At 39.7% G+C, this 57,671-nt stretch carries 55 protein-coding genes and 2 tRNA genes (1 of these 57 running past the window's edge); 29 read left to right on the top strand and 28 right to left on the bottom strand.

What is annotated here, in order from left to right:
- From LS48_RS11550 to LS48_RS11530, 5 genes are all read right to left on the bottom strand, one after another.
- Positions 1–794: the beginning of a SulP family inorganic anion transporter gene (locus LS48_RS11550; protein WP_062622677.1), read on the bottom strand. 826 nt of this gene lie to the left of the window's left edge; 794 of the gene's 1,620 nt are visible here — the first part of the coding sequence; it begins with the start codon at positions 792–794; the stop codon falls past the left edge of the window.
- Between the two features lie 77 nt (positions 795–871).
- Positions 872–2,749, bottom strand: a complete 1,878-nt coding sequence (locus LS48_RS11545; protein ID WP_062622735.1) for a mechanosensitive ion channel family protein — start codon at positions 2,747–2,749, stop codon at positions 872–874.
- 40 nt (positions 2,750–2,789) lie between these two features.
- Complete coding sequence (locus LS48_RS11540; RefSeq protein WP_062622676.1) at positions 2,790–4,385, bottom strand: phytoene desaturase family protein; 1,596 nt, start codon at positions 4,383–4,385, stop codon at positions 2,790–2,792.
- Positions 4,386–4,502: 117 nt separating this feature from the next.
- A complete protein-coding gene (locus LS48_RS11535) occupies positions 4,503–4,898 on the bottom strand; it encodes a PUR family DNA/RNA-binding protein (RefSeq protein WP_062622675.1) in 396 nt (131 codons plus the stop codon).
- Between the two features lie 66 nt (positions 4,899–4,964).
- Positions 4,965–6,722 carry an ABC transporter ATP-binding protein gene (locus LS48_RS11530; protein WP_062622674.1) on the bottom strand — a complete coding sequence of 586 codons (1,758 nt, stop codon included), beginning with the start codon at positions 6,720–6,722 and terminating at the stop codon, positions 4,965–4,967.
- 132 nt (positions 6,723–6,854) lie between these two features.
- Here LS48_RS11530 and LS48_RS11525 point away from each other — a divergent pair, with 132 nt between their 5' ends.
- From LS48_RS11525 to yajC, 4 genes are all read left to right on the top strand, one after another.
- Entirely contained in the window at positions 6,855–7,952 is a 1,098-nt protein-coding gene (locus LS48_RS11525) for a Leu/Phe/Val dehydrogenase (RefSeq protein ID WP_062622734.1), read from the top strand.
- Positions 7,953–8,037: 85 nt separating this feature from the next.
- Entirely contained in the window at positions 8,038–8,982 is a 945-nt protein-coding gene (nusB, locus tag LS48_RS11520) for a transcription antitermination factor NusB (protein WP_062622673.1), read from the top strand.
- 55 nt (positions 8,983–9,037) lie between these two features.
- The gene (locus tag LS48_RS11515) at positions 9,038–9,514 is read left to right on the top strand and encodes a DUF1573 domain-containing protein (RefSeq protein WP_062622672.1); all 477 of its coding nucleotides are present in this window, start codon (positions 9,038–9,040) and stop codon (positions 9,512–9,514) included.
- Between the two features lie 27 nt (positions 9,515–9,541).
- On the top strand, positions 9,542–9,832 hold the full coding sequence (gene yajC, locus LS48_RS11510; RefSeq protein WP_062622671.1) for a preprotein translocase subunit YajC: 291 nt from the start codon (positions 9,542–9,544) through the stop codon (positions 9,830–9,832).
- An 88-nt stretch (positions 9,833–9,920) separates the two neighbouring features.
- On the opposite strand, the gene pepT is transcribed toward yajC, so the two are convergent.
- Positions 9,921–11,183 (bottom strand): peptidase T, encoded by a 1,263-nt coding sequence (gene pepT, locus LS48_RS11505; RefSeq protein ID WP_062622670.1) that lies wholly within the window; start codon positions 11,181–11,183, stop codon positions 9,921–9,923.
- 85 nt (positions 11,184–11,268) lie between these two features.
- Here pepT and LS48_RS11500 point away from each other — a divergent pair, with 85 nt between their 5' ends.
- The 11 genes from LS48_RS11500 to guaB all read left to right on the top strand — a co-directional run bounded on the left by LS48_RS11500 (position 11,269) and on the right by guaB (position 24,284).
- The gene (locus LS48_RS11500) at positions 11,269–12,327 is read left to right on the top strand and encodes a quinone-dependent dihydroorotate dehydrogenase (RefSeq protein WP_062622669.1); all 1,059 of its coding nucleotides are present in this window, start codon (positions 11,269–11,271) and stop codon (positions 12,325–12,327) included.
- Positions 12,324–12,938 (top strand): LysE family translocator, encoded by a 615-nt coding sequence (locus tag LS48_RS11495; protein WP_062622668.1) that lies wholly within the window; start codon positions 12,324–12,326, stop codon positions 12,936–12,938. The genes LS48_RS11500 and LS48_RS11495 overlap by 4 nt, the downstream gene beginning before the upstream one ends.
- Positions 12,939–13,002: 64 nt before the next feature.
- On the top strand, positions 13,003–13,866 hold the full coding sequence (locus LS48_RS11490) for a hydroxymethylglutaryl-CoA lyase (protein WP_062622667.1): 864 nt from the start codon (positions 13,003–13,005) through the stop codon (positions 13,864–13,866).
- Positions 13,867–15,408 (top strand): bifunctional metallophosphatase/5'-nucleotidase, encoded by a 1,542-nt coding sequence (locus LS48_RS11485; protein ID WP_062622666.1) that lies wholly within the window; start codon positions 13,867–13,869, stop codon positions 15,406–15,408.
- Between the two features lie 2 nt (positions 15,409–15,410).
- The gene (locus tag LS48_RS11480) at positions 15,411–15,893 is read left to right on the top strand and encodes a heme-binding domain-containing protein (protein ID WP_062622665.1); all 483 of its coding nucleotides are present in this window, start codon (positions 15,411–15,413) and stop codon (positions 15,891–15,893) included.
- Between the two features lie 119 nt (positions 15,894–16,012).
- Positions 16,013–17,233 (top strand): DUF4856 domain-containing protein, encoded by a 1,221-nt coding sequence (locus tag LS48_RS11475; RefSeq protein ID WP_062622664.1) that lies wholly within the window; start codon positions 16,013–16,015, stop codon positions 17,231–17,233.
- Between the two features lie 71 nt (positions 17,234–17,304).
- Positions 17,305–18,426, top strand: a complete 1,122-nt coding sequence (locus LS48_RS11470; protein WP_062622663.1) for an imelysin family protein — start codon at positions 17,305–17,307, stop codon at positions 18,424–18,426.
- Positions 18,426–19,790, top strand: coding sequence for an HTTM domain-containing protein (locus LS48_RS11465; protein ID WP_062622662.1), 1,365 nt, complete (start codon positions 18,426–18,428; stop codon positions 19,788–19,790). Before LS48_RS11470 ends, LS48_RS11465 begins: the two co-directional genes overlap by 1 nt.
- 9 nt (positions 19,791–19,799) lie before the next feature.
- Entirely contained in the window at positions 19,800–22,232 is a 2,433-nt protein-coding gene (locus tag LS48_RS11460; RefSeq protein WP_062622661.1) for a TonB-dependent receptor, read from the top strand.
- Between the two features lie 59 nt (positions 22,233–22,291).
- On the top strand, positions 22,292–22,735 hold the full coding sequence (locus LS48_RS11455; protein ID WP_062622660.1) for a hypothetical protein: 444 nt from the start codon (positions 22,292–22,294) through the stop codon (positions 22,733–22,735).
- A 76-nt stretch (positions 22,736–22,811) separates the two neighbouring features.
- Complete coding sequence (gene guaB, locus LS48_RS11450) at positions 22,812–24,284, top strand: IMP dehydrogenase (RefSeq protein WP_062622659.1); 1,473 nt, start codon at positions 22,812–22,814, stop codon at positions 24,282–24,284.
- Between the two features lie 55 nt (positions 24,285–24,339).
- On the opposite strand, the gene LS48_RS11445 is transcribed toward guaB, so the two are convergent.
- The 5 genes from LS48_RS11445 to LS48_RS11425 all read right to left on the bottom strand — a co-directional run bounded on the left by LS48_RS11445 (position 24,340) and on the right by LS48_RS11425 (position 26,653).
- Positions 24,340–24,759 carry a hypothetical protein gene (locus LS48_RS11445; RefSeq protein ID WP_062622658.1) on the bottom strand — a complete coding sequence of 140 codons (420 nt, stop codon included), beginning with the start codon at positions 24,757–24,759 and terminating at the stop codon, positions 24,340–24,342.
- Positions 24,737–25,279 (bottom strand): hypothetical protein, encoded by a 543-nt coding sequence (locus LS48_RS11440; protein WP_062622657.1) that lies wholly within the window; start codon positions 25,277–25,279, stop codon positions 24,737–24,739. The genes LS48_RS11445 and LS48_RS11440 overlap by 23 nt, the downstream gene beginning before the upstream one ends.
- 107 nt (positions 25,280–25,386) lie before the next feature.
- Positions 25,387–25,905: an OmpH/Skp family outer membrane protein gene (locus tag LS48_RS11435; RefSeq protein ID WP_062622656.1), complete on the bottom strand. Its 519-nt coding sequence runs from the start codon at positions 25,903–25,905 to the stop codon at positions 25,387–25,389.
- Between the two features lie 68 nt (positions 25,906–25,973).
- Positions 25,974–26,417, bottom strand: coding sequence for a DinB family protein (locus LS48_RS11430; protein ID WP_062622655.1), 444 nt, complete (start codon positions 26,415–26,417; stop codon positions 25,974–25,976).
- A complete protein-coding gene (locus LS48_RS11425; RefSeq protein WP_062622654.1) occupies positions 26,414–26,653 on the bottom strand; it encodes a hypothetical protein in 240 nt (79 codons plus the stop codon). Before LS48_RS11425 ends, LS48_RS11430 begins: the two co-directional genes overlap by 4 nt.
- 208 nt (positions 26,654–26,861) lie before the next feature.
- On the opposite strand from LS48_RS11425, the gene LS48_RS11420 reads away from it, so the two are divergent.
- From LS48_RS11420 to LS48_RS11395, 6 genes are all read left to right on the top strand, one after another.
- Positions 26,862–28,820, top strand: coding sequence for a peptidylprolyl isomerase (locus LS48_RS11420; RefSeq protein WP_076692465.1), 1,959 nt, complete (start codon positions 26,862–26,864; stop codon positions 28,818–28,820).
- A gap of 68 nt (positions 28,821–28,888) precedes the next feature.
- Positions 28,889–29,674, top strand: a complete 786-nt coding sequence (locus tag LS48_RS11415; RefSeq protein WP_235811029.1) for a peptidyl-prolyl cis-trans isomerase — start codon at positions 28,889–28,891, stop codon at positions 29,672–29,674.
- Positions 29,631–31,103 (top strand): peptidylprolyl isomerase, encoded by a 1,473-nt coding sequence (locus tag LS48_RS11410; RefSeq protein WP_062622651.1) that lies wholly within the window; start codon positions 29,631–29,633, stop codon positions 31,101–31,103. Before LS48_RS11415 ends, LS48_RS11410 begins: the two co-directional genes overlap by 44 nt.
- A 13-nt stretch (positions 31,104–31,116) precedes the next feature.
- Complete coding sequence (locus tag LS48_RS11405) at positions 31,117–32,070, top strand: AAA family ATPase (protein ID WP_045081446.1); 954 nt, start codon at positions 31,117–31,119, stop codon at positions 32,068–32,070.
- Between the two features lie 210 nt (positions 32,071–32,280).
- Positions 32,281–34,545 (top strand): aconitate hydratase, encoded by a 2,265-nt coding sequence (locus LS48_RS11400; protein WP_062622650.1) that lies wholly within the window; start codon positions 32,281–32,283, stop codon positions 34,543–34,545.
- Between the two features lie 71 nt (positions 34,546–34,616).
- The gene (locus tag LS48_RS11395; protein ID WP_062622733.1) at positions 34,617–35,177 is read left to right on the top strand and encodes a TlpA family protein disulfide reductase; all 561 of its coding nucleotides are present in this window, start codon (positions 34,617–34,619) and stop codon (positions 35,175–35,177) included.
- Positions 35,178–35,187: 10 nt separating this feature from the next.
- Here the strand turns inward: LS48_RS11395 and LS48_RS11390 are convergent, their stop codons facing one another.
- The 8 genes from LS48_RS11390 to LS48_RS11355 all read right to left on the bottom strand — a co-directional run bounded on the left by LS48_RS11390 (position 35,188) and on the right by LS48_RS11355 (position 40,799).
- Positions 35,188–35,772 carry an SET domain-containing protein gene (locus tag LS48_RS11390; protein WP_062622649.1) on the bottom strand — a complete coding sequence of 195 codons (585 nt, stop codon included), beginning with the start codon at positions 35,770–35,772 and terminating at the stop codon, positions 35,188–35,190.
- Positions 35,773–35,892: 120 nt separating this feature from the next.
- Positions 35,893–36,597: a lycopene cyclase domain-containing protein gene (locus LS48_RS11385; protein WP_062622648.1), complete on the bottom strand. Its 705-nt coding sequence runs from the start codon at positions 36,595–36,597 to the stop codon at positions 35,893–35,895.
- Positions 36,598–36,600: 3 nt separating this feature from the next.
- Positions 36,601–37,050 carry a sterol desaturase family protein gene (locus LS48_RS11380; RefSeq protein ID WP_045081442.1) on the bottom strand — a complete coding sequence of 150 codons (450 nt, stop codon included), beginning with the start codon at positions 37,048–37,050 and terminating at the stop codon, positions 36,601–36,603.
- A 71-nt stretch (positions 37,051–37,121) separates the two neighbouring features.
- Positions 37,122–37,964 carry a phytoene/squalene synthase family protein gene (locus LS48_RS11375; protein WP_062622647.1) on the bottom strand — a complete coding sequence of 281 codons (843 nt, stop codon included), beginning with the start codon at positions 37,962–37,964 and terminating at the stop codon, positions 37,122–37,124.
- Positions 37,961–39,424 carry a bifunctional phytoene desaturase/3,4-desaturase gene (crtID, locus tag LS48_RS11370; protein WP_062622646.1) on the bottom strand — a complete coding sequence of 488 codons (1,464 nt, stop codon included), beginning with the start codon at positions 39,422–39,424 and terminating at the stop codon, positions 37,961–37,963. The genes LS48_RS11375 and crtID overlap by 4 nt, the downstream gene beginning before the upstream one ends.
- Positions 39,425–39,564: 140 nt before the next feature.
- A complete protein-coding gene (locus LS48_RS11365; protein WP_062622645.1) occupies positions 39,565–40,464 on the bottom strand; it encodes a MerR family transcriptional regulator in 900 nt (299 codons plus the stop codon).
- Positions 40,465–40,559: 95 nt separating this feature from the next.
- Positions 40,560–40,642, bottom strand: a tRNA-Leu gene (locus LS48_RS11360).
- 84 nt (positions 40,643–40,726) lie between these two features.
- A tRNA-Lys gene (locus LS48_RS11355) sits at positions 40,727–40,799 on the bottom strand.
- Positions 40,800–41,003: 204 nt separating this feature from the next.
- On the opposite strand from LS48_RS11355, the gene LS48_RS11350 reads away from it, so the two are divergent.
- Positions 41,004–41,525: a shikimate kinase gene (locus tag LS48_RS11350; protein ID WP_062622644.1), complete on the top strand. Its 522-nt coding sequence runs from the start codon at positions 41,004–41,006 to the stop codon at positions 41,523–41,525.
- Here the strand turns inward: LS48_RS11350 and LS48_RS11345 are convergent.
- Entirely contained in the window at positions 41,517–42,020 is a 504-nt protein-coding gene (locus LS48_RS11345; RefSeq protein ID WP_062622643.1) for a phosphoribosyltransferase family protein, read from the bottom strand. The genes LS48_RS11350 and LS48_RS11345 overlap by 9 nt on opposite strands.
- Before the next feature lie 22 nt (positions 42,021–42,042).
- Positions 42,043–42,432, bottom strand: coding sequence for an RNA-binding S4 domain-containing protein (locus LS48_RS11340; RefSeq protein WP_062622642.1), 390 nt, complete (start codon positions 42,430–42,432; stop codon positions 42,043–42,045).
- A gap of 77 nt (positions 42,433–42,509) precedes the next feature.
- On the opposite strand from LS48_RS11340, the gene LS48_RS11335 reads away from it, so the two are divergent.
- Positions 42,510–43,430 carry an FKBP-type peptidyl-prolyl cis-trans isomerase gene (locus LS48_RS11335; protein WP_076692463.1) on the top strand — a complete coding sequence of 307 codons (921 nt, stop codon included), beginning with the start codon at positions 42,510–42,512 and terminating at the stop codon, positions 43,428–43,430.
- 72 nt (positions 43,431–43,502) lie between these two features.
- Here the strand turns inward: LS48_RS11335 and LS48_RS11330 are convergent, their stop codons facing one another.
- Both LS48_RS11330 and LS48_RS11325 read right to left on the bottom strand, forming a co-directional pair.
- Positions 43,503–44,456: a transketolase family protein gene (locus LS48_RS11330; RefSeq protein WP_062622640.1), complete on the bottom strand. Its 954-nt coding sequence runs from the start codon at positions 44,454–44,456 to the stop codon at positions 43,503–43,505.
- 17 nt (positions 44,457–44,473) lie between these two features.
- Positions 44,474–45,319 carry a transketolase gene (locus LS48_RS11325; protein WP_062622639.1) on the bottom strand — a complete coding sequence of 282 codons (846 nt, stop codon included), beginning with the start codon at positions 45,317–45,319 and terminating at the stop codon, positions 44,474–44,476.
- A gap of 175 nt (positions 45,320–45,494) precedes the next feature.
- Here LS48_RS11325 and tgt point away from each other — a divergent pair, with 175 nt between their 5' ends.
- The 6 genes from tgt (at position 45,495) to LS48_RS11295 (ending at position 52,680) form a co-directional block, all read left to right on the top strand.
- Complete coding sequence (gene tgt, locus LS48_RS11320; protein WP_062622638.1) at positions 45,495–46,625, top strand: tRNA guanosine(34) transglycosylase Tgt; 1,131 nt, start codon at positions 45,495–45,497, stop codon at positions 46,623–46,625.
- A gap of 1 nt (position 46,626) precedes the next feature.
- A complete protein-coding gene (locus LS48_RS11315) occupies positions 46,627–47,706 on the top strand; it encodes an LptF/LptG family permease (protein ID WP_045081431.1) in 1,080 nt (359 codons plus the stop codon).
- Positions 47,693–48,595 (top strand): DMT family transporter, encoded by a 903-nt coding sequence (locus tag LS48_RS11310; RefSeq protein ID WP_062622637.1) that lies wholly within the window; start codon positions 47,693–47,695, stop codon positions 48,593–48,595. The genes LS48_RS11315 and LS48_RS11310 overlap by 14 nt, the downstream gene beginning before the upstream one ends.
- Positions 48,596–48,646: 51 nt before the next feature.
- The gene (locus LS48_RS11305) at positions 48,647–49,600 is read left to right on the top strand and encodes an acetyl-CoA carboxylase carboxyltransferase subunit alpha (protein ID WP_062622636.1); all 954 of its coding nucleotides are present in this window, start codon (positions 48,647–48,649) and stop codon (positions 49,598–49,600) included.
- Between the two features lie 168 nt (positions 49,601–49,768).
- On the top strand, positions 49,769–51,322 hold the full coding sequence (dnaB, locus tag LS48_RS11300) for a replicative DNA helicase (protein ID WP_062622635.1): 1,554 nt from the start codon (positions 49,769–49,771) through the stop codon (positions 51,320–51,322).
- A gap of 98 nt (positions 51,323–51,420) precedes the next feature.
- Positions 51,421–52,680, top strand: coding sequence for an asparagine synthetase B (locus tag LS48_RS11295; protein ID WP_193392797.1), 1,260 nt, complete (start codon positions 51,421–51,423; stop codon positions 52,678–52,680).
- Here the strand turns inward: LS48_RS11295 and LS48_RS11290 are convergent.
- From LS48_RS11290 to thrS, 5 genes are all read right to left on the bottom strand, one after another.
- Positions 52,677–53,624 (bottom strand): OmpA family protein, encoded by a 948-nt coding sequence (locus LS48_RS11290; RefSeq protein ID WP_078056426.1) that lies wholly within the window; start codon positions 53,622–53,624, stop codon positions 52,677–52,679. The genes LS48_RS11295 and LS48_RS11290 overlap by 4 nt on opposite strands.
- A 108-nt stretch (positions 53,625–53,732) precedes the next feature.
- Complete coding sequence (rplT, locus tag LS48_RS11285; protein WP_045081426.1) at positions 53,733–54,077, bottom strand: 50S ribosomal protein L20; 345 nt, start codon at positions 54,075–54,077, stop codon at positions 53,733–53,735.
- A 96-nt stretch (positions 54,078–54,173) separates the two neighbouring features.
- A complete protein-coding gene (rpmI, locus tag LS48_RS11280; protein WP_045081425.1) occupies positions 54,174–54,371 on the bottom strand; it encodes a 50S ribosomal protein L35 in 198 nt (65 codons plus the stop codon).
- Positions 54,372–54,437: 66 nt separating this feature from the next.
- Entirely contained in the window at positions 54,438–54,950 is a 513-nt protein-coding gene (gene infC / locus LS48_RS11275; protein WP_076692462.1) for a translation initiation factor IF-3, read from the bottom strand.
- Between the two features lie 58 nt (positions 54,951–55,008).
- The gene (gene thrS / locus LS48_RS11270) at positions 55,009–56,955 is read right to left on the bottom strand and encodes a threonine--tRNA ligase (RefSeq protein ID WP_062622633.1); all 1,947 of its coding nucleotides are present in this window, start codon (positions 56,953–56,955) and stop codon (positions 55,009–55,011) included.
- Positions 56,956–57,671 lie beyond the last annotated feature (716 nt).

Genomic DNA, 57,671 nt, shown 5'->3' with positions numbered 1-57,671 from the left:
CCAACAGCTGCCAATAAAAATGCGGTTGAAAGTATTAAATCCCAATGCCCATTTATGGTTTCTATAAAACTAAAAATTTGGGTTTGAAAAACAGGGAGAGAGCCTTTTAGTCCACTTCCACCGCCATCTCGGATGAAAGACCCCACAGTACTTACGTCAAGATTTCCGAAGATGGTTATACACGCCACGACAATAATGGCGATTAAGGCGGCCGGAAGTTTTTTGGTAAGTTTCGGCAAGCCGAACATAATGCCCATCGTTAGCCCAACCAATGCCAGCATCACCCACAAATCCGGTCCTGTAAGCCATTGTGGCACGGTGCCACGGCTTTCCTTAAATAGCCCTAATTGCGAAAGAAAAATTACAATTGCCAATCCGTTTACAAACCCCATCATTACAGGATGTGGAATGAGCCGAACAAATTTTCCCAATCTAAAAACCCCGGCCATAATTTGAATGGCGCCCACAAAAAGAAGCGTGATAAAAAGCCACTGCAAGCCTAGGTATTCCACGGGTTCAGCCAAGGTTAGGCCTACTTCGTTTCCTTTTTGGATTAAATGGACCATCACTACCGCCATTGCGCCCGTTGCTCCGGAAATCATTCCCGGACGACCCCCGAAGAGGGCGGTTACTATTCCCATAATAAAGGCGCCGTAAAGCCCTACTAAGGGGTCAATGCCCGCAACAAAGGCAAAGGCAACAGCCTCGGGCACCAAAGCCAAGGCTACGGTAAGGCCGGAAAGGATATCGTTTTTTGGGTTTTGTGTGAAGGATAAAAGGTATTTTGCAAGCATTTGGTTTTTTTTAAAGGCGGCAAATATACGGTTTTCAAAATAGACAGACCCTTCTATTGTTCAGTGGAAGAAAGTAGTTACGCTCTGTCTGTTTTTTTTGTCTTCACATTAAAACTGGGCGCTTTATAATCCTTCGGTCTATAGCTTGAGGGAATGGTGGTCTCATTGCCATCGCGTGCGGCACGATAATGCGGAGACATAATCTCAATACCACGCTCGTTAAAAACGTCCTGAATATTTTGATGGAGTACCGAATAAATAAGGCCCTGCCTATTCGCTTCGCGTACGTGGGCGTGAATTTCATAGGCTACATAAAAATCATCCAGACTGGTCTGAAAAACAAAAGGGGAGGGTTCCTTTAAAACAAGCTCGGTCCGTAGGGCAGCATCTATTAAAGCGGTATGTACATCCTGCCACGGAACGTCGTATCCTATGGTAACCGTGCTATGTATTATAAGCCCTTTTTCCTGTGCGTCACTGCTGTAGTTTATGGTATGGCTGTTCATAACAGTGGAATTTGGAATGGAGATAATTTCGTTGAAAGGAGTTCTAATACGAGTTACCAGGACTGATTTCTCAATCACGTCGCCCGATACATCGCCAATTTTCACCCTGTCGCCAATTGTAAAAAGACGCATATAGGTCAAAATCAAGCCAGCGATAATGTTTGACAATGAACCTGCCGAGCCGAAGGTAAACAGAAAACCCAAAAACACGGAAACCCCTTGAAATACGGGAGAATCACTTCCCGGTAAATAGGGGAATAAAACAACGAACATAAAGGCAATCAGCAGAATGCGTACTATTTGATAGGTAGGTTCCGCCCAATCGGGATAAAAACCGTTGATTTGAAGATTGCCGCGGGCTATTTCGTCCTTTAAGAAACGTATTCCCCGTTGAATATATCTGAAAACCAAGACAATTACGATTATCGTAATAAGGTTGGGCAGGTAATTCCAAAACGATGTCAATATGCCTTTTACCGGATTGAGAATGTAACCGATAAGGGTGCCGGCAAAATGTTCGGTCCAGGGAAATATGCCAAATAGAATGGGAAGCGCAATGTATATAGCCGTAATTATGACAATCCATTTCAGAATTCGGTTCAGTATTAAGAGAGCGTTTATCTGTCTTTTGGCATCAAACAGGGTGTAATTTTTTATTTGCACTCCTTTGATTCTTTTGTCTTCCTGCAGTTCAATTTTTATGGCCGTCCAAGCAAAGAACTTTGAAATATACTTGACCAGAGCGGCAATAATCAACAAAACCAAAATTGCCAGCCCTATTTTTTTAGCAAGGTTGAATAAGTTGGTTTCATCCTTATACTTTAAAACGGCCGCACTTATTTTATCCTTGTATTCTTTGGCCAGGGCCTCTTTTGTGGTGTCGTTCCACAGGGCATCGTTCTCAATAACGGTCATTATGGTTTGGTCGCCAAAAACGATATCCACCTCGTTTTCAGACTTTTGGATTTCAAGGGACGTTTCATCAAAATTGAAATTATCGGTAAGCTTGTCTATACGCCTGTTTATAGCTTCTGCCCGGTCTTTGGGTGAAAAACTGCCCAATTTTGAGTAGAGCACGAAAAGAGTATCGTTAAAAAAGCCAAAAACCGGAAAGCCTTTGGTAACCTTTTTTAAAGAGTCAATTTTTATCTTTTTGTCTTCAAGCCGTCTTATTTCCTTTTCATTCAGGGCAATAAGCTGTGCCTGCAACTCTTCTTTTTTAAGGTTGTCCGTGGTTTTTAGGGCGCTCAGTTCGGCCTCAAGTTCACTTTTTTTGATGGAATCGGCTACTCGCTGGCGTTCTATCTCAGCCAAGCGTTTGTTATAGTTTTCCAATAGCACGATATTCAGGGAATCCGCTTTTACCGAGGTAGAGTCTTCTTGGGAAAAACCAAAAGATGCGGAGAAAGCAATTGCCAGAATTGCCAAACCAATTTTTAAGCGTTCCATAGGCTGAAATTTTGGGCTAAAGTAATTAAAAACTAATTGATTATTGCCTGCTTTTAATTTCCCGAAAAATTTTCCACGAACCAAACTTTAAAATGGCGGTTGCGCACAACAAACCCGAAAGCATCGCGCCCGCCACACCAACTAAGGTGATATCCTGGCCTGCTAAGAAAAGACCTTTTATTTTAGTTTTCGGTCTTAAAAATGGAAGCGCAAATCGTTCTGGCGAATGTGCCAAACCGTAAATTTCGCCACTTTTATAATTGGTGAAATTTTCTGTGGAAAGCGGGGTTGAAACTTCGGAAGCCACAATGGTTCCTTCAATCTGGGGAAAAATCTTGTAGAGCACCTTTAGCATTTCGGTTTCAAAATTCTTTTTTAGTTGAAGGTATTCCTCCCCGCGTTTCATCCAGTTTGAATCTTTATAGGCTTCAAACCAATCCATATTACCCACGGAAATTGCTTGGATTGTCGCCGTCCCCGGATTTTGGGTTTCCCAATTGGGGTCTTTTGCGGAAGGGAAGGAGATGTATGCAAAATTTTCCGGCGCATTTTCCAAAGTAGCTTTGTCAAAAATTGCGTCAATGCCGTCGTGTTTGTAATACCAAAGATTGTGTTTCGGAAGGTTGAGGGCCTCGCTTGATTTGTTCAGCCCAAGATATAAACAGATGTGTGCGCTGGCAGGTTGCACATTTTTTAGATTGAAATTGCAAACCTTTCTATCAGTTTCAGAAAGCAAATAATTGAAGGTGTTGTTTACGCCCACATTGCTTATCACGCTTTGGCAGGCAATGAATTTTTCGCCAAGCTCAATTCCTTTCACCTTATGATTTTCGGTAACGATTTTGGTGACGTCGGCGTTTATAAAAATCTTGCCGCCGTGCGCTGTAAAGACTTCCAAAGTTTTTTCACAAATATGGTCGGCGCCGCCGATAGGGTAGTAGCCGCCTTCCAAAAAATGGCCAATCACCATCGCATGCGCCGCAAAACTGCTATTTTTTGGCGACAGGCCGTAATTGCCACATTGGGCGCAGAGTACGGCAATCAACCGCTCGTTTTTGGTGAGTTCATTTAAAACCTCCCAAGTGGTTTTTTGGGAAAATTTGGAATATCTTTTTCTGAAAATCCAACCGACCGATTTACTGAACCACGGCTCAAAAATTTTTTCGAAGAAGAAGGCACCGCCGCGCTTGTTTGTTTTTTCAATCAGGGAAAGATAGCTGTCAATTGCCATTTCCTCTTTGGGAAAATAGGCGAGAAATTGTTTTCTGAAATTTTCCTTTCCGGCTTTAAAAAGATATTCCGTGCCATCAATATTTGCCACATCGTACACTTCGCCCATCGTTTCCCACTGCAAATTTCCATCCGTCAAAAAGTCGAAAAAACCGCGTAATGAAGACCCTTCTGCCATATTGCCCACGTAATGCACGCCAACATCCCACTGAAAGCCATCCTTGCGTTTAAAGCTGTGTGTGAAACCGCCGGGGACGTAGTGGCGTTCAAAAATTGCCACTTTTTTTCCGGCCTTTGCAAGCCAGGTTGCAACGGTGAGCCCGCCCATTCCGCTTCCAATCACAATATGGTCCAGCCCCGAAAAATCCAGATTTGGTTTGTAGGGTTGGTACAGTTTGTTTACCATAAAAGTAGCTGGGAAAAAGTTTTATTCCTGAAAAATAAGCAAAGTATTTGAGCTTCTGAAATAAAAAACCGGCAGCGGTTTTTGACCGTGCCGGTTCTATTTTTAAAAGTTTGAAACTTATATATCGTCAAATTCAATATCGGTAAAGTTGCTGGTGTCCGGTTGCCCGTTTTCTGAAGCCTTTTCAGCAGTGGCCGCAACGTCATCGGTTTCTTTTTTATAATCTTTTTGGTGGCGCTCGCTTATAACCTCTTCACCTTTTTCGTCGATTACGTAATTTATCATTTCCTCAAGGTTGTCCTTAAACTCGCTGAAATCCTCTTTGTAAAGATAAATTTTGTGCTTTTTGTAATGGTAGGAACCATCATCATTTGTAAATTTTTTGCTTTCGGTAATGGTAAGGTAGAAATCGCCTGCCTTTGTGGACCTTACGTCAAAAAAATAGGTGCGTCTTCCCGCGCGCATTACTTTTGAAAAAATCTCTTCTTGCTCCATCGTATAGTGGTCACTCATAATTTCTGTTTTTTGCTAACGTTTTGCCAAAAATCCAAAAAAAATCCAAACCAGCCAAAGTAAAATTTACATTTCTTTTTCCAAAAGTTGTTTCGCGTAAAGTTCCTTGTAGTAGCCTTCGCTGTTCACCAATTTATTGTGCGTGCCCTGCTGTATGATTTTTCCGTCTTCCAGCACAATTATTTTATCGGCATTTTTTACCGAAGATATACGGTGGCTCACGATAATCGTGGTTTTGTTTTCTGAAATTTTATGGAGGTTTTGGAGTATTTCTTCTTCAGTTTCTGTATCAACCGCTGAAAGACAATCGTCAAAAAGAAGTATCTGTGGGTTTTTAATAATGGCGCGGGCAATGGAAACGCGTTGTTTTTGGCCTCCGCTCAAGGTAATGCCGCGCTCGCCCAACACGGTGTCGTACCCTTTGGCAAAGCCGATGATATTTTTATGCACGGCGGCGTTTTTCGCAGCTTCAATCACCTCTTCTTCCGAAGCGTCCTCTTTCCCAAAGCGAATGTTGTTGCGAAGCGTATCACTGAAAAGAAAAGCATCTTGGGGCACGTAGCCAATGCTATTGCGCAAATCATCCAAATTTAACTGACGGATGGGCGTATTGTCTATTTTCAGCATCCCTTCCTCTACATCGTAAAGTCTTCCTATCAATTCCAAAATCGTCGATTTTCCCGAACCTGTGTTTCCAACAATCGCCAAAGTTTCACCGGGTTTTACTGTAAAGGAGACATCCTTTAGCGCCGTAATCCCTGTGTCTGGGTAGGTAAATGATAAATGGTCGAATTCAATATTTCCCCCAATCGGAGTATTTTCTGCCACTAAATTCTCGATGGAAGGTTCAGTCTCCAAAAATTCGTTGATTCGTTTTTGTGAAGCCTCTGCCTGTTGCACCATGGAGGTAACCCAGCCAACTACGGCAACGGGCCAAGTAAGCATATTCACATAAATCAAAAATTCAACAATGGTTCCAAATTCGGCAATCTGGCCGTTTATGTAGCGTGTTCCGCCTATATAAATTACGAGTATATTGCTAATGCCGATGAGTAAAATCATCAAAGGAAAAAACAGGGCCTGCACCTTTGCGAGATCTATGTTCTTCACTTTGCTACCCTCGGCGAGTTCTTCAAAATTGGCGTTGGTACGTGGCTCTATTCCGTAGGCCTTTATTACCGCAATCCCGCTAAAACTTTCCTGTGTGAAGGTGGTGAGTTTTGAAAGATACTGCTGTACAATGGTTGTGCGTTGATTGATAAGCACACTCAACCTATAAATTGCAAGTGAAAGAATAGGCAATGGCGCTATTGCATATAAAGTTAAGATGGGAGCCTTGTAAAACATATAGCTGATTACAACCACGAAAAGCGTTAAGGTAGTAATGCTATACATTAGCGCTGGGCCCACGTACATGCGTACTTTGGAAACATCCTCGCTGATGCGGTTCATCAAATCGCCCGTGCGGTTCTGTTTGTAAAAGCCTAAAGAGAGTTTTTCGTAATGTTGAAAAATTTCGTTTTTGAGGTCGTATTCCACATATCGGGATACCACAATAAAGGTCTGCCGCATCATAAAAGTGAATAGCGCAGATAGCAGCGCAGCGCCTAAAAGCAATAAAATGTTAATAAGCAACTCGTGTTCTACAATACCGATATCCGCAATTTCACCATTCATATATTGTTTGACCGAAGTCAATGAATCGCCCACTTTCATAGGAACAACGAGCTTAAAAACGGTTGCAATAATAGTGATGAACACACCTAATAGCAGCCGCCCTTTATATTTTAGAAAATATTTGTTGAGATACTTTAATTCTTTCATTTATGCTTCAGTTAGCTGCACGCTAACTTTTTTAAAATTCTTAAATTAACAACCATTGCTTTGTGGAATTGACAACAATAAGCTACTTTTGCACCGCCTTTTTAAAGGATGAATAAAATAATTAAAAAAGCTATGGTAACTGAAGTAATTAAAACAAACGAACTTCATAAAATAGACCCGGTTTTCGGGCAAATGTCTTTTGACAATCACGAGCAAATCGTTTTTTGCAACGACAAAGATACTGGATTAAAAGCAATAATTGGTATCCACAATACGGTTTTGGGACCTGCTTTGGGCGGCACCAGAATGTGGAATTATACCAGCGAGTGGGAAGCCTTGAACGACGTATTGCGTCTTTCACGCGGGATGACCTACAAAAGTGCAATCACGGGCTTAAACCTTGGCGGCGGAAAAGCGGTTTTGATAGGTGATGCAAAAACCCAAAAAACTCCAGAATTAATGCTGAAGTTTGGTGAGTTTGTACATTCTCTTGGCGGAAAATACATTACTGCCGAAGATGTGGGAATGGCAACTTCAGATATGGATTTGGTGCGCACGGTTACCCCTTACGTTACAGGAATTTCTGAATCAAAAGGTGGCGCGGGCAACCCTTCACCGGTTACTGCTTATGGTGTTTTTATGGGAATGAAAGCTGCGGCAAAATATAAATTTGGAAGCGATATACTGGAAGATAAAGTTATTTACGTTCAAGGAATTGGAAACGTAGGTGAAGCTCTAGTTGAAAACTTGAGCAATGAAGGTGCAAAAGTATATATTGCCGATATTAACCAAGATCGTTTGGAAGAAGTTCGCGATAAATACAGCGTGAACATATATGGTGGAGACAACATTTATGCAGAAGAAATGGATATATATGCGCCTTGTGCATTAGGAGCTACTGTTAATGATTTTACCATAAACCAATTAAGCACAAAAATTATTGCAGGTGCTGCAAACAATCAATTGGCTGAAGAGCAAAAGCACGGGAAAATGCTTCGTGAAAGAGGAATAGTTTACGCACCAGATTTCTTGATTAACGCCGGTGGAATTATAAACGTGTATGCAGAACTAGAAAATTATGACCGAAAGGAAATAATGCGCAAGACTGAAAACATTTATAACACTACGCTTGAAATTTTGAAAAAAGCTGATGCAGATAATATTACAACGCATCAAGCAGCCTTCAACGTAGCCCAAGCTAGAATTGATGCAAGAAAAAACGAAAAATAGGTTTCGGTTTTTTTAAAACACTATCTTTGCAGCGCACAAGAACATTCTTGTGCGTTGTTTCTTTAAAAACAGTTCTTTCTAAAATATGCTTACAAGAAGACATATACGAGTAAAAGTTTTGCAGTCCGTTTACGCCTTTAACCAACGGGTAAACCCAGATATTGATTCACAGGAAAAATTTCTGTTGCACAGCATAGACCAAATGCAGGATCTTTATTTATTGTTGTTGCAGTTGCTTGTTTCACTTCAGGAGCAAGCAGAAAGCTTCCTTAACCGTTCGCAAAAAAAACACCTTGCTACCACACTTGAAAAGAACCCCAGCCGTACTTTTGTTGACAACAAGCTTTTAAAGGTAATTGCCGAAAACGCAACCTTTTCTAATATTATTGAAAAGAAAAAACTCAATTACTGGAAATTGGACAGCGAGTATGTTTCAATTATTTTTAACGAGCTGCGCCAATTGGAATGGTACGATGATTACCTTTCAAAAAAAGAAACTACTTATAAAGAAGATAGAGATTTCATAATTAAGGTTTTCAAGGAATTAGTGGCGCCAAATGAAAAGCTTTACGATTATTTAGAAGACAAAAGATTGACTTGGGTAGATGATTTTCCCATTGTGAATACGGCCATTGTAAAGATGCTAAATAAACTTTCGGAGAAAAATGCCTCCTCGCTTTTGGTTCCCAACCTCTATAAAAATGAGGAAGACCGAGAGTACGCATTGCAGCTTTTCAGAAAAGTGATTTTGAACGAAGACAAGCTAAATGCACAGATTGAGGGAAAAACACCAAACTGGGACCAAGAACGCATCGCCGATGTAGATTTGATAATTCTGAAAATGGGCATTGCTGAATTTTTATATTTCCCATCAATTCCTGTTCGGGCCACAATCAACGAGTATTTAGAGGTTTCCAAAGAATATTCAACGCCTAAAAGCAGCATTTTTGTCAACGGAATTCTGGATAAAATAGTGAAGGAATTTGAAGAAAATGGCAAACTCAATAAAATTGGACGCGGACTTCAATAAAAGTAAAAAAATCCCTATTTTTGGCGTGCTAAAAACATAAAAAATAACAATTATCATGAAAAAATCAGTATTATTAGTAGCAATACTATCTGTTTTCGCTTTTTCTTCTTGCAAGGATAATGCAGCAGATAAAGTAAACGAAGAAAATGTTGCAACAGCAGAGGCGCGTGATGCAGAATCTGGCAAATTTCCAGTAATCACTTTTGAAGAAAGTCAATTTGATTTTGGTACTATTGACCAAGGGACAAATGTGGAGCACGTTTTTAAATTCAAAAACACTGGTGAGGCCCCTTTATTGATTGTAAATGCAAAAAGTAGCTGTGGTTGTACAGTTCCAGAATATACTAAGGAACCAGTTGCGCCAGGTGACTCAGGTGAGCTTTTGGTAAAATTCAATGGTAGCGGACAAAATCAAGTGAGCAAAACAGTTACACTTACTACAAACACAAAAGCAGGGACAGAAACTTTGACAATCAAAGCTTTTGTAAACCCTAAAGCTGGTGCTGCACCCGTTAAAACCCCAACTTCCTAATACCCATTTTAGGAATAAATAATTGCTATGGAACAAATACAAAGTTTTTTACCAATAATATTATTGTTTTTGGTGATGTACCTTTTTTTGATACGTCCCCAAATGAAAAAAGCCAAACAGGAAAAGCAGTTTGCCGCCCAATTAAAAAAAGGTGACAAAGTGATTACCAATGGCGGAATCCACGGAAGAGTACTAGAACTTAATGATGATGGAACCTGCATAATTGAATGCGGTGCCGGAAAAATAAAGTTTGAAAGAGCTGCCATTTCTATGGAAAGAACAGCAAAACTAAACGCTCCCGTAAAAGAAAAGAAATAGTAAATTGTTCCTTTTTTAAATAAAAACTCCCTTAATCTATTGTTAAATAGTTGAGGGAGTTTCTTTTTTGAATAACTATTTCAAAAAGCTATTCTTCTTCTTTTTTAAACTTTGAGATATCCTCTGCGGTAATTTTTGCAATGTTCACAATTACCTCTACAGCCTTTTGCATGCTTTCCACAGGCACATATTCATACCTGCCGTGAAAATTGTGCCCCCCAGCAAAAATGTTCGGGCACGGCAGCCCCATAAAGCTAAGTTGCGAACCATCGGTGCCACCGCGAATTGGTTTTATTAATGGCTCAATGCCAGCTTGCTCCATGGCTTGTTTTGCAATTTTTACAATGTGCATTACGGGTTCAATCTTTTCGCGCATATTGAAATATTGGTCTTTTATTTCAACAGTTACTACTTCCATTTCGTGCTGCTCGTTCAGGTCGTCAGCAAGTTTTTGCATCATATCTTTTCGGGCCTCAAAATGCTTACGGTCATGGTCGCGGATTATGTATTGAATTTTAGTTTCATCAACCGTTCCTTTAATGCCATGCAGGTGAAAAAAGCCTTCCCGCCCTTCGGTATGCTCAGGGGTTTCCAGCCTTGGGAGCGAATTGATATAGTCCGTAGCGATGTACATACTGTTTATCATTTTTCCCTTGGCATAACCGGGATGCACAATTTTTCCCTTTACGGTAACCGTTGCCCCGGCTGCGTTGAAGTTTTCATATTCCAGTTCGCCCACTTGGCTGCCGTCCATGGTGTAGGCCCAATCTGCGCCGAATTTTTTCACATCAAATTTATGCGCACCACGGCCTATTTCCTCATCGGGCGTGAAGCCTACTCGGATTTTGCCGTGCTTAATCTCGGGATGGTTTATAAGATATTCCATTGCGGAAACTATTTCGGTAATTCCAGCTTTATCGTCAGCGCCCAAAAGCGTAGTGCCATCTGTTGTAATGAGGGTCTGGCCTTTGTAAAGCAATAAATCTTCAAAATAATCTGGAGAAAGAACGATATCCTGTTCTTTGTTCAGCAGAATATCCTTTCCATTGTAGTTTTCAACTATTTGCGGTTTTACATTAGCGCCAGTAAAATCTGGCGAAGTATCAAAGTGTGAAACGAAACCAATAACAGGAACAGGATGTGAAACATTGGCGGGCAAAGTAGCCATTATATAGGCGTTTTCGTCAATGGTTACGTCTTCCATTCCAATCTGCTTGAGTTCTTCGGCAAGTTTATTGGCGAGGTCCCATTGTTTTTTGGTGCTGGGCGTGGTATCGCTGTTTGGATCGCTTTCGGTATCTATGGTTACGTAGCTTTTGAAGCGGTCAATAAGGTGTTGTTTTTCAATCATAGCTTTTCTTTTACAATGCAAAATAAAGCATATTCAAAATAACAAATACATAGATTAGTGTATTTTTGTACCACATTTTTCAACCATGTACAAAACCATCATCCGTCCCATTTTTTTCATCTTTGATCCTGAAAAAATTCACCATTTCACTTTTTCACTGATTCGGTTTTTCCATAAAATTGGCTTCGGAAGTATTTTTAAAAGTATTTATAAAATTGAAGACCCAAAACTGGAGCGCGAACTTTTTGGATTGAAATTTCCAAACCCAGTGGGGCTTGCCGCGGGTTTTGACAAAGATGCGAAGCTTTACAAAGAACTTTCAAATTTCGGTTTCGGTTTTATTGAAATAGGAACCGTCACCCCAAAACCCCAACCGGGCAATGAAAAGCCGCGTTTGTTTCGTTTGAAAGAAGATTCCGCAATTATTAACCGAATGGGTTTTAACAATGGCGGGGTGGAAGAAGCGGTTGAAAGATTGAAGGCAAATTGTCATCCTGAGCCCTTCGACTCCGCTCAGGAAAGGCTGCATCGAAGGGTTTTAATAGGCGGAAATATTGGGAAGAATAAATTTACGCCCAATGAAGAAGCCGTAAACGACTACATTATCTGTTTTGAGGCGCTTTTTGATTATGTGGATTATTTTGTGGTAAACGTAAGTTCACCCAATACGCCAAACCTGCGCGCTTTGCAAGAAAAGAAGCCGTTGACCGATTTGTTGCAAACGCTTCAGGATAGAAATAATTCAAAAGAAAAACGCAAACCAATTCTTTTAAAAATAGCGCCAGATTTGACCGATGAACAGCTTTTGGACATCATTGAAATTGTTGAAACCACGAAAATTGATGGTGTTATTGCAACCAACACCACAATTTCCCGCGAAGGAATTACTTCCGAAAACAAAAAGGAAATGGGCGGTTTAAGCGGAAAGCCTTTAAATAAAAGAGCCACGGAAGTAATCCGTTTTCTATCGGAAAAGAGCAACAAAGCGTTTCCTATCATTGGCGTGGGCGGAATCCATTCTGCAGAAGATGCTTTGGAAAAACTGGATGCGGGCGCAACTTTGGTGCAACTTTACACAGGGTTTATTTACGAAGGTCCGGGGCTGACTAAGCAAATAAACAAAGCGATTTTAAAGCGGAAATGATTGAAACCCTAATTTCTTTTTCAATCGCCACTTTAGCGCTCGCCATCTCACCGGGACCGGACAATATTTATGTGCTTACGCAATCCTTGGCCAACGGCACCAAAAGTGGCATCGCCACAACTGCTGGATTGATAAGTGGTTGCATAGTCCACACTACACTTTTGGCTTTTGGCATTTCTGCAATTATTACTGCTTCGGAAGAACTTTTTTACGCAATAAAGGTTTTTGGAGCTTGTTACTTGCTTTACCTGGCGTACAAAGTCTATAAAAGTGACGAGCATATTTCTTTGGCTGAAAATGCTCCAAAAAAATCATACGCACAACTATTTAAAACTGGCGTTATTATGAATTTGGTAAACCCAAAAGTGATGATTTTCTTTTTGGCGTTTTTCCCTGGTTTTCTTTGGAATGAAAACGGAAACACCGTGCTGCAATTTTACATTTTGGGAATAACTTTTATGATGGTTTCTTTTATAACTTTCAGTAGCATAGCCCTCGCGGCGGGTAAGATTTCATCTTTAATCTCCCAATGGAAAAGTATGGGCATTGTTTTAAAGTGGCTTCAGATAGTTGTTTTTGTGGGCATTGCCATTTTTATCTTGCTGCCCTAATTCCATAATTCTTTTTTAAAATTGAAAGATTCCTGCCTGCGCAGGAATTGCTATCTTTGGGGCAATGCAGCAAGTAAAAATTATAGAATGTCCGCGCGATGCCATGCAAGGCATCAAAGAGTGGATTCCCACCGAGCAAAAAGTGAAATATATCCAATCACTTTTGCGCTGTGGTTTTGACACCATTGATTTTGGGAGTTTCGTCTCGCCAAAGGCAATTCCGCAAATGCGTGACACTGCAGAAGTGCTTTCAAAGCTTGACCTCTCTGCAACCAGAAGTAAATTGCTCGCCATCATCGCTAACCTTCGCGGGGCGGAAGATGCAGTGAAACATCCTGAAATTGATTATTTGGGTTATCCTTTTTCTATTTCTGAAAATTTCCAAATGCGTAACACGCACAAAACAATTAGTGAATCTTTAGTGTTATTGCAAGATATATTAAATATAGCCGAAAAAAATAATAAAAAAGTAGTTGCCTATCTATCCATGGGATTTGGAAATCCTTACGGAGACCCTTGGAATGTTGATATTGTAGGGGAGTGGACGGAGAAGCTTTCAGCTATGGGGGTGAGGATCCTTTCGCTTAGTGATACAGTAGGTTCATCTACACCTGATATTATTTCATATTTATTTACTAACTTAATACCCAAATATCCCCACATAGAATTTGGCGCACATTTGCACACCACACCAAATGCTTGGCATGAAAAAATTGATGCTGCCTATAAAGCTGGCTGCAGAAGATTTGATGGAGCCATTCAAGGTTTTGGTGGTTGCCCAATGGCTAAAGACGATTTGACAGGGAACATGCCTACCGAAAAAATGCTCAGCTATTTTACTGCTGAAAAAGTTTCGAGCAACATTAACCCGATGTCTTTTGAAAGCGCACATAATGAAGCAACTAAAATTTTTACTAAATATCATTAAATGAGAAAACTTTTACTTTTGGCTTTTGTGGGCTGTTCTTTTTCAAGCTGCCAAATTTTTCAACAAGTATATCCCGAGGATCCAATAAAAGGTGCCGGAGTCATTACCCTAAAGCTTATTCAAATTAATGATGTGTATGAAATTGCACCCCTGAATGGAGGAGAGTATGGCGGATTGGCGCGTGTGGCACATATTCGCGATTCAATTAAGGATAGGTTTCCAAATACCTATTTGTTTTTGGCAGGCGATTTTTTAAACCCATCCTTAATAGGTACTTTAAAAGTTGACGGCGAACGAGTAAATGGCGAACAAATGATAGATGTGTTAAATGCTATGGATATCGATCTGGTTACATTCGGCAACCATGAGTTTGACCTTAGTGAAAAGGATTTACAAAAAAGATTGAATGAATCCAATTTTACGTGGACAACGGCAAATGTGAAACACGTTACCGAAAAAGGACTGGTACCCTTTGCCACCAAGTGGGAATACTCTACTGTACCTACATCAGATTTTTCTACCTTCAATGCAATTGATGCTGATGGAAACAAAATGAAATTTGGGGTATTTGGTGTAACCCTACCTTCCAATCCAAAATCATATGTTTCTTATGGCGATATTTATGAAAATGCCGAAAGAGCATATAATCTGGCTATACAAAAAGCTGACTTTGTTGTAGGCCTTACTCATGTTTCGTTAGAAGAAGATATTGAAATAGCACGAAGATTACGATCGTTGCCTTTAATAATGGGAGGCCACGAACACTATAATATGCTTGAGAAAGAAGGCAGAACCATTATTGCTAAAGCAGACGCCAATGCCAAAAGTGTATACGTACACACCCTGATTTATAATCTTCGTACTAAATACCTCCACATTAACTCGGAATTAATGATGGTTACAGATAAAATAGCATCCTCAGCCAAGGTAGAACGTGTAGTAAGCAAATGGACAGATCTTGTAGATGCACAACTTAAAGAGGTGGTAGAAAATCCTGAAGAGGTAATTTATAACGCTTCCTCTCCGTTGGATGGCACAGATAAATCCAATAGAAGCAAGCAAACCAATATAGGTGAATTAATTACACGTTCCATGGCATATGCATATAATAATAATGTTGATGGTGCCCTGGTAAACGGCGGATCGATAAGAATAGATGACAGGTTGGTGGGTGATATAACTAGTATTGATATTTTTAGAGTCCTCCCCTTTGGCGGAAGTGTCTTGAAAGTAGATTTAAAAGGAAGTTTATTGAAAGAGGTTTTGGAATATGGAACCCTGCAAAGCGGTGAAGGAGCTTATCTTCAACGCTACAAATTTTCACAAAACGAAAATGGAGATTGGCAAACTGGAGATAAAACAATTAGCGACAATAAAACATATACAGTTGCTTTCAGCGACTTTTTGCTGAAAGGTTTGGATATACCGTTTTTAACGCCTGATAACAAAGGGATCGTGAAAATTTACACGCCTAATGAAACTGAAACTGCTGCCGATATTCGCAAGGCAATTATTTTTTATTTAAATTCACTAAAAAAATAAATATGCTTAAAAAAGGTATAAAAATCTTTCTTGTTTTGGCGCTTATTGCATTAGTTGCCATCCAATTTATACGTCCAGAAAAGAATAATGATGGATATAAAAGCGTCGCATCTTTTGAATCGGAAACCAAACCTTCTGCAAAAGTAGCTGCCATTTTAAAAGAAAATTGTTACGATTGCCATAGTGACCAAACCCAATATCCATGGTATGCTGAAGTTGCTCCTTTTTCACTTTGGCTTGACGATCATATTGAACACGGAAAAGAGCATTTCAATGTTTCAGCCTGGAAGGATTACTCTATCAAAAAGAAAGAACACAAACTAGAGGAACTTATTGAAATGGTAGAAGATGATGAAATGCCATTAAAATCCTATGCCATCATCCACGGTGATCTTTCAGAAGATGACAAAAAGCTATTACTGCAATGGGCTGGAGTTGCCAGACTTCAATACAAACACCAACTAGAAGTATCTTCAAACAAATAATATTTCAAATTAAATTTTATTTAAATTTATTCTAAATAAACTTGTGAGGTTTATTTTTGACTATTATTTTTGCGGCTGAAAAACCAACCTATTTTAATTCAGTCTAAATAATATTTCAAATGAAAAGCCTAATTTTAACCACATCAATCATTACAGCACTTTTATTCGTCTCGTGTTCTTCCGATGATGATCAGCCTATAGTTCAAAATACTGTTGAAGCCCCGGCAACCTATAAATTTATGCGCGGCAGCGAGTCAACAGTTAGCTTTGATGGACAAACCACAAGAATTTTAATGGCCGGGGAAACCGCAAATGCATTTATGGATTTTGACAATGCTACGGAAGCTTCACTATTGGCAATGTTTAACCATCAAGCGGGAAATATGGATTTTTCTGATGCAGATTTAAATGCTTCCGATAAAAATCTTCGAAGCAAAACTGCAGCTTCCTATGATTATTTTTTTACTAATACTTCTGAGAGCGCCGCAATTAAGGCAACTTTTGAAGATTATATTTCTGCACAAATCAATGAGGTCTTTCCAAATATAATGGTAGTCGCAACTCCTGGAACACCTGGACAGATTGCAGATGGTTCTCGCACAAGATACGTTAACGCTAAAGGTTTAGAGTACAATCAGGCCTTTGCAAAAAGCCTTTTGGGAGCTGTAATGGCAGACCAAATGCTTAACAATTATTTAAGTGCTGCTGTACTTGATGAGGGTAATAATCGTGAAGACAATAATAACGACATTACCGAAGAAAACAAACCTTACACCACTATGGAGCACAAATGGGACGAGGCCTACGGATATTTGTACGGAACGTCGGCAAATCCTGAAAACCCGAATTTAACCATTGGCGAGGACGACAAATTCTTAAATGAATACGTGGGCCGTGTAAATGATGACCCGGATTTTTCCACTATTGCCGCTGAAATATTTGATGCTTTTAAATTGGGCCGCGCCGCAATTGTTGCAAAAAATTATGAAGTTCGAGATGAGCAAGTTGCAATCATCCGCGAAAAGATTTCTGAAGTAATTGCCGTTCGTGGTATTTATTACCTACAGGCCGGTAAAAATAAAATTGTTGACGGCGATCGTCAGGGCGCTTTCCACGCCTTATCGGAAGCTTATGGTTTTGTTTACAGTTTACGTTTTACAAGAATGTCTGATAATAATACACCATTATTTACAAAAACTGAGGTTGATACATTATTGAATATGTTGATGGATTCTTCCGACAATGGATTTTGGGATATTACTCCAGAAACATTAGATGCAGTATCTGAAGCCATGGCAGCCAAGTTTGACTTTACCGTGACTCAAGCAGGAAGTTTATAAATTAGTTGAATTAGTACCCAATCGGTCGGTAACTTTGGCCGATTGGGTTTTTTAATAAAAATCTCTTAAAGATGAAGTTTTTAAAATTTGGAATTTTTTTGGCTCTTGTGGCTGCCAATATTACTGCTTGTTCAAGCGATAGCGATGGCCCGGAAGAAACCGATGATGCTTTTGACCGTGGCGCCATGCTCGCCAATTGGGCCGATAACATCATCGTTCCCGCATATACCAGTTTCAATTCCAAAGTAGTTGAAATGGAAGCCGCAACAAGTTCATTCACCGCAACTCCAACCGTGGAAAACTTGCAAGCGCTGCGTGCTGTTTGGAAAGAAGCTTATGTGTCTTTCCAGAATGTTTCAATGTTTGAAATAGGAAAGGCTGAGGAAGTACGCTTCCGAAATCGCTTGAACGTTTATCCTACAAACGTTTCTCAAATAGAAGACTTCATCGCAACGGGCAATTATGATTTTGCATTGCCTTCCACCATCGATAAACAAGGCTTTCCTGCATTGGATTATATGCTGAATGGCCTTGCTGAAACCGATGCCGAAATAGTGGTTTTTTATACATCAAACCCCAATGCTGAAAGCTATAAAACCTATTTGACCACACTTTCCCAAACTATAAAAGGCTTGAGCAATGAGGTGCTTTCAAGCTGGACGGGCGGTTATCGCGATGCGTTTGTGGCAAACACAAGCTCATCAGCTTCCGGTGCTGTTGATAAACTTACAAATGATTACATTTTCTATTTTGAAAAAGCGCTTCGCGCAGGAAAAGTGGGTATTCCTGCGGGTATTTTTTCAAACGGAACTTTGCCACAAAACGTAGAGGCATTTTATAAAAAGGATATTTCAAAAGAACTTTTATTGGAAGCCATCAATGCCAGTGTAAATTTCTTCAATGGAAAAAATTTCAACGGAAACTCTAACGGAGCAAGCTTCAAAACATATTTGGATTATCTGAACACCATCAAAAACGGTGAAAATCTAAGTGCTTTGATAAACAATCAATTCACGGTCGCAAAAAATAAGGCAAACGAGCTAAATGCAAATTTTGTGGAACAAATAGAAACTGACAATTCAAAAATGCTCGCTACATACGATGAATTGCAGCGCATCGTAGTTTTGTTAAAAGTAGATATGATCCAAGCGCTGGACGTGACCATAGATTACGTAGACGCTGACGGCGACTAATGTTTACAGCAATCCAAAAATATTTTCAAAAGAACACACAGGCCGCGCCACTCGCGGTCTTTCGTGTTCTTTTTGGTTTTATGATGTTTTTGGGAATAGTTCGATTTTGGGCGAATGGATGGATTGAAAAATTATACATACAACCGAAATTTTTCTTTAGCTATTACGGTTTTGAATGGGTAAAACCAATAGGAAATTACACCTATATAATTTTTGCAATTTGTGGAATTGCCGCCCTCTTTGTGGCTTTGGGCTATAAATATCGTGTAGCTATTATCGTCTTCTATTTAAGCTTCACCTATATTGAGTTGATGGATAAAACCACGTATCTCAACCATTATTATTTTATTAGCTGCGTTGCGTTTTTGATGATTTTTCTTCCTGCAAACGTTTATTTTTCAGTAGATGCTTATAAAAACCCGAGGAAGGCTTTTCAAATGGTTCCAAAATGGACTATAGATAGCATCAAACTAATATTGGGCATTGTCTATTTTTATGCAGGTTTGGCAAAACTGAACAGCGATTGGCTCTTTAATGCTATGCCTTTAAAAATTTGGCTTCCCTCAAAATACGATCTTCCTTTTCTGGGAGATTTAATGCAGCAGCCCTGGGTACATTACACTTTCAGTTGGAGTGGCGCCCTGTATGATTTGGCTATTCCTTTTTTATTGCTTTACAGGCGTACGCGTTGGTTTGCTTTTGCCTTAGTCATAATTTTTCACGTAATGACGCGGGTTTTGTTCCCTATTGGGATGTTTCCTTACATAATGATCGTGAGCACGCTTATCTTTTTTGACACGGGCTTTCACAGAAAAGTAATCCGTTTTATTTCAAAATTATTGCGAATTGATTATTCCAAAATGGTCGCTCTTTCACAAACAAAGAAATACCGTTTCAAAAGAAATATTGCCTTGCCGATTCTTGCCGTATTTTTTGTGATTCAGCTATTGTTCCCGTGGCGCTATTTGGCGTACCCCAACGAGCTTTTTTGGACGGAGGAAGGGTATCGTTTTTCGTGGCGTGTTATGTTGATGGAGAAAGCGGGCTATGCGCAATTCAAAATAAAAAATACCGAAACGGGTGAGCAATTTCTAGTGGACAATACAGACTTTTTGACGCCCTTTCAGGAAAAACAAATGAGCACCCAACCCGATTTTATATTGGAATACGCACATTTTTTGGGTGAACATTTTGAGGCGCAAGGCCACGAAAATGTGGCTGTTTACGCTGAAAGCTATGTAGCACTCAACGGAAGATTGAGTCAGCCTTACGTCAACCCAAATGTAGATTTGATGAAACAACGGGAATCCTTCCGAAGAAAGAATTGGATTCTGCCATTTAACGATACCATTAAAGGACTTTAAAATAATACAATGTTGAAAAACGCCCTATTTCTAATCTTTCTTTTTGTGAACCTTTCCGTGTTTGCACAATTTTCCGTTTCGGGAAAAGTGGTTTCAAGTGAAACTAAAACGCCGATAGCTTACGCCGAAGTTTATATTTTGGATCTCGGAAAATCTAAGGTAAGCGACGAAGCGGGAAATTTTGAATTTTCTGATATTCCCGCGGGAACCTATGAATTTGCGGTTTTCAATCTGGAATATGAAGTATTGAAAAAGCAGTTCACTATTTCAGAAAATACAACGATAAACTTCGAATTGGAATTGCTGGGCGAGCAGCTTTCCGAAGTACTGATCACGAAACGTAAAGAGGAAATTTTCGCTTTGCGGAATTTAAAACAGGTGGAAGGCACGGCCATTTACGCCGGAAAAAAAAGCGAAGTGGTAGTGATGGACAACCTGACTACAAATACTGCCACCAACAATGCAAGACAGATTTATGCACAGGTTGTAGGCTTGAATATTTATGAAAACAACGATGGCGGTTTACAGTTGAACATTGGCGGTCGCGGCTTGAACCCAAACAGAACCGCGAACTTTAACACACGGCAAAATGGTTATGATATTTCAGCAGATGTTTTGGGTTATCCCGAAAGTTACTACACCCCGCCCGCCGATGCCATTAGCGAGATTGAAGTGGTTCGTGGCGCGGCTTCGCTTCAGTACGGAACGCAGTTTGGCGGATTGATAAATTTTAAGTTGCACCAACCCAATCCGAAGAAAAAAATAGAATGGATTTCCCGACAATCCTTAGGTTCGTATGAACTTTTCAATAGTTTCAACAGCCTGAGCGGCACCGTGGGGAAGTTTGGCTATTACGCATATTACAACTTTAAAACGGGTGATGATTTCAGGCCAAATTCTGAATTTGATTCGCACAACGCCTACGCCCATTTGGAGTATAATTTTTCAGAAAAAACAACCCTCGCTTTTGAAATGAGCTACTTAAACTATTTGGCGCAACAGCCGGGTGGACTTACCGATAGGCAATTTGAGGAAGACCCCACTTTCAGCAACCGGACGCGAAACTGGTTTAAGGTAGATTGGAAACTCTATTCGCTGCGTTTGGACCACAGTTTTTCTGAAAAGACTGATTTCAGCCTAAACCTTTTTGCTCTCGATGCCTATAGAAAATCTGTTGGTTTCCGTGAAAACAGGGTTTCGCAGCAGGATGATTTGGATGCGCCGCGTGAATTGATTTCAGGAAATTTCAACAATTGGGGCGCGGAAGCTAGACTTTTAACGCACTATAATCTATTTGGAAAAGAGAATGTGGTGCTTTTTGGCGGAAAGTATTACCAATCAAACAATAGCGAACGCCAAGGGCCGGGAACCAACGATAGTGACGCCAATTTTGAATTCGCATCTTCTGAATATCCCAACTACCCGCGCCAAAGTGATTTTGAATTCCCAAACCTGAATTTTGCTGCCTTTGGTGAAAATATTTTCAACATTTCATCCAAGTTTTCGGTTACGCCCGGTTTTCGGTTTGAATATATAAAAACGCAGAGCGAAGGCGAATACAAAAAAATAAATTTTGACATTGCAGGCAATCCTATCTTGAATGAGGACATTGCCGATAACCGCGAATTTGACCGAGCTTTTGTGTTATTGGGAGTAGGGTTGAGTTATAAACCCTTAAAGTCGTTGGAAATTTATGGGAACGTCAGCCAAAACTACCGTTCGGTTACTTTTAATGATATCAGAATTACAAACCCCTCTTTGGTTGTTGATCCAAACATTACTGACGAGCAGGGCTACACTTTTGATTTGGGCGCACGCGGACGGTTTGGTAAATATCTTTCGTATGACATCGGTGGTTTTTTCTTAAGCTATCAGGATAGGTTAGGGGTTATCGTGCGCGAGGTGAGCGATATTCAAGAGGAACGCTTCCGCGGAAATATTGGCGATGCGGTTACTTATGGTTTGGAAAGTTTTGTGGATTGGAACATTATGGAAACTTTTTCGGCGAATAGAAATTTTAAGATGAATTATTTCGTGAACCTTGCAATTACCGATAGCGAATACACTTCTTCCGAAGAAAATAATGTGGAAGGCAAAAAAGTGGAATTTATTCCTGGCATCAACCTAAAAACAGGACTTGGCTTTGGCTATAAAAACTTTTTGGGAAGTCTGCAATACACTTATTTGAGCAAGCAATTTACCGATGCCACCAACAGTGAGCGCGATTTTGAAAGCCAGAGTGGCATCGTGGGCGAAATTCCGGCTTATGATATTTTGGACCTTTCCTTGGCATATACTTTTGGCCGTTTTAAGTTGGAAAGTGGAATCAACAATGTTTTAAACAACAGTTATTTTACGCGCCGCGCTACTGGGTATCCCGGGCCGGGAATTCTTCCCAGCCAGCCGCGTACTTGGTATGCTACGCTGCAGATAAAAATTTAGAAACGAAATATTTATTTTTCTTTTTGGCAAATAATCGTACTTTCGAATAAACCTTTTGAATGAAATATTTCCTATCTACTGTATTTCTCGCCATACTTTTAACATCGTGTGGCGCAAAACAACCAGCCATTTTAAGCTCTTCCACAAATCCTGCTGAAACAGCTACTGCACATGAACCATTTTTGGATATCACTGAAATGGCGCCAAATAAAAAATATGCCCTTACGGGAGAATATCCTGTAATGGTTGGTGAAAAAAGCGTTTCAAACCAACGTAGGTATATTGCATCTTTGGCAGGGCCTAACGGGGAAGAACTTACATTTCACCGTCGCGGAAGTTGCTGTTCGTATGAAAGTGAAAATGGTATGATGGGTAGCGCCCTAGTTGACGTTTATGAAGTTTCATATGAAGGCTTGAAAGAACCCATTTTGTTATATATAAGTTTTTATGATGAAGGCCCGCTATATATTCCACATGGATTTACAAAAAGAAACCTCAATTAATTACTTAATTTAGCGTACATTTGCACGCAATTAATCCATAACCACTTTCGCTCTTTCGAAAGTTAATTTAATTGCAATGACCGCACACGACAACAAAATTCTTGGGGAAGGCCTTACTTACGACGACGTACTTTTAGTGCCTGCCTATTCTGAAATTTTACCCCGCGAAGTTTCCATCGCCACAAAATTTTCACGAAATATTACACTCAATGTACCAATTGTGTCCGCAGCGATGGATACGGTTACCGAAAGCGCCATGGCCATTGCCATTGCCCGCGAAGGCGGTATTGGTGTGCTTCATAAAAACATGACTATTGAAGAACAAGCTGCTGAAGTACGAAAAGTAAAACGTGCCGAAAGCGGAATGATAATAGATCCAGTTACACTGAAAAAAGGAAGCACGGTGGGCGATGCCCAAAAAACAATGCGGGAATACAGTATCGGGGGTATTCCGATTACCGATGATGCGGGGAAACTTATAGGAATTGTCACCAACCGCGACCTCCGTTTTGAAAAAGACCTAAAACGGCCTTTGAGCGAGGTTATGACTTCCGAAAACTTGGTTACCGTGGCGCAGGGCACTTCTTTAAAGGAAGCGGAGATTATTCTTCAACAGAACAAAATTGAAAAACTACCTGTAGTGAGCGATGACGGAAAATTGTTGGGGCTTATTACATTTAGGGATATTACAAAACTTACCCAAAAACCTATTGCCAACAAAGATAAGTATGGGAGACTACGCGTGGCTGCGGCCCTTGGCGTTACTCCCGATGCCGTGCAAAGAGCGGAGGCTTTGGTAAACGCCCAGATTGACGCCGTAATTATCGATACTGCCCACGGACACACCAAGGGCGTGGTTGAGGTTTTGAGACAGGTAAAACAAAAATTTCCAGATTTAGATGTGGTAGTTGGGAACATTGCCACAGCCGATGCTGCTAAATATTTAGTTGATGCTGGTGCCGATGCCGTGAAAGTAGGTATTGGACCGGGTTCAATTTGTACAACCCGTGTGGTTGCTGGAGTAGGGTTTCCACAGTTTTCTGCGGTGCTGGAAGTTGCCGCGGCTATTAAAGGCAGCGGTGTACCAGTAATTGCGGATGGTGGAATTCGTTACACAGGCGATATTCCAAAAGCAATTGCTGCAGGGGCAGATTGTGTAATGCTCGGCTCATTGTTGGCAGGAACAAAAGAATCACCCGGAGAAACCATTATTTACGAAGGCAGAAAATTCAAATCCTACAGAGGAATGGGTTCAGTGGAAGCGATGAAGCAAGGAAGTAAAGACCGCTATTTCCAAGATGTGGAGGACGATATCAAAAAATTGGTTCCCGAGGGTATTGTGGGGCGTGTACCCTACAAAGGTGAATTGGTGGAAAGTATGACGCAATTTATCGGTGGATTAAGAGCTGGTATGGGCTATTGTGGCTCTAAAGATATTGAGACTTTAAAAGAGAATGGCAAGTTTGTAAAAATAACCTTTTCAGGAATTGCGGAAAGTCATCCACACGATGTAACAATTACGAAAGAGGCGCCAAACTATAGCAGATAGTTTTAAAAAATAAAGAATATGTTTGTTTAAAGCACTGGGTTTTTCTGGTGCTTTTTTATTTTAAAGTATTGAGCAACGCTTTAAAATAATTGATTATAGTTTCCAGTTGATGACTGTCCTTTTTTCTCAATGCTGCGCTATATGAAATTTTACTATTTTGACAAATAAGTTTTGAAGCAGGAAAGTAAAGTAGCGCACGGGTATATTGATTTAAGAGTAACTTCTCGGTGAGTTCAGTTTTTTCTCCTCTTAGACCATACTGCGGAGTACGTACAATAATACTAATAAGCGGTAATTTTCTAATCTCCGAAAAATCTGTTTCTGTAATTAATGAATTTTTTGGACCTATTGTTATTCTTACACGGCTGTTCCAATAAAGCTTCAGTTTATAATCCCTATCGTTTATCTTAATGGTTCTTATAATTTCGCCGGAAAGATTATTGTTTATTTGTTCAATAATTTCGCGAGAGTTCATTGGATTTAATTTTTACTTCAATAGATTTCAAAATCTCAATAAAGCTTTTAAGCTGTGCTGCACTTTCAATTCCGTGAGGTGGTGTAAGTATTATTTTTGATGTATTTTTATATGGAATACGAATGTAAAGATTTTGTTTTTGAAGAAGTTTGATTAACAATTCATCATTAACAATTTGTGATATTAGCTTTTCATTTCCTTTAAATATATACTTGGTTTTCAATATTTTATTTTTTGATGGTAACAGCCTTAGAATTAGTTTTTCAAGAAAAGTAATAGGATAAATTTCTAAGCTTTCCCTTATTTTATTATTTAAATGAAGCGTAATCCTATAGGGTTCTGCAGTAGGGATTGCTCCGCCAACTTCATCAAGATTAATGGAAATTCTGGAACCTGCTATTAAGAATTTTGCTGTTTTGGGCTGATAGACCATTCTTCCCAAAAGTGAAAAAATATTTTTAATGTTTTCTTCTTCATAATACCCATTGTGTTTTTCTGCAAAATCTTTAATTAGGTTCATGACTAAGTGAGTTGAGATTCTTCAAATATAGTTTTTTGAAAAATAAAGCATAAAAAAACGTGGACCATAAGAGTTCCACGTTTCTTTTATAAAAATTAAGGAGTCTTTTATTTTCCTTCTTCTTCGTCAGCTGTTATGGGAATTCCCAATTCGGTGAGAATCGGAATGGTTAAGTCATAATTTGGATCTAGATATATCAAGTCTTGATTGGTTTGGGTAACTTGGGTAAACTCTTGTGCTTTGGCTACTTTGTCCAAAGCTTCGCCTATTTTTTTGTAAAGTGGTTGTAGGTATTCCTGTCGCTTTATTTCCATAAGCTTGGCGCCGTTTTGCTGAAATTTTTGAATGTCGGCATCCAATGTTAAAAGTTCGGTCTGTTTTGTCTTTTTTTCTTCGGGAGTCAAGTTAGCCTCGCCTTTTTTATATGCTTCGGCCAATACTTTATATTCGTCTATTTTTTTATTAAGATCAATGTCCAATTGTGATGCGTAGGTTTCCAATTGTGTTCTTACGGTTTCCATTTCTGGCATTTTGGAAAGTATGTAATCTATATCCGCAACGCCCACTTTGCTTTGTGCGAAAGTGGTAAGGCCAATAAAGAATATGACAATTTTTAGAAATTTCATTTTAATATGTTTTAAAAAATTAAGTGCGCAATATTACTATAAATATTGCAAATATACAGGCAGTTGCGCTATCGTTTGTAAAAAATATAGTCTGTAATAAGAGGTGGAAGCCCTTTTTCTTTTAGCAAACTGATAAGCTGGCCACGGTGATAGGTGCTGTGGTTTATTATGTGAAAAAGGATATCGACTACCGAATTTGTATAAGCTTGTCCCTTGCTATTGGTGTAACTTATATTTTCATTTAATTGTATTTGGTGAAGAATATGTATGCTTTTCTCAAAATTTTCGGTGTTGATGGTTTTTAATTGTTTCAGGCCCAATTCTTGCCACACCGAAAAAGTAGGTAAAGCACCCAAAATTCTATGGTTCCAAATGTGGTGGGCATTTAGTGTATGGCTTGTCAAAACGCTTATCTTTCCTTTAAAAAGAACAGGGTGCCCAATCAATGTGTCAATAACTTGCTGATTGCAGTGGTGTGTATACTCAAAACTATTTTGAAAAAAGGACTTCATTCGTCATAAAGCTGCCCTCGGGTGGGCTTTAGGGTTTCCCGTAAACTATCCATCAGATTTTTTTCTACGACCATAAATGCGATGTGGTGCATAGGGCTATGTTCTTCTATTCCGGTAAAGCTGTGCTGTAGCTTTTCCGTTTCGGCAAATTCATTAAGATGCTTTGCGTGGTGTTGGGCAATGTGCTTTGCGTTAGGGCCTCGAAAATCCCATATAAGTTTTATTCTTTCAGTCATTTACAGGGTGTTTTGAAGAAATTGTTTCAGTAAATAAAAGCTAAAGTTTTTTTCTTTTTAAAACCATTGGCAAGGTACGGGTTTTTGGGAATATTTTTAAAACCGAAAAACACTATAATTATATTAAATTCGTTTGCATTTCTGATGTGTGTTACCATAGCTTTTTGTTATTTTTGCCACGCTTCAATAAAAATAAAATATTCAAAAAATGATGAAAAAATTTCTTTCCCTATTCATTTTGGTCTTTTTAAGCGCCACGACCGTTTTTTCGCAAAACAAAAAAGAGGTGTTGATGACCATAAACGGCAAACCTGTTTACACCAATGAATTTAAGCGTGTTTATAAAAAGAACCTGGATCTGGTTCAGGATGAATCCCAGAAAGATATAGATGGTTATTTGGAGCTTTTTATAGATTATAAATTGAAAATTGCAGAAGCCCAAGCTCAAGGTTTGGATCAAGAAAGCGCTTATAAAAGTGAATTTTCAAAATACCGGGACCAACTGTCAAGAAATTATCTCTTTGAAGATAAGGTTACAGAAGAACTTGCCAAGGAAGCATACGAGCGTGGAAAGTTTGATATAGCCGCATCACACATTTTGATTCGTGTAGATTATGAATCGGTTCCGCAGGACACATTGGCTGCTTATAATAAAATAAAGTCAATTAGGGAAAAAGCCCTAAAAGGAGAAGACTTTACAGCGCTTGCAAAAACATATTCCGAAGAACCGGGCGCCAAGGAAAGAGGCGGCGATTTGGGTTATTTTTCTGTGTTCACTATGGTTTATCCTTTTGAAACTGCAGCCTATAACACTCCGGTAGGAGAAATTTCTGAAATTGTTAGAACCAGTTTTGGTTACCACATCATAAAAGTGAAGGACCGAAGAGCAAAATTGCCAAAGATTGGGGTTTCACACATTATGATTTCTGATAAAAAAGGAGCGCGCACTTTTAACCCTGAAGAACGCATCAATGAAATTTACACGATGCTAAAACAGGGCGAATCTTTTGAAAGCTTGGCAAAACAATTTTCTGACGATAAAAACTCTGCAGTAAAGGGAGGGAAACTGAACCCTTTTACAAAAGGTGATCTTCGTGCATCAGAGTTTGAGGATGCTGCCTATGATTTAAAAACGATTGGTGATATCAGTAAGCCTGTAAAAACTGATTTTGGCTGGCATATTATTCGTTTGGATGAAAAACTTCCGATGGAAACTTTTGAAGAGCAAAAACAGATGCTCGAGAAAAAGGTATCTGAAGGCGACCGTTCTAAATTGGTTACCACCGCTACCAACAACAAGATAAAGCAGAAATACGGCTTCAAAAAAGAAGCAAGCTTTTTACCCTATTTTGATACGTATGTAGGTGATGATGTGCTTAAGCGAAAGTGGGTAATGGAACCCATTCCTGCTTCTGAAGAGAAAACGCTTTTCACCATAGGGGACAGAAAGGTAGGGTACACAGATTTTGCCAAATTTATTGAGAATAGACAAAGAACCACAAGGCCGTACAAGCAAAAGGAGGCATTTTTGGTGGAACTTTATAACGAATTTGAAACTGAGCAACTCAAGGATTATTTCAAAGAAAGACTGGAAGTGGACAATGAAGAGTACGCGGCTGTGCTTAATGAATACCGCGACGGACTTTTGATTTTTGATGTGATGAACAAAAACATCTGGCAGAAAGCTAAGAATGATAGTTTGGGCCTTGATGAATATTATAGTAAAACAAAGACAGACTACCAATGGAAACAGCGGGTTGATGCAGATATTTATTCAGCTACTTCAGAAAGCATCGCAAAGCAGATTCAGACTATGTTGGCAGAAGGTAAAACTGCTGAAGAAATAAAAGCATCACTCAATACTGAAGAAAAAGTAAACGTATTGATAACGCCGGGACTTTTTGAAATTGATCAACATGAGCTGCCAAAGAATCTTGCAATTAAACAAGGAGTTTCAAGTATTTATCCTAACAATGATTCGTTTGTAGTAGTAAATATAAAAGAAGTATTGGCGCCCGGCGTTAAGGCTTTAGATGAAGTAAAAGGGAAAGTTTTAAGCAATTATCAAAATGATATTGAGGCTTCATGGATGGAAAGTTTACGAAGTAAATACAAGGTTGACATTAACAATAAAGCTTTAAAACGAATTAAAAGGGACTTGAAGTGATACGTCACATTTTTCATATAATTTTATTTTGCACCCTTTTGGTTTCCTGTGAATACTTTAAGCCAAAGATGGAGGAGAACGTAGTGGCGCGTGTAAATGATAATTTTTTATATGAAAAGGACATCCAGAAATTTATAAGTGAAGATACTACCCCCGAGGATAGCATTCTAATTGTCAACAACTATATAAACCGTTGGGCCACCCAGCAGTTGCTTATAGACCAAGCAAGAATAAATCTGAGTGCAGACCAACTGGAACAGTACGAAAAACTGGTGCAGGAATACCAAAACGATTTATTAACGGAAGCCTATAAAAATGTAATTGTAAGCAAGCAACTGGATAGCACCATTACCGAACAGGAGTACCGCGACTATTACGAGACCAATAAAGAAAACTTTAGGTTAAAAGATTTGCTGGTCAAATTGCGCTACGTGCAGTTGCCGGTCAATTATGAAGGTTTGGCGTCCGTGCGCGAGAAGCTGGGAAGATATAACGAAAAGGATAGAAAATCGCTCAACAGCCAGGACTATCAATTTATTTCCTCAAACTTCAATGATTCGGTTTGGGTGAGAAAAGAAATTTTGCTAAATACCTTGCCCGCAATTAGGGACAACAGTGAGCAAGTGTTAAAAAAATCCAATTTTACACAATTGCAAGATTCATTAGGAGTATATTTGGTGAAAATTGAAGATGTGCTTAATCCCAATGATACCGCGCCCCTTTCCTACGTTAAGCCTACTTTGAAACAAATAATTCTGAATAAGAGAAAGCTGGAGCTCATAAAAAAACTTGAAACAGATATTACAAGAGATGCTATTGAAACAAATAATTTTGAAATCTATAAAAATGAATAAACTTTTATTGGTATTGTTACTTACTTCTGCAATGCTACAAGCACAAACAGTGGTAGAGCCGGACAGTACCGGGGTTGCGAAAGCTAATGATTCCTTGGTGATGCAGCAAGCTGTAAAGCGCGACACTTTAAAACCTTTTAAAAGGTACAAGGCAGAAGGTGTAAGCGCCGTAGTTGGCGAATACGTAATTCTTGATAGCGATATCGATAAGGCCTACGTTGAAATGCAATCGCAGGGCATGTCTATTGAAGACATAACCCGTTGCCAATTAATGGGCAAGTTGATGGAGGATAAACTATACGCGCACCAGGCCCAGCAGGACAGCATTTTAGTTCCCGATGCCGAAATAAACGGAATGATTGATCAGCAATTGCAATATATGATCAGTGAATTGGGCAGTGAGGAAAAAGTTGCGGCATACTACAGAAAAGATAACATTGCCGATCTTAAAAAGGAACTTTTTGAAGCCAACAAGAGCATAAAATTGGCAAGCTTAATGCAGCAAAAAGTAATTGAAAAAGTAGAGGTTACCCCAGAAGAGGTACGTACTTTTTTCTTTTCCATTCCCGAAGAAGAACGCCCCGTTTTTGGAGCGGAGATTGAAATTGCGCAAATTGTTATTGACCCCGAAGTAACCAAACAGGCCATAGACGAGGTCATAGCCAGACTAAACGCAATCCGTGCAGATATTATTGACAACGGCTCCAGTTTTGCAACTAAAGCGGTGCTTTATTCCAAAGATCCGGGTTCTGCTTCAAAAGGAGGCCTTTATCAGGGCGTAAGACGCGATTCGCCTTGGGCAAAGGAATTTAAGGATCAGGCCTTTTCACTTTTGGAAGGCGAGATCAGTGAGCCTTTTGAGACCGAATTTGGCTGGCATATTCTTTATGTTGAAAAGATCCGCGGGCAGGAGGTAGATGTAAGGCACATTCTAATGTTTCCCGAAGTATCACAAAAATCGATTGATGAAGCACAGAAAAAGATAGAGGACATCAAAACCGAAATAGAGAATGGCGAAATTACCTTTGCCGAAGCTGCCAGAAAGTATTCAGACGATAAGGAAACCAGAAATAACGGAGGCCAATTGGTTAACCCCATAACATTTGACACTAAGTTTGATCTCACCAAAATGGATCCTACCCTTAGCGCCCAAGTATATAATCTAAAGGAAGGACAGGTTTCTGAAATTTTCACAGACCGTGACCGTACCGGAAAAAGCAGTTTGAAAATCCTTACCGTTACTAAAAAATACCCCGAGCACAAAGCCAATTATGCCAATGATTATGAGCGCATCAAACAATTGGCCTTACGCGAAAAGCAGATTAAGGTAATCAACAAATGGCAGAACGAGAAAATAAAAGATACGTATATTAGCATCAATCAAGATTACCAGGATTGTGACTTTGCTGGAGATTGGTTAAAAAAATAATATAGAAAACAATATGTCAGACGTAGCAGCGGTATCGCAACTGGTTTCCAAATACAACGCCCTTAAAAAAGAAATAAAAAAAGTAATAGTAGGTCAAGATGAAGTGGTTGAGCAGGTTTTGCTTGCCATCTTTTCCGGTGGGCACGCTTTGCTTATAGGTGTTCCCGGGCTTGCGAAAACCTTGTTGGTAAACACTGTTGCGGAAGCGCTCGGTCTAAAATTCAAAAGAATTCAGTTTACACCAGATTTGATGCCGAGCGATATTTTGGGTTCTGAAATCTTAGATCAAAACCGTGAATTCAAATTCATAAAAGGGCCCATTTTCGCCAACATCATCCTTGCAGACGAGATTAACCGCACGCCTCCCAAAACCCAAGCGGCCCTACTGGAAGCTATGCAGGAGCGTGCTGTAACTGTTGCGGGCCACCATTATAAATTGGATCTTCCCTATTTTGTACTCGCTACTCAAAACCCGATAGAGCAGGAGGGAACCTACCCATTGCCCGAGGCGCAGTTGGATCGGTTTATGTTTGCCATAAATCTGGAATACCCTTCTTTTTCTGAAGAGGTTGAGGTAGTAAAGCAAACCACTGCCGGAGAAATAGAAAAGGTGAATGCCCTTTTCACTGCGCAGGAAATCATAGACTTTCAGCAATTGATCCGAAGAATTCCAGTAGCGGACAATGTTGTGGAATACGCAGTAACGCTCGTTGGAAAAACCCGTCCCAATAGTTCCACCGCGACTGATACCGTAAAAAACTATATTGATTGGGGCGCAGGGCCACGCGCCTCGCAAAACCTCATTTTGGCAGCCAAGACAAATGCAGCCTTGCACGGAAAATTTTCTCCAGATATTGAGGACGTGCAGAAAGCCGCAATCGGAATCCTTCGCCATAGGCTTATAAAAAACTACAAGGCCGAAGCCGAAGGGTTAAGTATTGAGGAAATAATCAAAAGCTTATATTAATTCAATTAATCTTTCCTTTTAAAATTATAAAACATTCTTTTGTAATATTCTGAATTTCTTAATTTATCATAGGTATTTTTATCATATTAGCAATTATGTTCAATAATATTTAGTATTTAATGAATTATGTTCATTAAATAAGCATTTTCATTAAATATTTTTTAAATATTCCATTTTTTTGTATTTTCGCAAACAACTAAAAATACAACTATGGCATTTGATATTGATATGATTAAAAAGGTTTATTCCCAAATGGCCGAACGTGTGGATAAAGCACGTGAAATTACGGGAAAACCACTTACACTTTCCGAAAAGATTTTATATTCCCACCTTTGGGATGGCAACCCAGATAAGGCTTTCCAGCGAGGAAAGGATTATGTGGATTTTGCCCCAGATAGAATAGCGTGCCAGGATGCAACCGCCCAAATGGCGCTTTTGCAATTTATGCAGGCTGGTAAGAAAACAGTTGCAGTACCAACTACCGTTCACTGTGATCATTTAATTCAGGCCAAACAGGGTGCCACGCCCGATTTAAAGCGCGCAAACGAAACCAGTAACGAGGTTTTCGACTTTTTGGAATCGGTTTCAAACAAATACGGAATCGGTTTTTGGAGACCGGGAGCAGGAATTATCCACCAAGTGGTTTTGGAAAATTACGCCTTCCCCGGAGGAATGATGATTGGTACCGATAGTCACACCGTAAACGCAGGTGGCTTGGGAATGGTGGCTATAGGCGTGGGCGGCGCTGACGCCGTAGATGTAATGGCCGGAATGCCTTGGGAGCTAAAATTTCCGAAGTTAATAGGTGTAAAACTTACCGGGGAACTGAATGGCTGGACGGCTTCAAAAGATGTTATTCTAAAAGTGGCCGGAATCCTTACCGTAAAAGGTGGAACGGGTGCCATTGTTGAATATTTCGGTCCCGGTGCAAAAAATCTTTCCTGTACCGGAAAAGGAACCATCTGTAATATGGGCGCCGAAATAGGCGCGACTACTTCAACTTTTGGTTATGACGACGCCATGGAGCGCTTCCTTAGAGCAACGGATCGTGCCGAAATTGCAGACGAAGCCAATAAAATCCGCGAATATTTAACCGGTGATGATGAAGTTTACGCAAATCCCGAGAAATATTTTGACCAAGTTATAGAAATTGATTTAACCGCATTACGTCCACACTTGAACGGTCCTTTTACACCAGACTTAGCGACGCCAGTGGGCCAATTGGGTGAAAAAGCAAAGAAAAATGAATGGCCCTTAAAAGTGGATTGGGGCTTGATAGGTAGCTGTACCAATTCTTCCTATGAGGATTTAACGCGGGCGGCGTCTATTGCGCAGCAGGCCATCGATAAAAAATTAAAACCGAAGAGCGATTTCGGAATAAATCCCGGTTCAGAGCAAATCCGTTATACCGCAGAGCGCGACGGACTTTTGGACGTTTTTGAAAATCTTGGAGCCACCATTTTTACAAATGCCTGTGGTCCGTGCATTGGCCAGTGGGACCGAAGCGATAGAAAAGGCGATGAGAAAAATACCATCGTGCATTCATTCAACCGAAACTTTTCGAAACGCGCTGACGGAAACCCTAACACACACGCCTTTGTTGGCTCGCCGGAAATGGTTGCCGCAATCGCCATTTCGGGCCGTTTGGATTTTGATCCGATGAACGATACGCTTTTAAATGAAGACGGACAGGAGGTTAAACTTGACGAACCCCGTGGATTGGAATTGCCGCCAAAAGGCTTTGAAGTGGAGGATAACGGCTATTTGGCACCCAAAGAAGACGGAAGCTCGGTTGAGGTGAAAGTGGCTAAAGACAGTGAGCGCCTTCAATTATTGGAGCCTTTCCTTCCTATTAAGGATTCGGAATTGCAGGGTGTAAAATTATTGATTAAAGCTTTCGGAAAATGTACCACCGACCATATTTCAATGGCTGGTCCGTGGTTGCGCTACCGCGGGCATTTGGACAATATTGCCAACAATACATTAATTGGCGCCGTAAACGCTTTTAATAAGCAAACCAATTTTGTAAAAAACCAATTTACCGGCGAGTACGGCGGGGTGCCAAATGTGCAACGCGAGTACAAAGCAAAAGGCGTAAAAACAATAGTTGTGGGTGACCATAATTACGGGGAAGGCTCTTCGCGTGAGCACGCGGCCATGCAGCCTCGCCACCTAGGTGTTGCAGCGGTTTTGGTAAAATCATTTGCACGAATTCACGAAACTAATTTAAAAAAGCAGGGAATGTTGGCACTTACTTTTGCTAACGAAGCTGATTATGATTTGATTCAAGAAGATGATACCTTCAACTTTGTGGATATTTCAGAATTTGCGCCAAACAAGCCGCTTACAGTTGAAATCGTACATAAAGATGGCAGCAAGGATACAATTAAAGTAAACCATACCTATAACGATGCACAGATTAAGTGGTATCGCGAAGGATCTGCTCTGAATTTGATAAAAAAGCAGAACGCTTAAAAAGGGTTTAAATACTACTAAACCTAACAGGATTTTAAAACCTGTTAGGTTTTTTTATAATATTAATGTTGATGAAATTTATAAAGAAACATTGGGGCAATATCTTGTTTTTTGCATTCGTGGCGTTGCTGATTATTCCGCAAACGCGAATGCCCATTCAGGTTTTTGTGCAGCGGCTTATTTCCTTTTCACCTTCGGAAAAAAAGGTGTCGGACCGCGAGACATTGCAGGATTATCAATGGAATTTACAGGAATTGGAAGATGGGGAAATTAATTTTTCACAATCGGAAGGCAAGGTAACTATTGTAAATTTTTGGGCTACTTGGTGCCCGCCCTGCGTTGCCGAAATGCCCTCGTTTCAAAAATTATATGATAGCTACGGGAATAAAGTAGATTTCTATTTCGTCACTTCGGAAGAATCTGAAAAAGTGAATAGATTTCTTCAGAAAAACAGCTACTCATTGCCCGTTTTTCTTCAAAAATATGAAGCGCCAAAACAATTGAGGTCACAGGCCCTGCCGACTACTTATTTGATTTCAAAAACCGGGGAGATTATCATTGATGAAGAAGGCGCCGCAGACTGGAACAGTAAAAAAATGAGGGCCCTATTGGACAACCTGCTGACCGAATAGTCCCTAAAAACTAGCCCGGAAAATGGTTTTTTAGAATTGAGTCCATTTCCTTTTTTCCCTCGGCAATTGCAGTAATCGTATTCCATAATTTTGGGGTTAGCAAGGATTTTAGTGGTTGCTCAACTTTAGGAATTTTTGGAAAATTTTTCAGGAGCTGCTTATCCCAGGTTTGGTGGTGGTTTAAAAGATCGTCGGGATACACCGTCTTTCGGCGGGTTCCTTCATCTATGCCTTTAAAAGGTTCAGACACATTTAAATAGCCGTAATCGTCCGTCAACTCTTCCCCAGGCTGAATATCGCGGATTGCAATTTCAAAATCATAGGCGGTAGATAAACAATTGCTCTTAAAACTGTGGTTTACGTAGCGGCCATAGTCCCAGCACAGCACAAAGTTGCCTTTGCTGTTTCTATAACAATAGGTTTCAAGAATCTGTTGGTATAGCGGATTCATTTTCTTTAGTTTGGCTGGCGTAAATTCCCGATCCAGATCGTCCAAGGCCCAGGTTATTGTGCCGGCGGGGATAAATTCGGTGGCAACAACGCCGTAACCTATTTGATCGCTGATAAATTTAAGTTCAGTTTTAGGATGTATCATAACAACTGCGATTTTTAGGATTAAATGTAATGTAAAAACGCATTCTATTTACATTTCGCAACCTATTGTATATGAAATTTTATTGCTGTTAATTTGCCGATTTTTTCAGAAAAAATCAAATTAGGATATTTCCTCTTGGGAAGGATATTTTTCGCTGAATTTTTCCATCAGAACAAAAACTGTCAACAGCATTGTTAAGGCATAAATACTGTCCTCAATGGGAACGGTACCAATACGGATGCCCAAATTTTCGGCATCGTTGTACCAAACCACTTGTTCATGGATCCAACTACCGGTGAGAAACCCATTCACTATAAAAAATGGCACCAAAAGAATGAAGAATACGGGGAAGAAAACTTGTAGCGTTTCACGTTTATAGTTGTAAACCAAGGCCAGTAACACAATGGCATAGCCGAAATTTACCGCGGTGTACCAACGGTCGTAAAAATAGAGTAGGGAGACAATCAAAATGGTCTGCAATGAAAAATAGACTATTCCGGTTACTTTTTTTGAAAGGGAAAATTTCGGCAGTAAATTTTTAAAGGCGTAGATAGTGAAAAGACAAGCATAGGGAATGCAGATAAAGAAGAGCCATTCTTCAATTGGCAAGTTTCCTAAATGTATTCCTGAGAGGTATTTTTCGTTGAAGCCCCAAAACCCCTGCTGAGTAAAGATGATGTCCCACGGAATAAAAAAAGCCATCATAATAAAGGTGGCGGGAAAAAAATATTTCCAAAGTTTATAAAACTTCAATTTTGGGTGAAAACTAAAAAGAAACGGGACACTCAGCGAGGCGATGTCCAATAAAAGATAGAGATGCCACATGCTTTATTTTTTAAAATATTTCAATGGCGGAAATAGCATCCCGAAACATTCGCCTTTATCCTTTCCCAAATGTTTGTGGTGTATTTTGTGCGCACGCCTGATACCACGAGCGTACCAGTTATTGGCGTTTCGGAACATTTTAAAACGCTGGTGTATAAAAATATCGTGCACAAAAAAGTAGGTAACCCCATAGGCAAAAATGCCCAAACCGATAGGCAACCCTGCCCAAAAGCCATAATAGCTCCATCCTATAAAACAACTGATGCTGACCAGGGCGTAAAACAAAAAGAAATAATCGTTCCGCTCCCACCAACTGCCGTGGTCTTTGTGGTGATGGTCTTTGTGCAATTTCCATAAAAAGCCGTGCATAATATATTTATGGGTAAACCACGCCATAAACTCCATAATGCAGAAGGTGGAAATGAAAATTAATATCCAAAGAACTGTTGTCATTTTTGTTTTTTACTTTGTTAATTCGGGATTTGTTATTTGGGGTTTTGAGTTCTCTCAAAACGGAGCACCCATCACTTCACCAAATTTAATTGATATTTTACATAGCTGCGCGTTAAAAGCCCAATTTTTTCAACGTTTGGAACGCGTATCCGCGCGTTTTTTATTTCGATGGCGGGGGTTTGTTGAAGTTTTTTCAGCAATCTCTTATAATATCGATATGCCACAAAAACCCCGAGTTTGGAATCGTGCGGCAATTGGAGAATGCCTTGGTACCCTCTATTAAAGTTTTCTTCTATCTCTTCAATAATTATCATTTTTGATTCCTCATCCAAAGAGTCGAGATTGGTATTTGGAAAATAGGTTCGGCTCAGGTTTTCGTAATCTTCTTTCAGGTCGCGCAGAAAATTTACCTTTTGAAAGGCAGAGCCCAGATTCATGGCTGATTCCTTCAGCTGGTTATATTTCTCAATATCACCTTTCACAAAAACCTTTAAACACATTAAGCCCACAACGTCTGCGGAGCCGTATATATAATCATTAAATTCTTCCGTAGTGGAATATACGCTTTTAGTGAGGTCCAAACGCATACTCGCCATAAAAGTGTCTATTAGCTCTTTTTGAATATTGTATTTATAGACCGTTTCCTGAAATGAATTTAAAATAGGATTTAAACTGATTTTATCCGAGAGCGCTTCTTCCAAAGCATTTTCAAAGCGGTTGAAAAGGATTTCTTTATTGTATTCGTGAAAGGAATCTACAATTTCATCGGCGAAACGCACAAAACCATAAATGTTGTAGATGTCCTGGCGTATGGCGGGCCCAAGCATTCGTGTAGCCAATGAAAAGGAGGTACTATAAGTTTTGGTTACCTCTTTGCTACATTTTTTGGATACGATGTCAAAAAGTTCTTTCACTGTATGTTTTCTTTATCGATTAAACCGGCTACCAATTTCCCCGAAATCAGAGCCGGAGGAACGCCGGGGCCAGGCACGGTAAGTTGTCCTGTAAAAAAGAGATTTTTTACTTTTTTGCTCTTCAGTTTCGGCCTTAAAAAAGCGGTCTGCATTAAGGTATTTGCGAGGCCGTATGCGTTTCCTTTGTAACTATTATAATCTGAAATGAAATCGTTGATGCAAAAGGATTCTTTAAATATAACGTATTTTTTGACCTCCTGTGCGGTAATTTGTTCAAACCGCGCCATAATTTTTTCGAAATATTCCTCCCGTATTTCAGGGATGTCATCCAGACCCGGAGCCAACGGAATTAAGAATATTCCCGCCTCTTTTCCCTCTGGAGCCACACTATTATCCGTCTTGGATGGGAAACTCGCGTAAAAAAGCGGTTCGTCGGGCCATTTGGGAGAATCATATATTTCTTCAGAATGTTTTTTGAAATCTACATCAAAGAATAATGTATGATGATTTACATGCTTTATTCTGGTATCGAACCCAACGTAAAAAAGCAGGGCGGAAGGGGCGAAGGTTTTTTTGCTCCAATAGTTTTCGGAATACTGACGAAACCTTTTTTCCAAGAGTGTTTCGGTGTGGTGATAATCGGCACCGCTCAAAACTACATCAGCGTCAATCATTTCACCGTTGGAAATAAGCCCAATGGTTTTTCCGTTCTCAACAATTATTTTTTCAACGTTTTCATTTGTCTTTATGGTTACGCCCAGTTCTTCGGCAAGTCTTTTAATTCCGTCAATTACGGAATACATGCCATTTTTTGGATGAAAGGTGCCCAAGCCAAAGTCAGCATAATTCATAAAGCTGTAAAACGAAGGTGTATCCGAAGGTTTTGCTCCCAGAAAGAGAACCGGAAACTCTAAAATGGATATAAGCTTGGGGTTTGAAAATTCGCGGCGCACATCCTTGCTTATCGTGCTAAAAAACTGGCCTATCTTTTTCATCGTTGCAGCAGTGACCAATTCCATTGGCGAAACGCCCGGTCTATAAACCAGATCTTTTATGGCGATATTGTAATTGTCCAAGGCTTGGGCCATAAATTTTTTGAGCTTTATCGAACTTCCTGCTTCCTCATTTTCGAAAGCCGTACATATTTTTTCAAGTGTGTCCTCTATGGTTATATATTCATTGTTCGCAAAATATACTCGATATGCTGGATTTAACTTTTCCAAGGCGTAAAAATCAGAGGGACGCTTTTCAAAATCTTTAAAGAAACGTTCAAAAACATCGGGCATCCAGTACCAAGTGGGGCCCATGTCAAAAGTGAAGCCGTCTTTTTTTAACTGGCGGGCCCTTCCGCCAATAGTTCCATTTTTTTCATAAATGGTTACTCTATTTCCTGCCTGTGCCAAATAACAAGATGCAGCGAGCGAAGAAAAACCGGAACCAATAACTGCGATGTCTTTCATATTGTTTAACAAATCTACATTTTATTTAAACAAAAATGAAATTTGCACGATTTATTTTCATACTTGAATTCAAATTTTGGGAAAGAATTAAGGAAATAGAATGAGTTAGATCTAAAACTAGATGATCGGAGAGTCTTTTTTTATGATTGTTGGAATTTTTCGATATGGTCCGTGAAAAGGGTTATATCTCTGAAAAATTTAAGATTTTTAGTGTTCTTGCTGCTTTTTTCTGCCTTGTTTCCCAATACCCAGAGTTCGCATGATCCTTTGGAACCTACTTCGGTTTGAAAATCGGAAAGATATTTTTTAAGATTATCATTCTCTGGTTGGATTGTAAAATAGGTGACAAAAATTACCCGCTGCTTACTGTTTAAAATATGCGTCAAGCTTTCCAAGGGAATATTCGCTCCCAAAAAAATGGTATTGTACCCAGCTGAAATCAATTCGTAATTGGCATATAGCAGGCCAATCTCGTGTATTTCCTGATATGGCAGATAGAGGGTGAATAGAGGGCCTGGTTTAGTGCTAATCTTTTTTTCTTTATCTGAAAAACTAATTATGGTATGTTTAATTTTTTCGGATATGAAGTGCTCGTGGGATGGATCAATAGTTCCCGAATGCCACAATATTCCCATTTCATTTAGTAATGGTACAAATATCTCAACGAAAACTTCCCTAAAGGATTTTGTTTCCAATAGTTTTTTCAAGGTTGCGTCAAAAAGTTGTCCATCAAATTCAAACATGGCCGACTTAAAAATATTTAGCATATATTCAGAATCAAGACCATTGATGTTTTTTTTGATCAATTCTTGAATCTGAACATTATCTAAACTTGCAATTTTTGATATTTTGTACCCGGCATTGTATAAATAGGCAATATTCAATAACTTCTTGAGGTTGTCTAGATCGTACTTTCTAATGTTGGTATCGGTACGGTCCGGTTCAAGAAGATTGTACCTTTTCTCCCAGATTCTGATTGTATGGGCTTTTACATTTGAGAGATTTTCAAGATCCTTTATGCCAAATTGTGTTTTGACCACTGAATTACCGTTTAGTTTTACCTTGTGAATGTACTAAAAAGAAGTGAATTTGTTTAGATAAATGTGAAATTCACTAAACATATTGGGAAAAAATGTACCCGGGATGGGACTTGAACCCACACGCCCAAAGGACACATGGCCCTCAACCATGCCTGTCTACCAATTCCAGCACCCGGGTGGATACTTATTTTCACCTAAGCGTTTAAAACAAATTAAGAAGTGTTTTAAACAAAAAAAGTTAAACCGAGGGCTTAACTTTTTGTGACCTGGCTGGGGCTCGAACCCAGGACCACCTCCTTAAAAGGGAGGTGCTCTACCAACTGAGCTACCAGGTCTTCCTTATTGCGGGTGCAAATATACTATCATTAAATTTATTTTTCAAAACGAAAATCAATTAAATTTGAGAAAAATTTAAAACCTTGGAAATACAGGGGTTCACAAATGAATTTTTTATTTTAAAAACTGCATTTGGATAAATAATCAACAAAATACTGGGGAATGCTACACCATATTTTGAGAATTTCGTAATTTGAAAACCTATGAAAATCATCTTGGTTGGATACATGGGAAGCGGAAAATCTTCCATAGGAAAAAAAGTTGCAGAAGTTTTGAGGCTACCTTTTAAGGATATGGATACTGAAATTGAAAAAGCTGAGGGGATTTCTGTATCCAAAATTTTTTCAGAAAAGGGAGAAGTTTATTTCAGAAAAGTGGAAAACACAATATTGAAGGAACTTTTGAAAAACCCACACAGCTTCGTTTTGGCAACAGGGGGTGGAACCCCGTGTTATTCAGATGCCATGGAGTTTATTCAAAAACAGAAAGATATTGTTTCAGTGTATTTAAAAATTCCGATAGATATTTTGGTTTCCCGATTGTTTTCAGAAAAGGCAGAAAGACCCCTGATAGCTCACTTAGGTTCTGAAGTTGAACTTGAAGATTTCATTAGAAAACACCTATTCGAAAGGGCATTCTATTATAATCAGGCAGATTTGATTATTGAAGTTGGACCGGAAAGTGTAGCTGAAACTGTTGAAAAAATAATTTTGAAGTTATTCTAATACCGCTCTGTCATTATTTTTTTCAAATATCACAGAAACGTTTTCGTTTATCGAGGTTGAAAGCGAAATGCCTTTAAAATCAGCTTTTACAGGATACTTTTTATGGTTTCTGTCTACAAGAACTGCTGTCTTGAATTGTTTTAATGGTACTTCCAGAAAATGTTTCACACCATAAATTAAAGTGGTTCCTGAATGGAGCACATCGTCAACAAGGAGTAATGATTTATTTTGGTATTCTTCCTCTTTCAATGAGGTTTTTATTGGGTTGGTAGGGTTCTTTTTATCAATTATCACTTCACAAAGAATCACTTTTATAGGAGAGATTTTCTCGACTTCAATTTTAAGTTTCTTTGCTAACACAAAACCATTGGTCATAATGCCTGCAATCACCACCTCTTTTTCATCTACATTCGTTTCGTAGATTTGATAGGCAATTCGCTTTATTTTATGGGCAATCTGTTTTTTGTCCAGAATGATAGTATTTATTTCTTGCATTAGTTATTTTTTTCAAATATAGTTATAACGCCTCATTTTCATCATCTGTAGATTCGGTAAAATCATCCAAATCTCTCCTGTCCTTTTTTGTGGGTCTGCCAACTCCTTTTTTACGGTAATATGTTTTTGCGTATTGCAGCATTTCATTGGTTTCAAATGCCTCTTTGGGAGTTGTGTCTTTTCTATATAAATCTACCAATTTGGCGCCAACTCTACTTTCAGGCAGATCAAGCACTTCCAATTCATAATTAATTTGGTTTTTCCGAAGGTTTATAGTATCGCCCGGATAGACGTCTCTGGAAGGTTTTACAATATCACCATTAACACGTACAGAACCTTTTTTGCATGCCTGAGTAGCCATATTTCTGGTTTTTAAATACCGAACTGCCCATATATATTTATCAATTCTCATAATTATTATGCCCAAAACAACGTTAATGTAGTGTGCAAAAATAACGGAAAATTGTATCTTGCGCCCACAAAAACTGGATGATGATTAAAATAAAATACGCTTGCGGCTTGATTATTGGGCTGCTATTTATTGCTACTTCTTGTAAAAAAGATGATGATGTTGTTGAAGTTATTCCGCCACGTGACCGTGGTCCTGAGGCTTTAAGAGCGCAAGAGGAAATTGAAGAATTTTTGGAAACGCATTTTTATAATTACGAAGATTTTGAGACCGACCCGGAAAATTTTAAAATAAAGTTTGATACAATAGCAGGAGATAATGCTTCAAAAACTCCTTTGATGGGGCAGGTAGATTTTATTATGGTTAAGGACGTAGAGGATACTGATGTCGAATATAAGCTTTACTATTTGAATGTACGTGATGGTGGTGGCGAAAAGCCGCATTTCTCCGATTATACCATAAACACCTATGAGGGAAGGTTGATGAATCTTGATTTGTTTGACAGTTCCGTGATTCCAGTTAGATTTAACCTAGTAGATACGCCAACGAGTTCTGGAATCATAAGAGGATTGCAGCAAGCAATTATCCAATTTAGAGGTGCATCCAATGTTATTTCTAATCCAGATGGCACACTTACTTTTGAAAATTACGGTATTGGTGCAGTATTTATTCCTTCCGGCTTAGCTTATTATCAGTATCCTCCACCCACTGGAGGATTGAATGCCTATGACCAACTTATTTTCTCTTTTGAATTATTTGAGTCTGAAGTAGCTGATCATGACGAAGATGGAATACCATCTTATATGGAGGATCTTAATGAGGACGGCTTTTTGCTGAATGATAATACGGACGGTGCAGGTGCGGTAAATTATTTGGATGATGATGATGATGGTGATGGCCGTTTAACTAAATATGAAATAGAAATAGATGGCAATGGAAATATAACCTTTCCCGATGTTGATGGGGATGGTATTCCAGATTATTTAGATTCTGACAGTTAAAAATGATAAAAGATAACAAAAAGCCCGATTCCTTTAAGAATCGGGCTTTTTAATAATTAATTGCTTTATTGATTATTTGCGGGCAATAACCTTTTTTACAGCATTCACAATTGCCGAAGCATTCAAGCCGTATTTATCCATCAATTGCTCTGGAGTTCCAGATTCCCCAAAAGTATCCTGTGTTGCAATGAATTCTTGTGGAGCTGGATGATTTGTAGATAATAAACGTGCAACACTTTCTCCCAAGCCGCCAAGAAAATTGTGCTCTTCAGCTGTAACTACGCAACCAGTTCTTTTTACGCTTTTCAGGATGGCTTCGTCGTCCAAAGGTTTTATGGTGTGAATGTTTATTACATCGGTTGAAATTCCGTTTTCGTTTAAAGTTTCCGCAGCTTGCAAAGCTTCCCAAACTAAATGACCTGTAGCAATAATGGTTACGTCATTCCCTTCCTGTAATTGAACTGCTTTTCCTATTTGAAAATTTTGGTCGGCAGGAGTAAAGTTTGCAACTTTTGGTCTTCCGAACCGTAAATATACAGGGCCTTCGTAGTCTGCAATTGCAATGGTTGCAGCTTTGGTTTGGTTGTAATCGCAGGTATTGATAACCGTCATTCCCGGAAGCATTTTCATCAACCCGATATCTTCAAGAATTTGGTGCGTGGCGCCATCCTCACCTAAGGTCAATCCGGCATGCGAAGCACATATTTTTACATTTTTCCCGCTGTAAGCAACACTTTGACGAATCTGGTCGTAAACTCTTCCCGTAGAAAAATTCGCGAAAGTTCCGGTGAAGGGAATCTTCCCGCCAATGGTCATTCCCGCAGCAATGCCTATCATATTTGCTTCGGCTATACCCACTTGAAAGAAGCGCTCCGGATGGTTATCCTTAAACTCGTCCATTTTAAGCGAACCCGTAAGGTCTGCACAAAGTGCAACCACATCTTTGTTTTTCTTTCCAAGTTCCGTGAGTCCGTCCCCAAAACCTGAACGCGTATCTTTTTTACCTGTATCTGTATATTTTTTCATCTGAACTATTTTCAATTTTAATAATCTCCCAAGGTTACAGGATTCTGTGAAAGCGCTGTTTCCAACTGCTGATCGTTTGGCGCTTTTCCGTGCCAATCGTGGGTGTGCATCATAAAATCAACGCCGTTGCCCATTACTGTATGCAACAAAACACAAACGGGTTTTCCGTTACCTGTTTTTTCTTTCGCCTTTTTCATTCCGGCAATAATGGCTTTCAGGTCGTTTCCTTTCTCAATATCCATCACATCCCAGCCGAAAGCTTCAAATTTTGCTTTCAAATTTCCCAAAGGAAGGACGTTTTTAGTAGCACCATCAATCTGCTGCCCGTTTAAATCTACGGTTACTATCAGGTTGTCCACATTATTTCCGGCGGCATACATTATCGCTTCCCAGTTTTGGCCTTCCTGCAATTCGCCATCGCCGCAAAGAGTGTAAACTAAGTGTTTGTCTTTGTTTAATTTTTTGGTAAGTGCCGCCCCAATAGATACCGAAATGCCCTGTCCCAAAGAACCCGAAGCTACACGTACGCCCGGCAAACCTTCATGGGTAGTGGGATGTCCCTGCAATCTTGAATTTAAAAGACGGAAGGTGTTCAACTCTTCCACGGGGAAATATCCCGCCCGTGCCAAAACACTGTAAAAAACCGGTGAAATATGTCCGTTTGAAAGAAAAAATAAATCTTCACCAATACCGTCCATGGTGAAGTTTTCGTTTCGTTCCATCAGTTCATTGTATAGTGCAACGAAAAATTCGGTACAGCCAAGAGAACCCCCGGGGTGTCCGGAATTTACTTTGTGTACCTGTCGTAAAATATCCCGTCGGACCTGAACCACCAAATCCTCAAGTGCTTTGTAATCTGCCATAATGTGTTTTAATTTTCAGTTTCAAAAGTAAAGCATTCAATGAGCCGTTCAAAGCTGAAACGTATGCTTTTATTAACGATTTGAAGGTTTTGTTAACATGTCATTCAATTCTGAATACAGAATTCTAAATTCAAAATTATAAGGTTATCTTTGCCCCCTCAATAAAAATTGCTGCATGCACTTTAAATTAGAAGCCACAGATTTACAAAGTAGCGCCCGAGCTGCAACAATTACTACAGATCACGGAGTAATCGAAACCCCAATCTTTATGCCCGTTGGCACTGTGGGCACCGTAAAGGGCGTACATCAGCGGGAGTTGAAACAAGATATTAACCCAGACATTATTCTAGGGAATACCTATCATTTATACCTGCGGCCACAAACACCAGTTCTCGAAAAAGCCGGCGGGCTGCATAAATTTATGAATTGGGACCGAAATATCTTGACAGATAGTGGCGGCTACCAAGTGTATTCGCTTTCGGCAAATCGAAAAATTAAAGAGGAAGGTGTAAAGTTCAAAAGCCACATTGACGGGAGTTACCACGTTTTCACTCCTGAAAATGTAATGGAAATCCAGCGTACCATTGGCGCAGATATCATTATGGCTTTTGACGAATGTACCCCATACCCCTGCGAATACAATTACGCTAAGCGATCGATGCACATGACGCATCGTTGGTTGGACCGCTGCATAAAACATTTGGAGAAAACGCCTTTAAAATATGATTACGGTCAAACATTTTTCCCGATTGTTCAAGGTAGCACGTATAAAGATTTAAGAAGGCAATCTGCGGAATACATTGCTTCGGTAGGAGCGGAGGGCAATGCCATTGGCGGCCTTTCCGTAGGCGAACCCGCTGATGAAATGTACGAAATGACCGCGGTAGTGACTGAAATTCTTCCAAAGGAAAAACCGCGCTATTTAATGGGCGTAGGTACCCCGGTGAATATTTTGGAAAACATTGCGCTCGGAATTGATATGTTCGACTGCGTAATGCCAACCCGAAATGGAAGGAATGGCATGCTTTTCACTTCCGAAGGGATTATCAACATTAAAAACAAAAAGTGGGAGGCAGATCTTTCGGTAATAGACCCAATGGGCATTACTTGGGTAGATACAGATTATAGCAAAGCATATCTCCGTCATTTATTTACCGTGAACGAAATGTTGGGAAGACAAATTGCAACAATCCACAATCTTGGGTTTTATTTATGGTTGGTTCGTGAGGCGAGAAAACATATATTAGCGGGTGATTTTGCCGAATGGAAAACCGGCATGGTAAAGAAACTGGATCAAAGACTATAACATGCTCAGCATACTGGATAGGTACATATTAAAGAAATACTTAGGGACTTTTTCGCTCCTTTTGCTTCTTTTTATACCTATCGGTATCACCGTCCATCTCGCGGAGAAAATTGATAAGATTCTGGAAAACGAGGTGCCGTTGATGGAGGTCCTCATTTATCTGTACAATTTTACCATTTACTTTGCGAACCTGCTTTTTCCGCTATTTTTGTTTCTTTCGGTAATTTGGTTTACTTCAAAATTGGCAAACAATACCGAAGTAATTGCCTTTTTAAGTAGTGGGGTTTCCTATTACCGCTTTCTTCGACCGTATATAATTGGCGCTACCATAGTTTGCATTGCTGCACTTGTGTTTAGTATGTATTTGGCGCCTAAGGCCAGCAAGGGTTTCAATGAATTTTCCTATAATTATTTGAAAAAAGGAAAACAGGACAGGGACCAAAGCAATGTTTACACACAGATAAATGACAACGATTATATTTACGTTAGCTATTTCAACGTAACCGATAAAATAGGCAGCAACTTTACTTTGGAACATTTTGAGGGCAATAAAATGACCTATAAAATTTCCGCAGCGCAAATAAAATATAACGAAAAGGATAGCACCTATTCCTTGTTTCATTACAACAAAAGAAAGATAGGAGAGTTCGATGACGTTTTGGAAAGCAAACCAAAGCTGGATACCGTTTTTTCTTTTGATCTGGAAGATTTAACGCCCGTAACCTACATCGCCGAAACATTGAATTTTACCGAGCTGAACGATTTCATCAAAAAGGAAAAGGCACGCGGTTCTTCATACATTAACCGTTATGAGGTGGTTCGCTACAAGCGTTGGAGCTTACCGGTTTCAGCATATATTTTAACCATAATCGCCGTAGCCGTTTCCTCTGTAAAAAGGCGGGGCGGAATGGGGCTGAACCTAGCCATTGGTATTGGTATCGGGATGGTTTTTGTTTTCTTCGACAAAATTTTCGGCACCATGGCAGAGCAAAGTGATTTTTCGCCCTTCGTAGCCACTTGGTTTCCAAATTTTATTTTCGGAATATTGGCCATCTATCTTTTAAGAAATGCGAAACGATAAGCTCCTCAATTACCTGCACCTTCATTTTATAGTTTTTATTTGGGGGTTTACCGCCGTTTTGGGCGCGTTGATTTCCCTCGAGGCCATTCCGCTGGTTTGGTACCGGATGTTATTGGCTGCAGGTTTCGTCTTTCTTTTTTTGATCTTCAAAAAGGAAAATTTAAGGTTCTCACTTAGAACGCTGGGCAAGTTTTGCTTTGCGGGAATTCTTATTGCCCTGCATTGGCTCACTTTTTTTGGGGCGATCAAAGCTTCAAATGTTTCGGTGACGCTCGCGGTGCTTTCCACGGGGGCATTTTTTGCATCACTTTTGGAACCTTTACTTTACGGAAGAAAAATTATTTTATACGAAGTATTGTTCGGACTAATAGTGGTAGTGGGACTTTACATAATTTTCGACGTAGAAGCTTCCTATACCTTAGGCATTATTTTGGCGCTTATTTCAGCATTTTTAAGTGCGCTCTTTTCAGTAATCAATGGAAAGTTTGTCTTGCAGCATAAGGCATCGGCAATTTCCTTTTATGAATTGCTCTTTGGCGTTATCGGCATCAGTATCTATCTCGCGTTTGCGGGAAAATTCACTACGGAGTTTTTCACGGTTTCGGCCCACGACTGGATTTATCTCATCATTTTGGCTTCGGCCTGCACCGCTTATGCCTTTATTGCTTCCATTCATGTTATGAAATGGATAAGCCCCTACACGGTAATGCTTACCATAAATATGGAACCCGTGTATGGTATTATTTTGGCACTCATAGTTTTGGGCGATTCTGAAAACATGAGTCCGCAATTTTACTACGGCGCTCTTATAATACTACTTACCGTTATTGCAAATGGAATTATAAAAATAACCCAAGAAAGAAAACGAAGAAGATTGCATAACACCTAAAACAAAATTTTATCTTTGTACACCAACCTTTATAAATAGAAGGAAAAAATTATGGAATATCTTGATTTTGAACTCCCTATAAAAGAATTACAGGAGCAATACACTAAAGCTTGTCTAATTGGCGAGGAAAGTGATGTGGACGTGTCCAATACCTGCAAGCAGATTGAAAAGAAACTGAAAGAAACCAAAAAGGAAATTTACAAAAACCTTACGCCTTGGCAGCGCGTACAGCTTTCCCGCCATCCGGACCGCCCGTATACCATGGACTATATCAATGCCATTTGTGGCGATTCCTTTTTGGAACTGCACGGCGACCGAAACTTTAAGGACGATAAGGCAATGGTAGGCGGCCTTGGAAAAATCGGCGATCAGAGTTTTATGTTCGTGGGCCAGCAAAAAGGCTACAATACAAAAACCCGGCAATTCAGAAATTTTGGAATGGCAAACCCTGAAGGTTACAGAAAAGCCTTGCGATTAATGAAATCTGCTGAAAAATTTAAAGTACCTGTGGTATGTTTTGTAGATACACCCGGGGCTTTCCCTGGTTTGGAAGCAGAAGAAAGGGGACAAGGGGAAGCCATTGCCCGTAACATTTTGGAAATGACACGCTTAAAAGTGCCTATTATTGTTGTGATCATTGGAGAGGGAGCAAGTGGAGGCGCTTTGGGAATAGGTGTTGGAGACAAAGTGTTGATGCTTGAAAACACTTGGTACTCCGTAATCTCCCCCGAAAGCTGTTCTTCTATTTTATGGAGAAGCTGGGAATTTAAGGAACAGGCCGCCGAAGCTCTAAAACTTACGGCGACAGATATGAAAAAACTTAAACTTATCGATGAAATTGTAAAGGAACCTTTGGGTGGCGCCCATAGTGATCGGGAAAAAACTTTTACAACTATTGCAGGTGCTATCGAGAAGTATTATGCTGACCTAAAAATGTTATCCCCAACCGATTTGGTTAAGAATCGCATGAAAAAATATTTGGAAATGGGCGAGTTCAAAGGTTAAAACGAACAATAGCTTAACTTACCGTAAATCCGAGGTGGAAGCCTCGGATTTTTTTACGGGTTATCAACAATTTTTTGCAGTTTTCAACAGTTCAATTGTTGAAGAATGGTTAATATAGTAAGACAAAAAACAATACATTTCTCTTAACATTTTCTTTACATTCGCTTCATGGAAAAAATCAAACCTCAAACCAGTTTTTCAACCCGCTCTTCGCAGGTCATATCGCTTGAAAAGGGCAAAATACCGCCACAAGCTATTGATTTAGAAGAAGTTGTGCTCGGAGCTTTGATGATTGACAAAAAAGGGGTCGATGAAGTAATAGATATCCTACACCCCGAAGTTTTCTATAAACAAGCACACCAACACATCTTTGAAGCTATTCACGATCTGTTTGAAGATAGCCAGCCTGTAGACTTATTAACCGTTTCAACACAACTTAAGAAGCAGGGCAAAATCGAACTCGTTGGCGGAGAGTTTTATTTGATACAATTGACCCAAAAAGTGTCCTCTTCGGCACATATTGAATTCCACGCGCGTATCATTCTTCAGAAATATATTCAACGAAGTTTGATTAAAATTTCAAACGAAATAATTGAGGATTCCTATAATGAAAGCACCGACGTTTTTGACCTTTTGGACAACGCCGAAGCAAAATTGTACGAAGTAACTCAGGGAAACATAAAGCGTTCTTCAGAAACTGCACAGAATCTTGTAATTCAAGCAAAGAAACGGATTGAGGAAATTGCAAATAAAGAGGGGCTTTCCGGAGTTCCGTCAGGATTTACGAAAGTGGACAAGCTTACTTCTGGCTGGCAACCGAGTGATTTGATAATCATCGCTGCCCGTCCGGGTATGGGTAAAACAGCCTTGACGCTTTCCATGGCGCGGAATATCGCGGTGGAGCACAACATTCCCGTAGCTTTTTTCTCTTTGGAAATGTCTTCGGTACAGCTTATTACCCGTTTGATTTCTTCCGAAACACAATTGAGCTCCGAGAAATTACGTACCGGAAACCTTGAAAAACATGAGTGGGAACAACTGAACGTAAAGGTAAAAGGGCTTGAAAAAGCGCCTCTTTTTATAGATGATACACCTTCGCTTTCCATTTTTGATTTACGCGCCAAAGCGAGAAGGCTTTCATCCCAACACGGCATCAAACTTATAATTGTGGATTATCTACAATTGATGACCGCCGGTGGAAGCCAAAAAGGAGGGAACCGCGAGCAGGAAATCTCCACTATTTCCCGAAACCTAAAGGCGTTGGCGAAAGAATTGAACATTCCCGTAATTGCACTGTCGCAGCTTTCGCGAGCAGTAGAAACCCGAGGCGGTAGCAAGCGTCCGTTGCTTTCAGACCTTCGGGAATCTGGAGCGATTGAGCAGGATGCAGATATTGTTTCTTTCATTTACCGTCCCGAATATTATAAAATTGATGAGTGGGACGATGAGGAGCACACGCCAACAGCTGGACAGGCAGAGTTTATTGTTGCAAAGCACCGTAACGGTGGTTTGGATGAAATTCGTTTGAAGTTTATTGGCCATCTCGGTAAGTTTGAAAGCCTCGATAACTTTGATACACCGATGGAAATCCATTCCAGAATGAACGATGCCGCAAATGACGATACTTTTAAAACCAAGAATCTGCCCTCTCCAAACGAAGCTTTTGGAAGTTCGATGAACGATGATTTTTCCATTGACGAGGATAATGATGTGCCGTTTTAAGTAAAATGTCAACTTGAGCGCAGTCGAAAGGCCCTTATTTCGAATTATATTTATTCATATCTAAAACATGGCTTAAAAATTGTCGTTATATTCGCACGATGCAACGTTTTATTTTAGTCATATTCTTAATACTTTTTTCCTTAAAAGCTTCAGCTTCCTACATTCTCATTCCAATGGATGCCGAAAGCCAAAAGGAACATTTAAAAGCCTACGGAATTACGTATTGGGTTTTGGAAAAGCAGCAAAAAGTGAAATGGTTGCTGAATTATCGCGGCGGTTCTTTTTTGATGCCAGATTCTCCCGAAATTCAAAAGGAATGCCAGATTCGTGGAGTTTCCTTTGAAGTAATTTCGGACAGCAAAACCGAACAAATTCTTACTGATATAAGCAGCCCGTCCAAAAATATGGACGCCGTTGTTTTGGAGAAAGCGCCCAAAATCGCGGTATATTCCCCAAAAGGAAATCTTCCGTGGGATGATGCGGTGACGATGGTTTTGACCTACGCTGAAATTCCCTACACCGTTGTTTACGACGAAGAAGTGCTGGGCGACCAATTGATTCTTTACGATTGGCTTCACCTGCACCACGAGGATTTCACTGGGCAGTACGGAAAATTTTATCGAGCCTATCGTTCCGCGCCTTGGTATATCGAGGAGAAGGCTAAGGCCGAAGCGCTTGCCGCAAAATTGGGATACAATAAAGTTTCAGAAGAAAAATTGGCCGTTGCCAAAAAAATCCGCGATTATGTAATTGGGGGTGGCTTTATGTTTGCCATGTGCAGTGCCACCGATAGTTTTGACATTGCCCTTTCCGCGGAAGGCGTTGATATTTGTGAACCCATGTTTGACGGCGACCCGAGCGAACCGGGCTATCAAAGCAAAATAGATTACAATAAAACTTTTGCTTTTAAAGATTTTATATTGGAACGTAGTCCGATGGTCTATGAATTTTCCAGTATTGATATGACCGAAAAACGCAGGATTGCTAAGGAAAGTGATTATTTTACATTAATGGATTATTCCGCTAAGTGGGACCCAATCCCAACGATGCTTAACCAAAATCATACTGCTTTGGTAAAAGGGTTTATGGGGCAAACAACTTCTTTTGACCCTGATGAAATTAAAAGTAATGTTTTAATTATGGGAGAAAACAAAACCAATGGCGAGGCACGCTATATTCACGGAATAAAAGGAAAGGGTTTCTTTACCTTTTACGGCGGCCACGATCCGGAAGATTATCAGCATAGAGTAGGGGACGCAAAAACGGAGTTGGCGCTTCATCCAAATTCACCGGGATACAGGCTTATTTTGAATAACGTTTTATTTCCAGCAGCTAAGAAGAAGAAACAGAAAACTTAATTTTTCTTTAAGCTTTCGTAGTAATCCTTTGGCGGTAAAACCGTAATTTCCACTCTCCGGTTTTGTTGTTTGTTTTCTTCAGTATCGTTCGGAAAACGAGGTTTGTTTTCGCCATACGGTTTTATCTCGAATTCATATAACGAGTCGTCCCCAAAAATTTCAATCAATCTATTTTTTACTGAAATACATCTATTTTCAGAAAGTAACATATTTGAGTTTTCTTTGCCATCACTATCGGTGTGGCCTTCCACCAATATGGTTGCCTTATCTACTTGGCGAATGGATTCTGCCAGAGAATCGAGACTTTGTTTTGCGTTTTCCTTTAAATCATATTTGGCAACATCAAACAACACGTCTGCGTTAATCGTAAGCTTTATCACACTATTTATGGCTCCAATAGCATCCAAATCTGCGCCGGCACTTTTACTTTTGCAAAGGTCTTTTAAATCGGTTATACGAAGAAAATAGAAAACGGTTTCAGTATCAATACCTTCCTTGCTTAAATCTATGGACGACTTTCCGCCCGCAATTTTTCCCGCATAAATCCAATCCATTCCATTTTGGGAGATTTCAACTTTGGCGGGTTCTTTTGAAGGGCCTACTTCAAAAAGATAAAGATCGTCGCCCGGCAGGTTCATAAAACCATTGTCCGTGAATTCCACAGTCAAACTGCCGCCGCAGCCCAGCGATATAAAATTTGGGGTTTGGTAATTTTTGTAATTTGGTTCGTGAAGGCATTGTATGCTATCCCTGTATTTTTGAATGGGTGGAGGAGTACCAACTTTATATTCAATCAATTTATCTGCAAAGGAAATTTTTCCTAAAGGAAGATAGATAGATTCATACCTGTCAATTCTGTATAGTTTTCCGGTGCCTTTTTGGGCAAAAATAAAACCTCCCGAAACGAAAAGCATTATAGAGAGAAAAAGTACGGTTCGAGGCATTCGTCTATTTTTAACGAAGATAGTCAAACTTCTTTAGTTGAAGTTTTTGCATAAAAAAACCGCCTCATTTCTGAAGCGGTCTTTAGGCGAAATAATATAGTTAATGTCTTATTTTACTTGTTTTACGATTGCGGCAAAAGCCTCTGGGTGGTTCATCGCCAAATCGGCCAAAACCTTACGGTTAAGCTCGATTCCGCTATTTTTTAAACTTCCCATAAATTGTGAATAAGACATTCCATGCTGTCTTGCGCCCGCGTTGATACGGGTGATCCAAAGGGATCTGAAATTTCTCTTTTTTGCACGACGGTCACGATATGAATAAAGCATCGCTTTGTCCACAGCGTTTTTGGCAACCGTCCATACGTTTTTACGTCTTCCAAAGTAACCTTTGGCTTGTTTAAGAACCTTTTTTCTGCGGGCTCTCTTCGCAACTGAATTTACTGATCTTGGCATAATTTTAATTTTTTTGTAGCAGGCGATCCATCATTGTGAATACTTTTATTGCACTACTCCAGGGTTTAAATAATTGTTTTAACCGGTTAAGCTGTATTACTTCATTCGAAGCATTTGCTTAACATTGCTTTCGTCGGCCTTGTCCACCAACCCGTCATGGGTCAATGCAAGTTTGCGTTTTTTGCTCTTCTTTGTTAAGATGTGGCTTTTAAACGCATGCTTTCTTTTAATCTTACCTGTACCAGTAAGCTTAAAACGCTTCTTGGCACTGGATTTTGTTTTTTGTTTCGGCATGTTTCCTACTTTTTATTAATTACTTCGCTTTATTGTGAACTTCAATTTCTTTTGAAAAATGAAGTATTATTTCTTTTTCGGGGCAATGAACATAATCATTCGCTTGCCTTCCAGTTTTGGCATTTGCTCTACTTTTCCGTATTCCTCAAGATCCCGGGCAAGACGCAAAAGCAAAATTTCGCCTTGGTCTTTGTAGATGATGGAACGTCCTTTAAAGAAAACATACGCTTTTAATTTTGAACCTTCCTGCAAAAACTTTTCGCCGTGTTTCTTTTTGAACTCGTAATCGTGATCATCGGTATTTGGCCCAAACCTGATTTCCTTAATGGTAACCTTGGTCGCTTTGGCCTTTAGCGCCTTTTCACGTTTTTTCTGCTCGTAAACAAACTTTTTATAGTCTATTACTTTGCAAACTGGCGGGTTTGCGTTTGGTGAAATTTCCACGAGATCGAGCTCTTGCTCTTCAGCAATTTCACGCGCTTTTTTTAAAGGATAAACTCCTATTTCAACATTATCACCTACAAGGCGTACTTCTTCCGCACGAATCTTTCCGTTGATTCTGTGTTGATCTTCTTTAATTACCCTTGCAGGGCCTCTACTTCTTTTTCTTCGTATTGCTATGGCTTACTAATTTTAGTTAAACATTAAATTCTTTTGATTCTTCTTTTATTGCTTGTTGAATCAATTCTGAAAAGGCTTTTGGTGTCATTGTGCCTAGATCCCCTTCGCCGTGTTTACGTACAGAAACCGTTCCATCTTTTTCTTCTTGCTCACCAACAATCAACATATATGGGATTTTGTTCATCTCAGCCTCCCTGATTTTCTTGCCAATTGTTTCGTTCCTATTGTCAACAAGGGCGCGAATTTCGTCATTTTCAAGCAAATTTAAAACTTTTTGTGAGTATTTTTCATATTTTTCACTTAATGATAATATACTCACTTGTTCTGGCATTAACCAAAGTGGGAAATTTCCACCCGTATGTTCCAGCAAAATAGCTACAAAACGTTCCATGCTTCCAAAGGGCGCTCGGTGAATCATAACCGGACGGTGTGTGTCGTTATCGCTACCTTTGTACTCTAATTCGAAACGTTCCGGAAGATTATAATCTACCTGGATTGTTCCCAATTGCCAGCTTCGTCCAAGAGCATCTTTTACCATAAAATCCAATTTCGGACCATAGAAAGCAGCCTCGCCGTATTCAATTTTATAATCCAACCCTTTTGCCTCGGCGGCATTAATGATTGCTTTTTCGGCTTTTTCCCAATTTTCGAGGCTTCCAATATATTTTTCCGGTTTGTCCGGATCGCGCAATGAAACTTGTGTGTAAAAATTTTCAAAACCTAACGAACCAAAAACGTACAGAACCAAATCAATTACTTTTTTAAACTCATCATCCAATTGGTCCGGAGTACAGAAAATATGTGCATCATCCTGTGTAAACCCGCGAACACGGGTCAACCCGTGAAGTTCGCCACTTTGTTCGTATCGATAAACGGTACCGAATTCTGCAAAACGCTTTGGCAAATCTTTGTAAGACCACGGCTTGCTATTATAAATTTCGCAGTGGTGTGGGCAGTTCATCGGTTTCAATAAAAACTCTTCGCCCTCACTTGGCGTATGTATTGGCTGAAAACTGTCAGCGCCATATTTAGCATAATGGCCAGAGGTAACATAAAGTTCTTTTTGCCCAATATGGGGCGTAACCACCATTTCGTAGCCGGCCTTTTTCTGGGCCTTCTTTAAGAAGTTCTCGAGTCGCTCGCGAAGTGCCGCTCCTTTTGGCAACCACAATGGAAGTCCTTGCCCCACCTTTTGCGAAAATGTGAAAAGCTCAAGTTCTTTGCCAAGTTTTCTGTGGTCGCGTTGCTTTGCCTGTTCAAGCAATTCAAGATATTCAGTTAAATCTTTTTGCTTCGGAAAACTGATGCCATAGATGCGTGTAAGCTGTTTATTCTTTTCATCGCCACGCCAATAGGCACCGGCAATGCTCATCAGCTTCACGGCCTTTACGATTCCGGTATTCGGAATATGTCCGCCTCGGCATAAATCAGTAAATGTATCGTGGTCGCAGAAAGTAATTGTTCCGTCTTCCAGATTTTCGATCAATTCTACTTTATATTCGTTGCCTTGTTTTTTATAATAATCCAACGCATCAGCTTTAGAAGATTCGCGGATTGAGAATTCATGTTTTCCGCGAGCTATTTCCAGCATTCTGTCTTCAATCTCTTTTAAGTCTTTTTCAGAAATGGTTTTGTCGCCAAAATCTACATCGTAGTAAAAACCGTTTTCAATGGCTGGGCCAATGGTCAATTTAATTCCCGGGTACAATTGTTCCAGAGCCTGCGCCAGTATATGTGCGGAAGAATGCCAAAAAGCTTTTTTGCCCTCCTCATTGTTCCAAGTATAAAGCACCAGGCTTCCGTCTTCAGTTAAAGGGGTGGTGGTCTCAACAGTTACATCATTAAAGGACGCCGAGATCACGTTGCGCGCAAATCCCTCGCTAATACTTTTGGCCACGTCCATAGGCGTAACCCCTGCATCAAAATGCTTTACACTTCCGTCTGGTAAGGTAATGGCTATCATATACTCAAAAATTTTAGGGTGCAAAGATACTATTAGTTTCGGCGGTGTGCAATAACCATTTTATGGATTGTAATTATTTTTTGGGCGTTCCCCATAACCGTTTTTGCGGTTATGGGGCAGGCTTTCACTACTTGCTTCCCAAGGCGCTAAAACGGCGCCTTGGGAGAGCTCAAACATGCCGTTCAATCCTTAACGCAATAACAAGCCTAAAAATAGTATATATATTAAGGTATAAAAAGCCGTAAATTTATTTTTTTCCTTAAGTAATAGCGTTTCAAACCCTTAGTGATTTACCAGAAAAATATTTCAAAATAATGTATGATTTAATTTGCGGGAACGAAAAAGCGGTCTATATTTGCACCCGCTTAGCAGGACGGATAGAGAAGTCCGGAAAGGCAAAAAAGACGCTCTTAAAAATTTTTGAAATATTTTTTTAAAAAGGTATTGCGGGATTAAAAAAGAGTTGTACATTTGCACCCGCTTAGACAATGAGTGACTACAGAACACGATCTGTCGGCGAGCAAAACTAGATAAAAAAGTTCATTGAGATATTGAAATTGACAGCGTAGGTCGCCACCTGGAGAGGTGGTCGACCGACAGAGAAAACTAAACTAAGTGAGAATTCCTGAATTTTTTTGAGAGTCGGGCTCTTTTGGTGTATGGTCGCAATATTATTGAAGATTATACGATGAAGAGTTTGATCCTGGCTCAGGATG

Source organism: Aequorivita aquimaris, from assembly GCF_001573155.1.
GTDB lineage: Bacteria > Bacteroidota > Bacteroidia > Flavobacteriales > Flavobacteriaceae > Aequorivita > Aequorivita aquimaris.
This window is presented reverse-complemented; position numbering and strand designations above follow the sequence as displayed.

Excerpts from the sequence above, each read along its gene's own strand:
- LS48_RS11545 (WP_062622735.1), bottom strand. The coding sequence starts at position 2,749 with ATGGAACGCTTAAAAATTGGTTTGGCAATTCTGGCAATTGCTTTCTCC.
- LS48_RS11540 (WP_062622676.1), bottom strand. The coding sequence starts at position 4,385 with ATGGTAAACAAACTGTACCAACCCTACAAACCAAATCTGGATTTTTCG.
- LS48_RS11535 (WP_062622675.1), bottom strand. The coding sequence starts at position 4,898 with ATGAGTGACCACTATACGATGGAGCAAGAAGAGATTTTTTCAAAAGTA.
- LS48_RS11530 (WP_062622674.1), bottom strand. The coding sequence starts at position 6,722 with ATGAAAGAATTAAAGTATCTCAACAAATATTTTCTAAAATATAAAGGG.
- LS48_RS11525 (WP_062622734.1), top strand. The coding sequence starts at position 6,855 with ATGGTAACTGAAGTAATTAAAACAAACGAACTTCATAAAATAGACCCG.
- nusB (WP_062622673.1), top strand. The coding sequence starts at position 8,038 with ATGCTTACAAGAAGACATATACGAGTAAAAGTTTTGCAGTCCGTTTAC.
- LS48_RS11515 (WP_062622672.1), top strand. The coding sequence starts at position 9,038 with ATGAAAAAATCAGTATTATTAGTAGCAATACTATCTGTTTTCGCTTTT.
- yajC (WP_062622671.1), top strand. The coding sequence starts at position 9,542 with ATGGAACAAATACAAAGTTTTTTACCAATAATATTATTGTTTTTGGTG.
- pepT (WP_062622670.1), bottom strand. The coding sequence starts at position 11,183 with ATGATTGAAAAACAACACCTTATTGACCGCTTCAAAAGCTACGTAACC.
- LS48_RS11500 (WP_062622669.1), top strand. The coding sequence starts at position 11,269 with ATGTACAAAACCATCATCCGTCCCATTTTTTTCATCTTTGATCCTGAA.
- LS48_RS11495 (WP_062622668.1), top strand. The coding sequence starts at position 12,324 with ATGATTGAAACCCTAATTTCTTTTTCAATCGCCACTTTAGCGCTCGCC.
- LS48_RS11490 (WP_062622667.1), top strand. The coding sequence starts at position 13,003 with ATGCAGCAAGTAAAAATTATAGAATGTCCGCGCGATGCCATGCAAGGC.
- LS48_RS11485 (WP_062622666.1), top strand. The coding sequence starts at position 13,867 with ATGAGAAAACTTTTACTTTTGGCTTTTGTGGGCTGTTCTTTTTCAAGC.
- LS48_RS11480 (WP_062622665.1), top strand. The coding sequence starts at position 15,411 with ATGCTTAAAAAAGGTATAAAAATCTTTCTTGTTTTGGCGCTTATTGCA.
- LS48_RS11475 (WP_062622664.1), top strand. The coding sequence starts at position 16,013 with ATGAAAAGCCTAATTTTAACCACATCAATCATTACAGCACTTTTATTC.
- LS48_RS11470 (WP_062622663.1), top strand. The coding sequence starts at position 17,305 with ATGAAGTTTTTAAAATTTGGAATTTTTTTGGCTCTTGTGGCTGCCAAT.
- LS48_RS11465 (WP_062622662.1), top strand. The coding sequence starts at position 18,426 with ATGTTTACAGCAATCCAAAAATATTTTCAAAAGAACACACAGGCCGCG.
- LS48_RS11460 (WP_062622661.1), top strand. The coding sequence starts at position 19,800 with ATGTTGAAAAACGCCCTATTTCTAATCTTTCTTTTTGTGAACCTTTCC.
- LS48_RS11455 (WP_062622660.1), top strand. The coding sequence starts at position 22,292 with ATGAAATATTTCCTATCTACTGTATTTCTCGCCATACTTTTAACATCG.
- guaB (WP_062622659.1), top strand. The coding sequence starts at position 22,812 with ATGACCGCACACGACAACAAAATTCTTGGGGAAGGCCTTACTTACGAC.
- LS48_RS11445 (WP_062622658.1), bottom strand. The coding sequence starts at position 24,759 with ATGAACTCTCGCGAAATTATTGAACAAATAAACAATAATCTTTCCGGC.
- LS48_RS11440 (WP_062622657.1), bottom strand. The coding sequence starts at position 25,279 with ATGAACCTAATTAAAGATTTTGCAGAAAAACACAATGGGTATTATGAA.
- LS48_RS11435 (WP_062622656.1), bottom strand. The coding sequence starts at position 25,905 with ATGAAATTTCTAAAAATTGTCATATTCTTTATTGGCCTTACCACTTTC.
- LS48_RS11430 (WP_062622655.1), bottom strand. The coding sequence starts at position 26,417 with ATGAAGTCCTTTTTTCAAAATAGTTTTGAGTATACACACCACTGCAAT.
- LS48_RS11425 (WP_062622654.1), bottom strand. The coding sequence starts at position 26,653 with ATGACTGAAAGAATAAAACTTATATGGGATTTTCGAGGCCCTAACGCA.
- LS48_RS11420 (WP_076692465.1), top strand. The coding sequence starts at position 26,862 with ATGATGAAAAAATTTCTTTCCCTATTCATTTTGGTCTTTTTAAGCGCC.
- LS48_RS11415 (WP_235811029.1), top strand. The coding sequence starts at position 28,889 with ATGGAGGAGAACGTAGTGGCGCGTGTAAATGATAATTTTTTATATGAA.
- LS48_RS11410 (WP_062622651.1), top strand. The coding sequence starts at position 29,631 with ATGCTATTGAAACAAATAATTTTGAAATCTATAAAAATGAATAAACTT.
- LS48_RS11405 (WP_045081446.1), top strand. The coding sequence starts at position 31,117 with ATGTCAGACGTAGCAGCGGTATCGCAACTGGTTTCCAAATACAACGCC.
- LS48_RS11400 (WP_062622650.1), top strand. The coding sequence starts at position 32,281 with ATGGCATTTGATATTGATATGATTAAAAAGGTTTATTCCCAAATGGCC.
- LS48_RS11395 (WP_062622733.1), top strand. The coding sequence starts at position 34,617 with ATGAAATTTATAAAGAAACATTGGGGCAATATCTTGTTTTTTGCATTC.
- LS48_RS11390 (WP_062622649.1), bottom strand. The coding sequence starts at position 35,772 with ATGATACATCCTAAAACTGAACTTAAATTTATCAGCGATCAAATAGGT.
- LS48_RS11385 (WP_062622648.1), bottom strand. The coding sequence starts at position 36,597 with ATGTGGCATCTCTATCTTTTATTGGACATCGCCTCGCTGAGTGTCCCG.
- LS48_RS11380 (WP_045081442.1), bottom strand. The coding sequence starts at position 37,050 with ATGACAACAGTTCTTTGGATATTAATTTTCATTTCCACCTTCTGCATT.
- crtID (WP_062622646.1), bottom strand. The coding sequence starts at position 39,424 with ATGAAAGACATCGCAGTTATTGGTTCCGGTTTTTCTTCGCTCGCTGCA.
- LS48_RS11350 (WP_062622644.1), top strand. The coding sequence starts at position 41,004 with ATGAAAATCATCTTGGTTGGATACATGGGAAGCGGAAAATCTTCCATA.
- LS48_RS11345 (WP_062622643.1), bottom strand. The coding sequence starts at position 42,020 with ATGCAAGAAATAAATACTATCATTCTGGACAAAAAACAGATTGCCCAT.
- LS48_RS11340 (WP_062622642.1), bottom strand. The coding sequence starts at position 42,432 with ATGAGAATTGATAAATATATATGGGCAGTTCGGTATTTAAAAACCAGA.
- LS48_RS11335 (WP_076692463.1), top strand. The coding sequence starts at position 42,510 with ATGATGATTAAAATAAAATACGCTTGCGGCTTGATTATTGGGCTGCTA.
- LS48_RS11330 (WP_062622640.1), bottom strand. The coding sequence starts at position 44,456 with ATGAAAAAATATACAGATACAGGTAAAAAAGATACGCGTTCAGGTTTT.
- LS48_RS11325 (WP_062622639.1), bottom strand. The coding sequence starts at position 45,319 with ATGGCAGATTACAAAGCACTTGAGGATTTGGTGGTTCAGGTCCGACGG.
- tgt (WP_062622638.1), top strand. The coding sequence starts at position 45,495 with ATGCACTTTAAATTAGAAGCCACAGATTTACAAAGTAGCGCCCGAGCT.
- LS48_RS11315 (WP_045081431.1), top strand. The coding sequence starts at position 46,627 with ATGCTCAGCATACTGGATAGGTACATATTAAAGAAATACTTAGGGACT.
- LS48_RS11310 (WP_062622637.1), top strand. The coding sequence starts at position 47,693 with ATGCGAAACGATAAGCTCCTCAATTACCTGCACCTTCATTTTATAGTT.
- LS48_RS11305 (WP_062622636.1), top strand. The coding sequence starts at position 48,647 with ATGGAATATCTTGATTTTGAACTCCCTATAAAAGAATTACAGGAGCAA.
- dnaB (WP_062622635.1), top strand. The coding sequence starts at position 49,769 with ATGGAAAAAATCAAACCTCAAACCAGTTTTTCAACCCGCTCTTCGCAG.
- LS48_RS11295 (WP_193392797.1), top strand. The coding sequence starts at position 51,421 with ATGCAACGTTTTATTTTAGTCATATTCTTAATACTTTTTTCCTTAAAA.
- LS48_RS11290 (WP_078056426.1), bottom strand. The coding sequence starts at position 53,624 with ATGCCTCGAACCGTACTTTTTCTCTCTATAATGCTTTTCGTTTCGGGA.
- rplT (WP_045081426.1), bottom strand. The coding sequence starts at position 54,077 with ATGCCAAGATCAGTAAATTCAGTTGCGAAGAGAGCCCGCAGAAAAAAG.
- rpmI (WP_045081425.1), bottom strand. The coding sequence starts at position 54,371 with ATGCCGAAACAAAAAACAAAATCCAGTGCCAAGAAGCGTTTTAAGCTT.
- thrS (WP_062622633.1), bottom strand. The coding sequence starts at position 56,955 with ATGATAGCCATTACCTTACCAGACGGAAGTGTAAAGCATTTTGATGCA.